The sequence below is a fragment of the Microbacterium sp. 22179 genome (genome assembly GCF_052045715.1).
GTDB lineage: Bacteria > Actinomycetota > Actinomycetes > Actinomycetales > Microbacteriaceae > Microbacterium > Microbacterium galbinum.
In genome coordinates this window covers 104,922-162,592 of sequence record NZ_JBQEPJ010000003.1, presented here as the reverse complement: position 1 = coordinate 162,592, position 57,671 = coordinate 104,922, and the positions used below count along the sequence as shown (strand labels likewise).

48 protein-coding genes and 1 tRNA gene are annotated in these 57,671 nt (G+C 69.6%); 32 read left to right on the top strand and 17 right to left on the bottom strand.

What is annotated here, in order from left to right; genetic code table 11:
* Positions 1–110 precede the first annotated feature (110 nt).
* The 3 genes from ACTJKK_RS08465 to ACTJKK_RS08455 form a co-directional block, all read right to left on the bottom strand.
* Complete coding sequence (locus ACTJKK_RS08465; RefSeq protein WP_247624536.1) at positions 111–1,151, bottom strand: LLM class flavin-dependent oxidoreductase; 1,041 nt, start codon at positions 1,149–1,151, stop codon at positions 111–113.
* A gap of 66 nt (positions 1,152–1,217) precedes the next feature.
* Positions 1,218–1,448 carry a DUF2795 domain-containing protein gene (locus ACTJKK_RS08460; RefSeq protein WP_440747644.1) on the bottom strand — a complete coding sequence of 77 codons (231 nt, stop codon included), beginning with the start codon at positions 1,446–1,448 and terminating at the stop codon, positions 1,218–1,220.
* A 67-nt stretch (positions 1,449–1,515) separates the two neighbouring features.
* Positions 1,516–1,938: an Hsp20/alpha crystallin family protein gene (locus ACTJKK_RS08455; RefSeq protein WP_247633847.1), complete on the bottom strand. Its 423-nt coding sequence runs from the start codon at positions 1,936–1,938 to the stop codon at positions 1,516–1,518.
* 129 nt (positions 1,939–2,067) lie between these two features.
* On the opposite strand from ACTJKK_RS08455, the gene ACTJKK_RS08450 reads away from it, so the two are divergent.
* Together ACTJKK_RS08450 and ACTJKK_RS08445 are read left to right on the top strand one after the other, a co-directional pair.
* Positions 2,068–2,367 carry a MerR family transcriptional regulator gene (locus ACTJKK_RS08450; RefSeq protein ID WP_440747643.1) on the top strand — a complete coding sequence of 100 codons (300 nt, stop codon included), beginning with the start codon at positions 2,068–2,070 and terminating at the stop codon, positions 2,365–2,367.
* Between the two features lie 28 nt (positions 2,368–2,395).
* The gene (locus ACTJKK_RS08445; RefSeq protein ID WP_440747642.1) at positions 2,396–4,126 is read left to right on the top strand and encodes a cation:proton antiporter; all 1,731 of its coding nucleotides are present in this window, start codon (positions 2,396–2,398) and stop codon (positions 4,124–4,126) included.
* Between the two features lie 81 nt (positions 4,127–4,207).
* On the opposite strand, the gene ACTJKK_RS08440 is transcribed toward ACTJKK_RS08445, so the two are convergent.
* Entirely contained in the window at positions 4,208–5,635 is a 1,428-nt protein-coding gene (locus ACTJKK_RS08440) for a dicarboxylate/amino acid:cation symporter (RefSeq protein ID WP_440747641.1), read from the bottom strand.
* 165 nt (positions 5,636–5,800) lie between these two features.
* Positions 5,801–6,148, bottom strand: coding sequence for a hypothetical protein (locus tag ACTJKK_RS08435; protein ID WP_440747640.1), 348 nt, complete (start codon positions 6,146–6,148; stop codon positions 5,801–5,803).
* Between the two features lie 84 nt (positions 6,149–6,232).
* Here ACTJKK_RS08435 and ACTJKK_RS08430 point away from each other — a divergent pair, with 84 nt between their 5' ends.
* A complete protein-coding gene (locus ACTJKK_RS08430; protein ID WP_440747639.1) occupies positions 6,233–6,622 on the top strand; it encodes a YbjQ family protein in 390 nt (129 codons plus the stop codon).
* On the opposite strand, the gene ACTJKK_RS08425 is transcribed toward ACTJKK_RS08430, so the two are convergent.
* From ACTJKK_RS08425 to ACTJKK_RS08415, 3 genes are read right to left on the bottom strand one after another with little or no spacing between them, the layout of a single operon-like run.
* Positions 6,619–6,858, bottom strand: coding sequence for a helix-turn-helix domain-containing protein (locus ACTJKK_RS08425; protein ID WP_440747638.1), 240 nt, complete (start codon positions 6,856–6,858; stop codon positions 6,619–6,621). The two genes, ACTJKK_RS08430 and ACTJKK_RS08425, sit on opposite strands and share 4 nt — an antisense overlap.
* Positions 6,855–7,601, bottom strand: coding sequence for a hypothetical protein (locus ACTJKK_RS08420; RefSeq protein WP_440747637.1), 747 nt, complete (start codon positions 7,599–7,601; stop codon positions 6,855–6,857). Before ACTJKK_RS08420 ends, ACTJKK_RS08425 begins: the two co-directional genes overlap by 4 nt.
* On the bottom strand, positions 7,601–8,239 hold the full coding sequence (locus ACTJKK_RS08415) for a hypothetical protein (protein WP_440747636.1): 639 nt from the start codon (positions 8,237–8,239) through the stop codon (positions 7,601–7,603). Before ACTJKK_RS08415 ends, ACTJKK_RS08420 begins: the two co-directional genes overlap by 1 nt.
* A 211-nt stretch (positions 8,240–8,450) precedes the next feature.
* Between ACTJKK_RS08415 and ACTJKK_RS08410 the strand changes: the two genes are divergently transcribed.
* The 4 genes from ACTJKK_RS08410 to ACTJKK_RS08395 all read left to right on the top strand — a co-directional run bounded on the left by ACTJKK_RS08410 (position 8,451) and on the right by ACTJKK_RS08395 (position 13,151).
* Complete coding sequence (locus ACTJKK_RS08410; RefSeq protein WP_247633854.1) at positions 8,451–10,979, top strand: ATP-dependent Clp protease ATP-binding subunit; 2,529 nt, start codon at positions 8,451–8,453, stop codon at positions 10,977–10,979.
* Positions 10,980–11,151: 172 nt separating this feature from the next.
* Complete coding sequence (locus tag ACTJKK_RS08405; protein WP_247956894.1) at positions 11,152–11,655, top strand: amino-acid N-acetyltransferase; 504 nt, start codon at positions 11,152–11,154, stop codon at positions 11,653–11,655.
* Between the two features lie 10 nt (positions 11,656–11,665).
* Positions 11,666–12,361, top strand: a complete 696-nt coding sequence (locus ACTJKK_RS08400) for a hypothetical protein (protein WP_440747635.1) — start codon at positions 11,666–11,668, stop codon at positions 12,359–12,361.
* A gap of 379 nt (positions 12,362–12,740) precedes the next feature.
* Positions 12,741–13,151, top strand: coding sequence for a dehydrogenase (locus ACTJKK_RS08395; protein WP_247624550.1), 411 nt, complete (start codon positions 12,741–12,743; stop codon positions 13,149–13,151).
* A 66-nt stretch (positions 13,152–13,217) separates the two neighbouring features.
* Here ACTJKK_RS08395 and radA read toward each other — a convergent pair whose 3' ends face one another.
* Positions 13,218–14,591, bottom strand: a complete 1,374-nt coding sequence (radA, locus tag ACTJKK_RS08390) for a DNA repair protein RadA (protein ID WP_404597353.1) — start codon at positions 14,589–14,591, stop codon at positions 13,218–13,220.
* 149 nt (positions 14,592–14,740) lie between these two features.
* Here radA and ACTJKK_RS08385 point away from each other — a divergent pair, with 149 nt between their 5' ends.
* The 5 genes from ACTJKK_RS08385 (at position 14,741) to cydC (ending at position 21,299) form a co-directional block, all read left to right on the top strand.
* Positions 14,741–15,367 (top strand): helix-turn-helix transcriptional regulator, encoded by a 627-nt coding sequence (locus ACTJKK_RS08385; RefSeq protein ID WP_440747634.1) that lies wholly within the window; start codon positions 14,741–14,743, stop codon positions 15,365–15,367.
* Between the two features lie 91 nt (positions 15,368–15,458).
* Positions 15,459–16,874, top strand: a complete 1,416-nt coding sequence (locus tag ACTJKK_RS08380; protein WP_247624553.1) for a cytochrome ubiquinol oxidase subunit I — start codon at positions 15,459–15,461, stop codon at positions 16,872–16,874.
* A 14-nt stretch (positions 16,875–16,888) separates the two neighbouring features.
* On the top strand, positions 16,889–17,917 hold the full coding sequence (gene cydB / locus ACTJKK_RS08375) for a cytochrome d ubiquinol oxidase subunit II (RefSeq protein ID WP_440747633.1): 1,029 nt from the start codon (positions 16,889–16,891) through the stop codon (positions 17,915–17,917).
* Positions 17,914–19,590: a thiol reductant ABC exporter subunit CydD gene (gene cydD / locus ACTJKK_RS08370; RefSeq protein WP_440747632.1), complete on the top strand. Its 1,677-nt coding sequence runs from the start codon at positions 17,914–17,916 to the stop codon at positions 19,588–19,590. Before cydB ends, cydD begins: the two co-directional genes overlap by 4 nt.
* On the top strand, positions 19,587–21,299 hold the full coding sequence (cydC, locus tag ACTJKK_RS08365; RefSeq protein ID WP_440747631.1) for a thiol reductant ABC exporter subunit CydC: 1,713 nt from the start codon (positions 19,587–19,589) through the stop codon (positions 21,297–21,299). Before cydD ends, cydC begins: the two co-directional genes overlap by 4 nt.
* Positions 21,300–21,449: 150 nt before the next feature.
* Here cydC and ACTJKK_RS08360 read toward each other — a convergent pair whose 3' ends face one another.
* Complete coding sequence (locus tag ACTJKK_RS08360) at positions 21,450–22,226, bottom strand: hypothetical protein (RefSeq protein ID WP_440747630.1); 777 nt, start codon at positions 22,224–22,226, stop codon at positions 21,450–21,452.
* Positions 22,227–22,347: 121 nt separating this feature from the next.
* Between ACTJKK_RS08360 and ACTJKK_RS08355 the strand changes: the two genes are divergently transcribed.
* The 3 genes from ACTJKK_RS08355 to ACTJKK_RS08345 all read left to right on the top strand — a co-directional run bounded on the left by ACTJKK_RS08355 (position 22,348) and on the right by ACTJKK_RS08345 (position 24,395).
* Positions 22,348–23,394 carry a hypothetical protein gene (locus ACTJKK_RS08355; protein WP_440747629.1) on the top strand — a complete coding sequence of 349 codons (1,047 nt, stop codon included), beginning with the start codon at positions 22,348–22,350 and terminating at the stop codon, positions 23,392–23,394.
* A gap of 59 nt (positions 23,395–23,453) precedes the next feature.
* Positions 23,454–23,544 (top strand) — tRNA-Ser (locus ACTJKK_RS08350).
* Positions 23,545–23,666: 122 nt separating this feature from the next.
* Entirely contained in the window at positions 23,667–24,395 is a 729-nt protein-coding gene (locus ACTJKK_RS08345; protein ID WP_440747628.1) for a VIT1/CCC1 transporter family protein, read from the top strand.
* An 86-nt stretch (positions 24,396–24,481) separates the two neighbouring features.
* On the opposite strand, the gene ACTJKK_RS08340 is transcribed toward ACTJKK_RS08345, so the two are convergent.
* On the bottom strand, positions 24,482–25,621 hold the full coding sequence (locus ACTJKK_RS08340) for a zinc-binding alcohol dehydrogenase family protein (RefSeq protein ID WP_440747627.1): 1,140 nt from the start codon (positions 25,619–25,621) through the stop codon (positions 24,482–24,484).
* 78 nt (positions 25,622–25,699) lie between these two features.
* Between ACTJKK_RS08340 and ACTJKK_RS08335 the strand changes: the two genes are divergently transcribed.
* Both ACTJKK_RS08335 and ACTJKK_RS08330 read left to right on the top strand, forming a co-directional pair.
* A complete protein-coding gene (locus ACTJKK_RS08335; protein ID WP_440747626.1) occupies positions 25,700–26,263 on the top strand; it encodes a TetR/AcrR family transcriptional regulator in 564 nt (187 codons plus the stop codon).
* Between the two features lie 86 nt (positions 26,264–26,349).
* Positions 26,350–27,396: an NAD(P)-dependent alcohol dehydrogenase gene (locus ACTJKK_RS08330; protein ID WP_247624563.1), complete on the top strand. Its 1,047-nt coding sequence runs from the start codon at positions 26,350–26,352 to the stop codon at positions 27,394–27,396.
* Between the two features lie 73 nt (positions 27,397–27,469).
* Here the strand turns inward: ACTJKK_RS08330 and ACTJKK_RS08325 are convergent, their stop codons facing one another.
* The 5 genes from ACTJKK_RS08325 to ACTJKK_RS08305 form a co-directional block, all read right to left on the bottom strand.
* Entirely contained in the window at positions 27,470–28,015 is a 546-nt protein-coding gene (locus ACTJKK_RS08325; protein WP_440747625.1) for a pyridoxamine 5'-phosphate oxidase family protein, read from the bottom strand.
* A gap of 91 nt (positions 28,016–28,106) precedes the next feature.
* Positions 28,107–28,934 (bottom strand): galactosyltransferase-related protein, encoded by an 828-nt coding sequence (locus ACTJKK_RS08320; protein ID WP_247956880.1) that lies wholly within the window; start codon positions 28,932–28,934, stop codon positions 28,107–28,109.
* The gene (locus ACTJKK_RS08315) at positions 28,931–29,947 is read right to left on the bottom strand and encodes a glycosyltransferase (RefSeq protein WP_440747624.1); all 1,017 of its coding nucleotides are present in this window, start codon (positions 29,945–29,947) and stop codon (positions 28,931–28,933) included. Before ACTJKK_RS08315 ends, ACTJKK_RS08320 begins: the two co-directional genes overlap by 4 nt.
* A complete protein-coding gene (locus ACTJKK_RS08310) occupies positions 29,944–31,128 on the bottom strand; it encodes a glycosyltransferase (protein ID WP_247956878.1) in 1,185 nt (394 codons plus the stop codon). The genes ACTJKK_RS08315 and ACTJKK_RS08310 overlap by 4 nt, the downstream gene beginning before the upstream one ends.
* Positions 31,125–32,093, bottom strand: coding sequence for a hypothetical protein (locus ACTJKK_RS08305; RefSeq protein WP_440747623.1), 969 nt, complete (start codon positions 32,091–32,093; stop codon positions 31,125–31,127). The genes ACTJKK_RS08310 and ACTJKK_RS08305 overlap by 4 nt, the downstream gene beginning before the upstream one ends.
* Before the next feature lie 217 nt (positions 32,094–32,310).
* Between ACTJKK_RS08305 and ACTJKK_RS08300 the strand changes: the two genes are divergently transcribed.
* From ACTJKK_RS08300 to ACTJKK_RS08270, 7 genes are all read left to right on the top strand, one after another.
* On the top strand, positions 32,311–33,240 hold the full coding sequence (locus ACTJKK_RS08300; protein ID WP_440747622.1) for a WcbI family polysaccharide biosynthesis putative acetyltransferase: 930 nt from the start codon (positions 32,311–32,313) through the stop codon (positions 33,238–33,240).
* A complete protein-coding gene (locus tag ACTJKK_RS08295; protein ID WP_440747621.1) occupies positions 33,237–34,217 on the top strand; it encodes a hypothetical protein in 981 nt (326 codons plus the stop codon). The genes ACTJKK_RS08300 and ACTJKK_RS08295 overlap by 4 nt, the downstream gene beginning before the upstream one ends.
* A complete protein-coding gene (locus ACTJKK_RS08290; protein WP_440747620.1) occupies positions 34,214–35,512 on the top strand; it encodes a glycosyltransferase family 2 protein in 1,299 nt (432 codons plus the stop codon). Before ACTJKK_RS08295 ends, ACTJKK_RS08290 begins: the two co-directional genes overlap by 4 nt.
* Positions 35,513–35,588: 76 nt before the next feature.
* Positions 35,589–36,488, top strand: a complete 900-nt coding sequence (locus tag ACTJKK_RS08285; protein WP_440747619.1) for an SDR family oxidoreductase — start codon at positions 35,589–35,591, stop codon at positions 36,486–36,488.
* The gene (locus ACTJKK_RS08280) at positions 36,485–37,870 is read left to right on the top strand and encodes an alpha/beta fold hydrolase (RefSeq protein WP_440747618.1); all 1,386 of its coding nucleotides are present in this window, start codon (positions 36,485–36,487) and stop codon (positions 37,868–37,870) included. The genes ACTJKK_RS08285 and ACTJKK_RS08280 overlap by 4 nt, the downstream gene beginning before the upstream one ends.
* Positions 37,867–39,414: a GMC family oxidoreductase gene (locus tag ACTJKK_RS08275; RefSeq protein WP_440747617.1), complete on the top strand. Its 1,548-nt coding sequence runs from the start codon at positions 37,867–37,869 to the stop codon at positions 39,412–39,414. Before ACTJKK_RS08280 ends, ACTJKK_RS08275 begins: the two co-directional genes overlap by 4 nt.
* A 33-nt stretch (positions 39,415–39,447) precedes the next feature.
* Positions 39,448–40,458: an alpha/beta fold hydrolase gene (locus ACTJKK_RS08270; RefSeq protein WP_440747616.1), complete on the top strand. Its 1,011-nt coding sequence runs from the start codon at positions 39,448–39,450 to the stop codon at positions 40,456–40,458.
* A gap of 14 nt (positions 40,459–40,472) precedes the next feature.
* Here ACTJKK_RS08270 and ACTJKK_RS08265 read toward each other — a convergent pair whose 3' ends face one another.
* Complete coding sequence (locus ACTJKK_RS08265) at positions 40,473–41,861, bottom strand: helix-turn-helix domain-containing protein (RefSeq protein ID WP_440747615.1); 1,389 nt, start codon at positions 41,859–41,861, stop codon at positions 40,473–40,475.
* A gap of 116 nt (positions 41,862–41,977) precedes the next feature.
* On the opposite strand from ACTJKK_RS08265, the gene ACTJKK_RS08260 reads away from it, so the two are divergent.
* From ACTJKK_RS08260 to ACTJKK_RS08225, 8 genes are all read left to right on the top strand, one after another.
* Positions 41,978–43,075 carry an alcohol dehydrogenase catalytic domain-containing protein gene (locus ACTJKK_RS08260; RefSeq protein WP_440747614.1) on the top strand — a complete coding sequence of 366 codons (1,098 nt, stop codon included), beginning with the start codon at positions 41,978–41,980 and terminating at the stop codon, positions 43,073–43,075.
* Positions 43,076–43,203: 128 nt separating this feature from the next.
* Positions 43,204–44,577, top strand: coding sequence for an APC family permease (locus ACTJKK_RS08255; RefSeq protein WP_440747859.1), 1,374 nt, complete (start codon positions 43,204–43,206; stop codon positions 44,575–44,577).
* Between the two features lie 409 nt (positions 44,578–44,986).
* Positions 44,987–45,643, top strand: coding sequence for a helix-turn-helix domain-containing protein (locus ACTJKK_RS08250; protein WP_440747613.1), 657 nt, complete (start codon positions 44,987–44,989; stop codon positions 45,641–45,643).
* A gap of 269 nt (positions 45,644–45,912) precedes the next feature.
* Positions 45,913–51,489 carry a DUF6923 family protein gene (locus ACTJKK_RS08245; protein WP_440747612.1) on the top strand — a complete coding sequence of 1,859 codons (5,577 nt, stop codon included), beginning with the start codon at positions 45,913–45,915 and terminating at the stop codon, positions 51,487–51,489.
* 102 nt (positions 51,490–51,591) lie between these two features.
* Entirely contained in the window at positions 51,592–53,337 is a 1,746-nt protein-coding gene (locus ACTJKK_RS08240) for a sigma-70 family RNA polymerase sigma factor (protein WP_440747611.1), read from the top strand.
* A 492-nt stretch (positions 53,338–53,829) separates the two neighbouring features.
* On the top strand, positions 53,830–54,570 hold the full coding sequence (locus ACTJKK_RS08235; protein ID WP_440747610.1) for a DUF5819 family protein: 741 nt from the start codon (positions 53,830–53,832) through the stop codon (positions 54,568–54,570).
* Positions 54,567–55,751, top strand: a complete 1,185-nt coding sequence (locus tag ACTJKK_RS08230; RefSeq protein WP_440747609.1) for an HTTM domain-containing protein — start codon at positions 54,567–54,569, stop codon at positions 55,749–55,751. The genes ACTJKK_RS08235 and ACTJKK_RS08230 overlap by 4 nt, the downstream gene beginning before the upstream one ends.
* 86 nt (positions 55,752–55,837) lie before the next feature.
* A partial coding sequence (locus ACTJKK_RS08225; protein ID WP_440747608.1) for a DUF6923 family protein occupies positions 55,838–57,671 on the top strand: 1,834 nt, incomplete at its 3' end.

Below are 57,671 nucleotides of genomic sequence, written 5' to 3'. Positions count from 1 at the left end.
TCGGTCGGAAATGTCGGGAATGGCGCGGCAGAGCCGACGCTTTGCACCGATCAGTGCACGAAGAGGGGGGCGCAGAGGGACGGGAGAGAATGAGAGAGGAACGGGAACCGCTACAGCGCTGCGGCAACCAGCTCCAGGGTCTGGGCGCGGCCCGCGGCCGAGTCGGCGGGTTCGGACTCGTAGGCGCCGGCGACGGGGGAGAGCATGACCTCGTCCACGCCCCAGCGGCTCGCGAATTCGCGCACCTCGGCGGCGACGGACTCGCCCGTTCCGACGAACCAGCGCGAGCGGGCGGCCTGCACGACCTGGTCGGTCGCGGCATCCGATTCGGCCGCCAGGGCCTCCTCCACCGTCTCGAGAGCGATGAGCGGCTTGTTGAGACGCAGCCGCGACATCATGCGCAGCTGCGGCAGGGCGCGCGCCTCGGCTTCCTCGACGGTGGGCGACGCGACGGCGTTGACCGTCAGGAAGGTGCGCGGCGTCGGGTGCTCCTCGCTCGGCTGGTAGTTCGTGCGATAGAGATCGAGCGCGCGCTCGAGGCCCTCGCCCGAGAAGTGGTTGGCGAACACGTACGGCAGGCCGTGGGATGCCGCGAGCTGAGCCGAGTAGTCGCTCGAGCCGAGCAGCCACACCTCGGGGGCGTCGGTCGCTGCGGGCGTCGCACGCACGGTGTACTCCCCGCCGGAGGTGAAGCGCACGGTCGCCCCCTCGTTCGAGACGAGCGCGGCGATGTCCTGCACGTGGCGGGGGAACTGCTCGACGTCGCTGGTGACGCCCGAGCCGCGCAGCAACTGCGTGATCACGGGGTCGCTGCCGGGTGCGCGCCCGAGGCCGAGGTCGATACGCCCGGGAGCGATGGCCGCCAGCGCCGCGAACTGCTCGGCGACGATGAGCGGCGCGTGATTCGGCAGCATGACGCCGCCGGAGCCGAGGCGGATGCTCGAGGTGCGGGTCGCGGCGGCGGCGATCAGCACCGGGGGAGTGGTGGATGCCACGGCCGGCATGTTGTGGTGCTCGGCGAACCAGTAACGGCGATAGCCGAGCCGGTCGGCGATCTCGGCGAGCGAGAGGGAGGCGCGGATGGCCTCGGCGCTGGTCTGACCGGTGCGCACGGGCACGAGGTCGAGGACGGAGAGTGCGACGTCATTCATCCCCTGCTGCAACCGGGGGGAGCGGCGGGGCATTCCCGGCGCACCCCCCGATCGTGCAGAGAGTGGTCAGGCGGCCACCGGCGTGTGCGCCGCGGTGAAGGCATCCGCCAGTGAGCGGCGCGCGAGTCGGTAGCGGATGCTCCAGCCGGCGCTGTAGCTCTGCTCGGGGAGGTCGGCGAGGAGTGCGCGGTCGTCCGGGCCGAGGCCGTCGCGCGCGGCTTCGCGCAGCAGGTCGTCCTTCGTGGCCGGGTACTCCATCTCGGCCAGGAAGCGGTCGAGTGCGGGCGAGGTGGGCATGTGACATTCCTTTCCGTGTGAAGGGGAGGAGGACTCGGGGGCGCGCGATCGCGCGCCCCCGAGCGGATCAGGCGTCGATCGCCTGCCGCTGGTCGGCCGATTCGACGGTGATCTTGCGCGGCTTCGCGCGCTCGCTGACGGGGATGATGACCGACAGCACGCCGCTCTCGTAGGAGGCGCTGATGCTATCGAGGTCGACACCCTCGCCGAGCGTGAACTGGCGCAGGAACGTGCCGGCGCCGCGCTCGCGAGCGAGCCAGCGCACGCCCTCCTGGCTGTCGGCGGTGCGCTGGGCGCGGATGGTCAGCTGTGCACCGTCGAGATCGACGTCGATCGAGCCCGGGTCTGCGCCCGGCAGATCGGCGTGCAGGATGTAGCGGTCGCCGTCGCGATAGAGGTCCACCGGCATGGACCGGGGGGCGCGAACGGAGTCGAGCACGCTCGCGGCGAAGCGGTCGAGCTGACTGAACGGATCGAAGGTGAGTGCCATGGTGTCTCCTTTCGTGCGGCCCTCTCGGGCTCGATGACCGATGCAGAAGATCTGCATCATTTGCTGTAGATTTTTTATAGAACAAATCCAGCCAGTTCCGCAAGTCCCGACGTCTCGAAGGAGAACCGGATGCCGCATCGCGATTCGCGCACCCCGCTCTACGGCATCGCCGTCGCCGCTCAGCTCGTCGACCTGCCCGAGGCGACCCTCCGCCTGTTCGAGAGCAAAGGGCTGCTGACACCCGCGCGGAGCGACGGCGGCACCCGGCGCTACAGCGACGACGACATCGATCGCCTGCGGAGGGCGGCGCAGTTGCGTGACGACGGCATCAACATCGCGGGCATCGCCCGGGTGCTCGACCTCCAGGACGAGAACGCCGATCTGCAGGACCGGAACGCCGACCTGCGCGACGCTCTCGACGAGGGGTGACGCCCGGCGCGGGCGCTAATCTGGCCGGATGGATGCCGAGATCTTCTACGTCCTCGTCGGCGCCGTGGTCGTGGCGGCCATCGCGCGCTGGCGCGGGTGGCCCGCCCCGCTGCTCGTCACGGTCGTCGCGCTCGCGGTGTCGTTCCTTCCGTTCGTGCCCGAGCTGCGTGCCGACGGGCACCTGCTGCTGAACCTCGTGCTGCCGCCGCTGCTGTACTCGGCGGCCCTCGACGTCTCGTTCGTCGGGTTCCGGCGCAGCCTGCCGCAGATCCGCCGTCTGGGGATCTGGCTGGTGCTGATCACGGCGATCGCCGTCGGTCTGATCGCGTGGTGGATCTTCCCCGATCTGGGCCTTCCCGGGGCGCTGCTGCTCGGCGCGATCGTCTCTCCGCCCGATGCGGTCTCGGCCGCCGCGATCGGCCGCAAGCTCGGGCTGCCGCGCCGCATCATGACGGTGCTGTCTGGCGAAAGCCTCATCAACGATGCGACCTCGCTGACGCTGTATCGGGTGTTCGCGGCGATCCTCGCGGGCGCCACGGTGAGCGTCTGGGGCGGCATCTGGCAGTTCGTCGTCGCGGTGGCGGTGGGTGTCGGCATCGGCCTGGTGTTCGGCGTCGCGCTGCACCAACTGCGCATGCGCATCTCCGACCCCGTCGTGATCGGTACGTTCGGCCTGCTCGCGCCCTTCGGCGCCTACGCGATCGCCGAGCACCTCAACGGCTCGGGCGTGCTGGCGGTCGTCGCGATGGGCCTCTACGTCGGCTTCAACGCTCCGCGCACCGACTACACGACCCGTCAGCAGGAGAAGCCGATCTGGCTCTCGGCCGACTTCCTGCTCGAGAGCTTCGTGTTCGCGTACATCGGTCTGCAGCTGCCGCGCGTGGTCAGCGACCTCGGTGCCGAATCGATCGGCGAGATCCTGCTGCTCTCGGGCGCCGTGCTCGTGGTCGTGCTGATCGTGCGCCCGCTGTTCATCTTCCCGGCCAACGCCTGGGCGAACTTCCAGGACCGCCGGCGCCTCGCCCGCTGGGATCGCGGGGTCGAATCGGGAGAGTTTCAGAAGCGGCAGAAGCAGTCGCGGCGCTGGGGTCAGTACACCCCCGACGAGCTGCGCACGCAGATCGTGCGCGAGCGGATGGCGGGCCTCCAGCTCACCTGGAAGGACAACGCGGTCATCTCCTGGGCGGGCATGCGCGGCGTGGTCACGCTCGCGACGGCGCTCGCCGCGGCCGACCTCGCCACCCTCGACGAGCGGGCCTCGCACGCGATCGTCGTGGTCGCGTTCATCGTGACCGTCGGCACGCTGCTGCTGCAGGGGCTCACGCTGCCGATGCTGATCCGCCGCCTCGGCATCGCCAGCGACGTCGATCACGCCGAGGACGAGAAGGCCCTCGCCGCGGTGAAGGAGAAGAGTCGTCGGGCCGGCAAGGCGTTCCTCGCCGAGAAGCGCGTGGAGTGGGAGGAGAAGTACGGCGAGGTCGACCTCTCGATCTTCGACGCCTTCGCCAAGCGCATGACCCGCGTCGAGAAGGACACCGACGAGGCGCAGGAGGTCGAGGACTCGGTCGCCAAGCCCTCGTACGACGACCTCGTCGCCCTCTCGAAGGGCTGGCTGCAGGTGCGCCGCGAGATCCTCCTCGAGGAACGCGACAGGGGCAACCTCGACGAGGAGGTCATGCGCGAGCTGATCGCGGCGATGGACGCCGAGGAACTCGCCATGGATACCCGCGGGGCGACCCGTCCGGGCGAGCGCGCGTAGCCGCGGCATCCCGCTGACGAACGAGAGCGCCCCGTCCTGGGAGAGGACGGGGCGCTCGTTCGGTGATGCGGCGGGTGGCGCTCAGCGCGTGGCGGCGGGCTCCGGTGCGGCGGTGGTGCCGGCATCCGCCTCGGGGGCGTCGTCGTCATCGTCCTCGGCGAAGGGGAGGCCCTCGCGCGGCGCGTTGTAGAGACGCTCGTCGAGGATGCCTTCGCGCTTGGCGACGATCGTCGGGATGAGCGCCTGTCCCGCGACGTTGACCGCGGTGCGGCCCATGTCGAGGATCGGGTCGATCGCGAGCAGCAGTCCGACGCCCTCGAGCGGCAGGCCGAGCGTCGACAGGGTGAGCGTGAGCATGACGATCGCACCCGTGGTGCCGGCGGTGGCGGCGGAACCGACGACCGAGACGATCACGATGAGCAGGTACTGCACGAAGTTGAGCTCGATGCCGAAGAACTGCGCGACGAAGATCGCGGCGATGGCGGGGTAGATCGCGGCGCAGCCGTCCATCTTGGTGGTGGCGCCGAACGGCACGGCGAACGAGGCGTACGAGCGGGGCACGCCGAGGTTGCGCTCGGTGACGCGCTCCGTGAGGGGGAGGGTGCCGATCGACGAGCGGCTGACGAAGGCGAGCTGCACGGCGGGCCAGACGCCCGAGAAGTACTGCTTGATCGACAGGCCGTGGGTCTTCACCAGCACGGGGTAGACGACGAAGAGCACGAGCGCGAGACCGATGTAGATCGCGATCGCGAACCAGCCGAGCGAGGCGAGCTTCTCCCAGCCGTACTTGATGACGGCGGCGCCGATGAGGCCGAAGGTGCCGAGCGGGGCGATGCGGATGATCCACCACAGCACGCGCTGGATGACCTTGAGCAGCGACTCGGTGAAGACGAGGAACGGCTCGGCCTTCTTGCCCGCCTTGAGCGCGGCGATGCCGACGACGGCCGCGACGACGATGACCTGCAGGATGTTGAAGCTGACGCTCGACGAGACGGCGCCGGCTTCGGCGTCGAACGAGCTGCTCACGCCGATGCCGAGGAAGTTCTGCGGGATGAGGCCGAGCAGGAAGTTCCACCACGTGCCGACGGTGTAGGGCTCGCCGGGCTCGAGCCCCTCGCCCGCGCGGGCGCCGGGCTGGATGACGAGGCCGAGCACGATGCCGATGACGACGGCGATGAACGCGGTGATCGCGAACCACAGCAGCGTCTGGCCGGCGAGGCGGGCGGCGTTCTGCACGCGGCGCAGGTTCGAGATGCTCGCCACGATGGCGGTGAAGATGAGGGGCACGACGGCGGCGCGCAGCAGCGTCACGTACGAGCTGCCGATGGTGTCGAGGGTGGCCGAGAGGCCGTTCGGGTTCTCGGCGGTGGCGCCGAGCTGGCGGCCGATGAGGCCGGCGGCGATGCCGAGGACGAGGGCGGCGAGGATCTGGAAGCCGAACGACGTCAGCAGCTTCCGGATCGGTCCGCGGGTATCAGGCGCCTTCTGCGCGCGAGCGGTGGTACTCATTGCGGGGGAACTCCAGAACAGATTGCGGCATGCCGATATACACGCCAGAACGTTCAACGCTAGGTCTGTCTGAGAATTCCCTGGGCGGAAATGACGAAGGATGACGGATGCCGCAGCATCCGTCATCCTTCGATGTCGATCCGACCGGAGGTCAGACGGGGAGGATCACTCCCCCGTGCCGAGGCACTCTCCCATGTTGTCCGTCAGGACGGTCTGGAGCAGGTCGTAGTCGTCCTGGTTGGCCTGCTTGTCCTCGCCGTTGGCGAGGTAGTTGAGGGTCTCGTTGCTGAGGTCGGAGTCGACGAGGTATCCGGCGAAGCAGGAGGCGGCGTCGGCGGTGAAGATGTCTCCCTGGCCGGCCTCCTCGAAGTACTTGGTGAGTCCGTTGGCGACCTGGGCCTCAGACGGACGGCTCGCGCCACCGCAGGCGGCGAGCGAGAGGGCGAGGGCCGCGGCGGGAAGGGCCAGCAGCAGTCGGGAGCGGGTACGCAGTTTCCGGTCGAAGTTCATCATGCGGCCAGGTTATCGGCTCTCAGCCCATTGATAGGAATATCAGCATGGGGATATTTACCCATCCGGTTTTCTGATAATGGCGCCGTGCTCTGGCACGATGGCCTCATGTTCATGGTGACGACGAACGATATTCCGGGTTACCGCATCACCCAGGTCCTCGGGGAGGTCATGGGCCTCACGGTGCGCTCGACCGACTTCGGTCAGGGGTTCGCCGCGGGCTTCCGTTCGCTCGGCGGTGGGGAGATCCCCGAGTACACCCAGGTCATGTACGAGGCGCGGCAGGTCGTCATGGGGCGCATGTGGGCCGAGGCCCAGCAGCGCGGCGGCAACGCGATCGTCGCGATGCGCTTCGACGCCGGATCGATCCAGAACTTCACCGAGATCTGCGCGTACGGCACCGCGGTCGTCGTCGAACCCCTCGCTCCGCAGGCGCCGCAGCCCGCGCCGCCGCAGCCGCAGCCGCCCCGGTTCTAGGGGCGCCCGGCCAGCACCAGCAGCTCGCCGACCTCGCAGTCGAGCGCGTCGCAGATCGCCCGCAGCGTCGAGTAGCGGATGGCGCGGGCGCGGTCGTTCTTGAGCACCGACAGGTTCACGATGCTCACCCCCACGCGCGCGCTGAGCTCGGTCAGCGTCATGCCGCGGTCGGCGAGCAGTTCGTCGAGGCGGCAGTGGATGCCGGTGAGCTCGTCGTCGTTCTCCGCGGGGCTCATACGAGACCCTCGGTTTCCTTCTGCAGGGACTCGTTCTCTCGCTGCAAGCGCATGCCCTGCCGGAAGACGGCCGCGAGAGCGAGCAGGCCGAGGGCGGCGACGATCGGTACCGGTGTGACGCCTATCTGGAAGGTCTCCGGGTAGAAGTCGCTGCCGAAGGGGGTGACGGAGCGGAGAGCCACCGTCGAGGCGATCGAGGGCAGCAGATCGTTCGCGGTGCCGAGGATCAACACGGCGATCGACCCGCCCACGAGGGCGCGGGTGATGGTCGCGCTGAACGGGCGACCGCGAAGAGTCTGGAAGCAGACGATCGCGATCAGCACCGCGGGGATCGTGGAATAGAGAAGAGTGCCGGCCTGTGCCGCGGCCGCGAGCACCCGGGTGGCATCGTCCGGGTGCGAGATCGTCAGGGTCGACGACGTCGCACCGATGCACCACAGTTCGGGGCCGGACGTCTCGCCGGTCGTCCGGCAGGGGAGATCGGATGCCCAGGGGGTCGGGATCTGCGCGTTGCCGATCTCGGCGAACTCGCCGCCGATGGCCTTGCCGACGATGAAGAGGAGTCCGACGGCGGAGAGGAGTGCCCACCAGGAGCTGAGGGTGAGCGTCACGTCGAGGGCGAGCGTGGTGCTCTTTCGGCGGCGGCCGATCACGACGACGATGCCTGCGACGACGGTGACACCGATGAGGATGATGGCGATGCGCAGAAGGGCGGCCGGAAGTTCGGTTGCGGAGGCGAACATCAGACGAGTCCCTCCGTCTCCTTCTCGAGCGCGGACTTCTCGCGCTGCAGGCGATCGCCCACGGCGAAGGCGGTGGCGATCACGGCGACGATGAAGGACGCGAGCACCCAGGTGAAGGGCTCGACGGTGAGCACCGCGGTCGCGAGCCGATTGTCGGTCATCAGCGAGACGGTGGCGTTCGCGAGCATGTTGTCGAAGAACCGCACGGCCGCGAAGCCGATCAGACCGGTGATGCCGGCGATCGAGACGAGGGCGGAGTTGCGGCGGCTGAAGACGTGACCGCTCAGGATGCTGCGCGCGAGCAGCAGCAGGCATCCGACCACCGTCACGACCGTGAGGATCAGCACGAGCTGGCCCAGGATGCCGGGAACGATCGCGATCGGCGTGAGCTGCGGGGCGACGAGGATGCCGCGGTCGAGCTCCATCGGCACCGTCGCCGAGCCGTCGGTGAGAGCGACGTCGGCGACCCCGTCGACGAACTCGAGCGTCACCGGCACGTTCGTGCCGCCCGCCAGCACGATGATCCGCATCACGGCGCTGACGCCGATCCACGCGGCGATCGCTCCGCCGGCGAGCGAGAAGGCGGCGATCGACCAGCGGTCTCCGCGCGACGGTCGGTTCTGATGCGAGATGCTCATGTCCACTCCTTATCGATGATCGTTGTTATCGATTCCCGTTAACATATCGACTCTCGATAAACGCGTCAACCCTTCCGTCCCATCGGCGCCGTAGCGGGGCGTCACCGCACTATGCCGACGGCGAACACGGGCATACACGGCATCCGCGGTCGTTACTCTCGGTATACAAGCGCTCGCACCCACAGGGAACGTGCGAACCAAGGAGTTGACAATGTTCGAGAGATTCACGGACCGAGCCCGTCGTGTGGTCGTCCTCGCCCAAGAAGAGGCGAAGATGCTCAACCACAACTACATCGGTACCGAGCACATCCTGCTCGGTCTCATCCACGAAGGCGAGGGCGTCGCCGCCAAGGCGCTGGAGTCCCTTGGCATCTCCCTCGACGCGGTGCGCGAGCAGGTGCAGGACATCATCGGCCAGGGTCAGCAGCAGCCGACCGGCCACATCCCCTTCACCCCCCGCGCCAAGAAGGTGCTCGAGCTCAGCCTCCGCGAGGCCCTGCAGCTCGGCCACAACTACATCGGCACCGAGCACATCCTGCTCGGTCTCATCCGCGAGGGTGAGGGCGTCGCCGCGCAGGTGCTCGTCAAGCTGGGCGCCGACCTCAACAAGGTGCGCCAGCAGGTCATCCAGCTGCTCTCGGGCGCCCCGGGCCGCGAGCCGGCCGCCGTCGGAGCGCAGAGCAACGACACCCCGAGCGCGCAGGGCGGCTCGCAGGTTCTCGACCAGTTCGGTCGCAACCTGACGCAGGCCGCGCGCGACAACAAGCTCGACCCGGTCATCGGGCGCGAGAAGGAGGCGGAGCGGGTCATGCAGATCCTCTCCCGCCGTTCCAAGAACAACCCCGTGCTGATCGGTGAGCCCGGCGTCGGCAAGACCGCCGTCGTCGAGGGCCTCGCGCAGGCCATCGTCAAGGGCGATGTGCCCGAGACGCTGAAGGACAAGCAGCTGTACTCGCTCGACCTCGGCTCGCTCATCGCCGGTTCCCGCTACCGCGGTGACTTCGAGGAGCGCCTGAAGAAGGTCACCAAGGAGATCCGCACGCGCGGCGACATCATCGTCTTCATCGACGAGATCCACACCCTCGTGGGTGCGGGTGCCGCCGAGGGTGCGATCGACGCGGCCAGCATCCTCAAGCCGCTGCTCGCCCGCGGTGAGCTCCAGACCATCGGCGCCACCACGCTCGACGAGTACCGCAAGCACTTCGAGAAGGATGCCGCGCTCGAGCGCCGTTTCCAGCCGGTGCAGGTCAACGAGCCGAGCCTGCCGCACGCGATCAACATCCTCAAGGGTCTGCGCGACCGCTACGAGGCGCACCACAAGGTGCAGATCACGGACGGCGCGATCGTCGCGGCGGCGAACCTCGCCGACCGCTACGTCTCCGACCGCTTCCTGCCCGACAAGGCCATCGACCTGATCGACGAGGCCGGCGCACGCCTGCGTCTGTCGATCCTGTCGAGCCCGCCCGAGCTGCGCGAGTTCGACGAGAAGATCGCCAAGGTGCGCGAGCAGAAGGAAGTCGCCAGCGAAGAGCAGGACTTCGAGAAGGCCGCCGCCCTCCGCGACGAGGAGAAGAGCCTCCTCGCCGAGCGTCTGCGCCTCGAGAAGCAGTGGCGTGCGGGCGACGTCGCCACCTCCGCGGTGGTCGACGAGGGTCTGATCGCCGAGGTGCTCGCACAGGCCACCGGCATCCCCGTCTTCAAGCTGACGGAAGAGGAGTCCTCGCGACTCGTCTTCATGGAGAAGGCCCTGCACCAGCGCGTCATCGGTCAGGAAGAGGCCATCGCCGCCCTGTCGAAGACGATCCGTCGTCAGCGCGCCGGCCTCAAGGACCCGAAGCGTCCCTCGGGCTCGTTCATCTTCGCCGGCCCCACGGGCGTCGGAAAGACCGAGCTGGCCAAGGCACTCGCCGAGTTCCTGTTCGACGACGAAGCCGCCCTCATCTCGCTCGACATGAGCGAGTTCGGCGAGAAGCACACCGTCTCGCGTCTGTTCGGTGCCCCTCCCGGGTTCGTCGGATTCGAAGAGGGTGGCCAGCTCACCGAGAAGGTGCGCCGCAAGCCGTTCAGCGTGGTGCTCTTCGACGAGATCGAGAAGGCCCACCCCGACATCTTCAACTCGCTGCTGCAGATCCTCGAAGAGGGTCGGCTCACCGACGGCCAGGGTCGCGTGGTGGACTTCAAGAACACCGTCATCATCATGACCACGAACCTCGGTGCGCGCGACATCGCCGGTGGTCCCGTCGGCTTCCAGATCGAGGGCAGCAACGCCACGACCTACGAGCGGATGAAGGGCAAGGTGAACGAAGAGCTCAAGCGGCACTTCAAGCCCGAGTTCCTCAACCGTGTCGACGACATCATCGTGTTCCCGCAGCTCAACAAGGAGGAGCTGGTGCAGATCGTCGATCTGTTCACCAAGCGCCTCAGCGAGCGGCTGCTCGATCGCGACATGACGATCGAGCTGTCGCAGGCCGCCAAGGAGCGTCTCATCGAGATCGGGTTCGACCCGTCGCTCGGTGCCCGCCCGCTGCGTCGCGCGATGCAGCACGAGGTCGAAGACCGCCTGTCGGAGAAGATCCTGCACGGCGAGCTCGACTCGGGCGACCACGTGAAGGTCGACGCGAAGGACGGGGAGTTCCTGTTCGAGCACGGCCCACGCGAGGGTGGCCCGGTCTCGGTCGGCGTCAACACCGGCGGCGACATCTCCGGCACCCCCGACCTGGCGATCGCCAGCGGGGACTGACCACACACGAATCCTGAAAGGGGGCGGATGCTTCGGCATCCGCCCCCTTTCCTGTGCCCGGTCGCCGTGAGGGGTCAGGACACGCCGCGCCGCGCCCCGGCCGCGCGGCGTGTTGTGACCCCTCACGGCGAGCGGGCGGGAGACGCCCAGGCGGCGGTTCTAGGCTGGACGGGTGAGCGACTACATCGTCCGGCCGGCGCGGAGCGCCGACATCGTCGGCATCCGCAATCTGCTGCAGCCGATGGTCGAGCAGCGCATCCTCCTGGGCAAGGACCTCGCCGTGCTCTACGGCGCCGTGCAGGAGTTCGTCGTGGCCGAGGCCGACGGCGAGCTGATCGGCTGCGGCGCGCTCCACGTCTTCTGGGAAGACCTGGGCGAGGTGCGCACGCTGCTCGTCAGCGACGCCTGGCTGCACCACGGGGTGGGGCGAGCGATCGTCGACCGCCTCGAACAGAACGCGGTCACGCTCGGACTCTCGCGGCTGTTCTGCCTGACGTTCGAGGTGGAGTTCTTCACGCGCCGCGGCTTCACGCCCATCGGCGAGCAGGTCGTCGATCCCGACGTGTATTCGCAGCTCCTGCGCAGCGGCGACGCGGGTGTCGAAGAATTCCTCGATCTCGCGCACGTCAAGCCCAACACGCTCGGCAACACGCGGATGCTGAAGCACCTGAACTAGCCTGGAAGCCATGCCCCGTCAGTCCGCAGCCGTCTATCGTCGTCGGCGCATCGTGTTGCTCGGCGGGCTGATCCTCGTGCTCGCGGCGATCGGCATCGGCGTGTGGCTGCTGCTCGCCCAGCCGTGGGCCTCGGCCGCGTCCGAGAGCACCCCGAAGCCCACCCCGACGACCTCGTCGACCACGTCGACCCCGACGCCCGGCACGGTCGCGAGTCCGGATGCCGAGGCGTCCAACCCGCAGCTTCCGCCGGACGAGGCTCCGGAGGACGTACCGGACGCATCGCAGACGCCCGCGATCGTGGCGTGTCAGGCGAAGGACATCGAGGTGAAGGCCGTCGCCGACGCCGAATCGTACGCCGACGGTGTGCTGCCGAAGCTGTCGATCTCGCTCACCAACAGAGGCTCGAGCGACTGCACGCTCGACGTCGGCTCGTCCATGCAGTCGATCACGGTCTCGAGCGGCTCCGACGTGTGGTGGCGCTCGACCGACTGCCAGCAGAACCCGAGCAGCATGATCGCGACGCTCACCGCGGGAACGACCGTCACGAGCAAGGAGCCGGTCACCTGGGATCGCACGCGATCGAGCGTCGAGACCTGCGAGCAGGAGAACCGCCAGCGGGCTCCGGGCGGCGGCGCGTCGTATCACGTGGCCGTGTCGATCGGTGGATTCGCCAGCGTATCCACGCAGCAGATCCTGCTCTACTGAGTCGATTCCGACCGTCTTCGGCTCGGAACGCTTCGAAAAGCGTATAAGTCCCGGTTTATTGTTCCGAAAAGCTCTGATGCATCGGTAACTGCTGACAGGGCTGGTTCTTTGGGATACCATTGAAGTCGATTCTCTGATTCATGCGGCACCATGCCATCCCCAGTGGCGTCGACTTACAGCGTCCCCAGCGCTTCGACACCGCCGCTCGAGAATCCGAGGGCCCTCTCGAGTACCCCAGTCCCCAATGTGGGACTCGAGAGGGCCCCAATCGTTTCCGCAGGCTTTCGCCCGCGTCGAGACGTCGCTTTCGCCGCGAGACACCACGCCAGACGTGATGGTTCGCGGCGAATGTGGTTTCTCGCGCGCCTAGGCTGGAGGCATGGCAGCGAAGAAGGCGAAGAGCGCGAAGCAGAAGCCGGCACCCGAGGACTTCCGATCGGATGCCCTGGCCCTGGCGCTCGAGAAGCAGGACGTCGCGGCGGTCGCCCTCGCGCTCCGCAACGGCACGACGGTCGTGCCGTTGGTGAAGCCCGGTGCCCGCGACAACCCGCTCGACACCGGCGAAGTGTGGACCTACCGCGACCCGAACAGCGGCGACCTCGCACTGCTGCTGTTCAGCGACGCGAAGAACAAGCCCGACAACCTTCCTCCCGGCGTCGGCATCTACACGGCCGAGTGGCTGCGGAAGTTCCTCGGCACGCATCCGATCACGACCGTGTTCCTCGACATCGCCGGTCCTCACCCGATGCAGGCCTCGCCGCAGGAGCTGCTCAAGGCGCTCGAGGCCTGAGCCGCGCGACGCCGCGCCCTTGACGGCTTCCCGGTGACTTCCCGACGGCTTCCCGCGGCACTGTCCTCAGAACGGCGGAATATCGCGCTCGTCGCGTCGACCGCCTCCGCCGCTGCGCGCCTTCACATCGGTGAGGGCGGCGCGCAGCGTCTTCGACCGGTCGTCGACGACCTGCTCGTAGCCCAGGCGCGCGGCCTCGGATCGGCGCTGCGCCGACTGGGTCACGGGGCGGATCTCACCGGCCAGGCTGAGCTCGCCGACGGCCGCGACCGTGCGCGGCACTGAGATCTGACGGATCGACCCGGCCACCGCGATCGCGATCGCCAGGTCGGCGGCTGGCTCGGTGAAGCGCACTCCGCCCACGGTCGAGACGTACACGTCGAGGTTGCTGGTCGGTACTCCCGCGCGCCGCTCGAGGATCGCGAGCACCATCGCGACCCGCGCCGCATCGACGCCCTGCACGACGCGCCGCGGGTTCGGGGCCTGCGTGGGCACGGTGAGGGCCTGCACCTCGACGGGGAGAGCGCGGCGCCCCTCGAGCGAGATGGCCACGCACGTGCCGGGCTCGGTCGCCCCCTGCGAGAGGAACAGCCCGGAGGGGTCGGGAACCTCGGCGATGCCGTCGCCGGTCATCTCGAAGCATCCGACCTCGTCGGTGGGGCCGAACCGGTTCTTGAGCGCGCGGATGAAGCGGAGCGACGTCTGCCGGTCGCCCTCGAAGTGGCACACGACATCGACCAGGTGCTCGAGCACACGGGGCCCGGCGACCTGACCGTCTTTCGTGACATGCCCGACGATGATGATCGGCAGTCCACGGTCCTTCGCGACGCGGATGAGCGTCGAGGCCACCTCGCGCACCTGGCTGGGCTGCCCGGCCGCGCCGTCGATCATCGCCGAGGAGACGGTCTGCACCGAGTCGACGATCACCAGCTGCGGCTGCACCTCGTCGATGTGACCCAGGATCGTGGCGAGATCGGTCTCGCTCGCCAGGTACAGCTCGTCGTGCAGCGCCCCGGTGCGCTCGGCGCGCAGACGCACCTGCGCGGGGGACTCCTCGGCGCTCGCGTAGAGCACCCGCCGCCCGGCGTGCGCGGCCTTCGCCGCGACCTCGAGCAGCAGCGTGGACTTGCCCACTCCCGGCTCGCCGCTGAGCAGGATCGCCGCCCCGGGCACGATGCCGCCGCCGAGCACGCGGTCGAACTCGCCGACCCCGCTCGTGCGGCGAGGGGCATCGGTCGTGGTGATCTGCGTGATCGGACGCGCGGCCTTCGCCGCCAGGGGAGCCTGCGCGCTCACACGCTGCACGATGCCGGTCTGCGTCGCCTGCTCCTGCACCGTTCCCCACTGCTGGCACTCGCCGCAGCGGCCCACCCACTTGGCGGTCGTCCACCCGCACTCGGTGCAGACGTATGCGGGCGGGGCGGGACGACGGGTGGCCATTCAGCCAGGCTAGCCGCGGCATCCGACATCGCGGCGCACGCGCCGGTCGCGAGGGCCTCGGGCACCCATGCGACCGGGCTATCGCGGGCATCCGACATCCCTATCGCGAACGGCTTCATCCGCCGATCCCCGCGGGCCATACTGGAGTCATGGCCAGCGCCGGGCCCATTTGCGGGCCGATCTCCACGTACTCGCGAGTGCAGCTCCTGCACCTCGTGCAGACGCGTGCGCAGCGCACGATCGGTGAGCTGTGCGAGGCCACGGGCCTGCACCCCAACACCGTGCGCGAGCACCTGCAGCGCCTCATCGAGGGCGGATACGTGATCGCCGCCACCGAGCACCGCACCACCCGCGGCCGCCCCCGCACCCTCTACAGCGCCGCGACCGGGATGGCGGATGCCTCCAGCCCCATCGCGCGCGACAAGGTCAGCGCCGCGGCCCGCCGCGGAGACCTCCTGCGCCGGATCATGCCGGGCGCGGCATCCGATCTCGGTCGCGACGCGACCTATCAACTCGATGCACTCATCGAACACCTGGAAGAGAGCGGCTTCGAGCCCGTCGTCGACGACGTGCAGCTCACCGTCGATCTCAGCCCGTGCCCGCATGCCGCGGGCCGCGCGGAAGACCGTCCGATGCTCTGCAGCGTGCACCTCGGCCTCATGCAGGGGGTGCTCACCGAAGCGGGTGGGCCGATCTCTGCGGATGCCGTGCGCACCTCCGCCCTCCCGGCGGACTGCACCGTGCAGCTGCGTCTGACGGAGATGTCCGCCGCCTAGGCGAGCATCCGTTTTATTCACGGCCCGCAGCCCGACGAGGACGGCAGGCCCGTCGTTAGCGTGGCAGCAGGCTGAGAAAGAGGAGTGCTCCATGGAATGGCTCGACCCCCTGGTCCTGTCACGATGGCAGTTCGGATTGACGACCGTCTACCACTACCTGTTCGTGCCGCTCACGATCGGCATGGCGCTGGTGGCGGCGATCTTCCAGACCGCATGGGTGCGCACCGGCAAGGTGCAGTACCTGCACCTCACGCGCTTCTTCGGCAAGATCTTCCTCATCAACTTCGCCATGGGCGTCGTCACCGGCATCGTGCAGGAGTTCCAGTTCGGCATGAACTGGTCGGACTACTCCCGCTTCGTCGGCGACGTCTTCGGCGCACCGCTCGCCTTCGAGGGCCTGCTCGCCTTCTTCTTCGAGGCGACGTTCATCGGCCTCTGGATCTTCGGGTGGGACAAGCTCCCGCAGAAGCTGCACCTCGCGACCATCTGGTGCGTCTCGATCGGCAGCATCCTCTCGGCGTACTTCATCATCGCCGCCAACGCCTTCATGCAGAACCCGGTCGGCTACGTCTACAACCCCGAGACGAACCGCGCCGAGCTCACCGACTTCTGGGCGCTGCTGACCAACCCCGTCGCGCTCGCGGCCTTCCCGCACACGATCTTCGGTGCTCTCATGTTCGCCGCCGGTGTCGTCATCTCGGTCTCGGCCTGGCACCTCGCCCGTCGCCAGCACTTCGACACCATGCGCATCTCGCTGAAGTTCGGCCTCTGGGCGATGATCGTCTCGACCGCCGGCGTCGTGCTCACCGGTGACCAGCTCGGCCTCGCGATGTACGCGGCGCAACCCATGAAGATGGCGGCGGCAGAGGCGACGTTCAACACCGTCTGCGGCTACGACGCCTCGTTCAGCATCTTCACGCTCGGCACACCCGACGGCAGCTCGGAGCTGTTCTCCATCCGCGTGCCGTACCTGCTGTCGCTGCTGTCGACGCACTCCTTCGACGCGTGCGTGCACGGCATCAACGACCTGAACGCCGAGTACCTGACGACGTTCGCCGACACCGGGATCACCGACTTCGCCCCGATCCTCTGGGTCACCTACTGGGCGTTCCGCTGGATGATCGGCCTCGGCATCGCCGCCGCCCTCGTCGCGCTCGTCGGCCTCTGGATCACCCGCAAGAACGCCAAGCGCGAGCCCGCGCCGTGGATGTGGAAGATCGCGATCTGGTCGTTCCCGCTCGCCCTCGCCGCCAACATCATGGGCTGGGTCTTCACCGAGATGGGGCGCCAACCCTGGATCGTGTTCGGGCTCATGACCACGCAGGACGGCGTCTCGCCGGGCGTGAGCGGACTCGAGGTGCTCATCTCGCTCATCGCCTTCACCGCGATCTACGCCTCGCTGGCCGTCGTCGAGATCCGCCTCATCATCCGGGCTGCTCAGAAGGGGCCCGACACCACCGAAGAACCCCACGAGGAGACGGCCCAGCTGCCGTCGGTCGTGTACTGAGAGGAAGGAACACCATGGATCTCGCAACGCTCTGGTTCTTCATCGTCGCCTTCTTCTTCGTCGGCTACTTCGTGCTCGACGGCTTCGACTTCGGCGTCGGCATGTCGCTGCCCTTCCTCGGCAAGGACGACGTCTCGCGCCGTCAGGTCATCAACACCATCGGCCCGGTCTGGGATCTCAACGAGACCTGGGTGATCGTCGCCGGCGCCATACTGTTCGCGTCGTTCCCCGAGTGGTACGCGACGCTGTTCAGCGGGTTCTATCTGCCGCTGCTGCTCATCCTGCTCGCGTTGATCCTGCGCGGCGTCTCGTTCGAGTACCGCCACCAGCGCGAGAGCAAGAAGTGGAAGCAGGGCTTCGACCGGATGATCGTGATCGGCTCGGTCGTGCCGGCCCTGCTCTGGGGCGTCGCGTTCGGCAACATCGTGCAGGGCGTCGCGCTCGACGAGAACCATATCTTCGTGGGCGGCTTCTTCTCGCTGCTCAACCCGTATGCGCTGATGGTCGGTGTGACCACGCTGCTGCTGTTCTTCCTGCACGGCGTGCTGTTCGTCGCCCTCAAGACCGACGGCCCCGTGCACGAGGACGCCCACCGACTCGCGAAGCTCGCCGCCGGACCCACGATCCTCGCGGCCGCGGCGACCGTGGTCTGGACCGTGCTGATCGCGATGAACCGCGAGGCTCCGCTGCTGTGGCTCGTGATCGGCGCGGGGGCGCTCGCCGCCGTGAGCCTGATCGCCGCCGTCGGATTCTCGCTCGTGCGCCGCGACGGCTGGGCGTTCATCGGCGGCATGCTGACGGTGCTGTTCGCGGTGGTCATGCTGTTCTCCGCGCTGTTCCCGTTCGTGATGCCCTCGACGATCGACCCGGCCTACAGCCTGACGATCGCGAACGCCTCGAGCACGCAATATACGCTGGAGATCATGAGCTGGACGGCGCTGATCGCCACCCCGCTCGTCATCGCCTACCAGGCCTGGACGTACTGGGTCTTCCGCAAGCGCGTCACGCGCTCGTCCATCGAGGGGGCTCCGGCGCACGCGTGAAACCCGTCGACCCGAGACTGTTGCGTTACGCGGGTGCCGCGAGGGGATTCCTCGCGGCATCCGCGCTGATCGGCGTCGTCCAGACGGCGGTCGTGATCGTCTTCGCCTGGCTGCTGACGGATGCCGTCACCGGGGCCATCGCGGGCCGTGACGTCTCGGCATCCCTCCTCGCCCTGCTCGGCACCGCCCTGCTGCGCGGGCTGCTGATCGCCGCCTCGGATGCCGCGGGCACGCGGGCCGCGGCGAAGACCGGGATGCAGCTGCGCGCCGCCCTCATCCGCGCCGTCGGGAAGCTCGGGCCGTCGTGGCTCGCGCAGCGCAACCAGGCCGGGCTCGCGGTGACCGCGGGGCACGGACTCGAAGCGCTCGACTCGTACTTCGCGCGGTACATCCCGCAGCTGGTGATGACCGCGATCGCGACGCCCGTGCTGCTCGCGATCATGTGGTGGTTCGACTGGGAGAGCGGGCTGATCGCCACCGTCACCCTGCCGCTGATCCCGCTGTTCCTCATCCTCATCGGCATCGCGACGCGCACCGTGCAGCAGAAGCAGTGGCAGACGCTGCAGCAGCTCGCCGTGCGCTTCGCCGACACCGTGCAGGGGCTGTCGACGCTGCGGCTGTTCGGGCGCGAGCGCCGCGCCGCCGACCGCATCGAGTCCACGGCCGACGACTACCGCCGCGAGACCATGAAGGTGCTGCGGTTCTCGTTCCTGTCGGGTTTCGCGATGGAGCTGCTGGCCTCGCTCGCGGTCGCGCTGATCGCCGTGGCGGTCGGGTTCCGGTTGCTGTCGGGCGACCTTTCGCTCGAGATCGGACTGTTCGTGCTGCTGCTGGCGCCCGAGGCGTTCCTGCCGATCCGGCAGGTCGGGGTGCAGTTCCACGCCGCATCCGAGGGGGTTGCGGCGACCGAGGACATCTTCGCGGTGCTGGACGAGGCGGGGGCGCGGGCGGGGGCTCGGGCGGGGGCCGTACCCAACTCAGGAAGAACCGGGATCAGCAGCGCCGATTCCGGGGTTTCGGGGCCCGTTTCCGGCATTCTTCCTGAGTTGGGTACGGATGCCCCGGCCGCCCTGACCGTCGAGAACCTGCGCGTGCGCGAGCTGCCGCCGGTGTCGTTCGCCGCCGAACCCGGCACGATCACTCTGATCGAGGGGCCGAGCGGGTCGGGCAAGACCAGTCTGCTCGCGGCGCTGCGCGGAGCCGTGGCGTTCGAGGGCGCGGCGGCGCTCGGCGGGGTGGATGTGCGCGAGCTGTCGGCGGCGGATTGGACGGCGTGGGCCGGCCAGACACCCGGTCTGATGCAGGGCACGATCGCCGCGAACGTGTCGCTCGGCGATGCCGAGCCCGATGAGGCCCGCGTGCGCGGCGCGCTCGACGCGGCGTGCGCCGACCTCGATCCGGAACTCGAGCTCGGCGTGCAGGGCAACGGTCTCTCGGGCGGACAGGCGCAGCGCGTCGCCGTCGCGCGCGCTCTCTACCGGCAGGCCGGCGACCTTCGCCGGGTGCTCCTGCTCGACGAGCCCTCGAGCGCCCTCGATCCCGAGACCGAGCAGCGCCTGTGGTCGTCGCTGCGCGAGCGGGCGGATGCCGGGGCCACGATCCTCCTCGTCTCGCACCGTCGCACGGCCCGCGAGATCGCCGACCACGTCGTCGCACTGGGGGTGCACGCATGAGCGCCGCCGTTCACCCCGACACGAGTCGTCCGGACGCCGGCCGCCCGGATGCCGGCCGCGCCGCGCGCATCCGCGAGGTGCTGCGTCTCGCGCAGCCGCCGCTCGGCCGCTTCGCCCCCGGTCTGGTCTGGGGCATGCTGTCGGCCGCCGCGGCCGTGAGCCTGCTCGCCGTGAGCGGCTGGCTGATCGTCAGCGCCTCGATCGTCGACTCGCTCGTTCCGCTGTCGATCGCGGTGGTCGGGGTGCGGTTCTTCGCGGTCTCGCGTGCCGTCACCCGCTACCTCGAGCGGCTGAGCGGGCACGACGCCGCGCTCCGCCAGCTCGCCACCACTCGCGCCGACATGGTGCGCCGCCTCATCCCGCTCTCGCCCGCGGGACTCGGCCGCACCGACCGCGGCAAGGTGCTCTCGGCGCTCGTCGACGACGTCGAGAACCTGCAGAACCTGCCGCTGCGCGTCGTGCAGCCGCTGGGCGTTTCCGGGCTCGTGGCCGTCGGCGCGGTCGTGTTCATCGCGTTCGTCTCGCCGATCGCCGCCCTCACCCTGCTCGCCTGCCTGATCGTCGCGGGCGCCGCCGCGATCGGGATGGGGTGGCTGTTCGGCTCGCGCGCCGAGGCCCTCGTCTCGGATCGTCGCGCCGACCTCTCGGCCGCGCTCGTCGACTACTTCGGCAGCCTCGACGTGCTCCTCGCCTACGGGGCCGAGCCGCAGGCGCGCCAACGGGTGACGGCAGCGGATGCCGCGCTCCGCCGCGTCGTGACCCGCGCCTCGCTCGCGCAGGCCACAGCCGCCGGTGTCGTCTCGGCGGTTGCGGGCGCGGCATCCGTCTGGGCCGTCGCCGCCGCCTCGCCGGGCCTGGCGACCGGTGCCATCGACGGCCCCTGGTTGGCGGTCGTCGTGCTCGTGCCGATGGTCGTCTTCGAGGTGTTCGGGGCGGTTCCGATCGCCGCGGCATCGTGGCGGAGCGTGCGCTCGAGCGCGGCGCGCATCGTCGACGTGCTGCCCGAGCGGATGCCGGTCGAGCTGCGCTCCGACGAGGGAGACGACGCGTCGCCGACGGGCGTTCCCGCGCTGCGGCTGCGTGATGTCACGGCATCCTGGCCCGGCGGTGCTCCGGCGCTGCGCGGGGTGTCTCTCGACCTGGAGCCGGGGGAGCGCGTGCTCGTCGCGGGCCCCAGCGGCGCGGGCAAGAGCTCGCTCGCCGCGGTGCTCGTGGGTTTCCTGCGGGCGGAGGGTTCGTACCTCGTCGGCGATGTCGATGCGTCGTCGCTCGCGGGGCCCGCGCTGCGGAGCGTGGTCGGGCTGTGCGAGCAGAGCCCGCAGCTGTTCGACGAGGACATCCGCCAGAACCTGCTCTTCGCCCGTGACACCGCGACCGACGACGAACTGCTCGCCGTGCTCGCACGGGTCGGGTTGGCGGAGTGGGTGCAGGAGCGCGGAGGACTCGACGCCCGCGTCGGCGACCGCGGTGCGCTCGTGTCGGGCGGGCAGGCGCAGCGGCTGGCGTTGGCGCGCGCGCTGCTGCGGGGATTCCCGGTGCTCGTGCTCGACGAGCCGACCGCCGGCGTCGATCCGGATGCCTCCGACGCCCTGTTGCGCGATCTGCTCGGCGCCGCGGGGGAGCAGTCGGTGCTGCTGATCTCGCACATCGCACCGCCCGCCGGGTCGGTCGACCGGGTCGTGCGGCTCGAGGGTGGGCGCACGGTCTGAGGGGTTCGCGCGCGCGGTGCGCGTGAGGTCAGGCGTGAGGGGTCATGACACGCCGCACCGCGCCCGTCGGTCAGGGCGTGTCGTGACCCCTCACGAGGACGGGTGGGGGTGAACGGATGCTGCGGGGCGGGGCATCCGTCGGTGCGGGCGTCAGATGTGCAGGGGCGTCGGGGGTTCCATGACGATGCCCTGCGCCTCGAAGGCGCGGCGGCGCTCCTCGATGCGGCGGTGCAGTTCGACCTGCGCGGCATCCACGAACGCGGGATCGAGGTCGACGGTCGCGGGGTGCGGATCGCCGTGGTTCGCGGCGATGTAGGCGTCGAGTTCGGGACCCGAGGTCCACGAGGTGATGAGGGCGTAGCGCGGGGCGCTGCCGCGGTGCCACACCGCGTGCCAGAAGCGCTGGGTGTCGACGATGATGCGCGAGCCCGCACCGAGGGGCAGCCGGATCTCGGTGGCCGGGTCGAAGCGGTCGCTGCGCAGGATGAGCATCGAGTCGGGGTCGTCGGTGAGGTTGTAGTACCCGCGCACGACCCAGCCGGTGCCCTCGTCGTTCAGGCGGTTGTTGTCGTCCTGGTGCAGGTTGTAGACCGCGTCGGCATATTCGTTGGGCTGCAGCTCGATCACGCGGCAGCGGCCGACCGCGGCGCCCGGCGCGAGCGCCCGCGCCTGCAGGGTCGGGGCGAGCGCGACCTGCGGCTCGACCCACACGCCGTGCTTGTCGGTGCGCGGGGGAGTGTGGTTCCAGAAGCCGTTGCACTCGAGGTCTCCGGCGTAGCTGGCCAGCGGGGCGAAGCGGGTGATGCCGGAGGACCGCCAGGGGACGTATTCGAGGTCGAGCCATTCGGCGGGGTCGGCGGCCTGATCGTGGTCGTCGAGCACGACGTATCCGGTCTCGGCCAGAGCATCGGAGGTGATGAATGCCATGGTGCATCCTTCCTTCGGTTTCCCTGAGGCCATCCTAACTTGGCGGTCCGGCGCGCGCCGGGGGCGTCACCGTGCTTAACCGGACGGGCCCGATGTCGGATGCCGCGGCTACCCTGAGGTCATGACGCAGCCACAGGGCGCCCTTCTCGTGGGCAGTGTGAACTTCGACGACGCCGAGACGACGATGCGCACGGCATCGGAGCTGCTCGGGGATCGCCTCCGGCGCATTCCCGACGGCGAGGTCGGCAAGAGGTTCCACTGGATCATGTTCCAGCCCGACGTGCTCGGCGAGGCCGAGGGTATCGAGCGCGTGGGTGACGAGCCGATCCCGTTCGGTGCGGGGATCGACGCGCGCGGGCTGCGGCTCGCCGAGGGCGTGGACCCGTCGACCATCGCGATCCCACCGCTCGGCTACGCCGCGGCGGCGATCGAGTCGTACGAGGTGTTCCGCCGTCTGCGCGAGGAGGGCGTGATCGCCGAGGGCACGCGCTTCGAGGTCGCGCTGCCGACGCCGCTCGCCGTGATCTCGTCGTTCTTCCAGGGCGCCGATCGCGAGGCGTTCGAGGTGTACTACACCGCCGCGATGCTGCGCGAGCTCGACGAGATCGCCGAGGCCATCCCGCACGACGACCTGGCGATCCAGTGGGACGTCGCGAGCGAGATGGGAATCATCGAGGGTGCATCCGGCTATGGCGCGCTGATGGATGCCTGGTGGGACGGCGACGTCTTCACCGGACTCGTCGCGCGGCTGGCGACGCTCGTCGACGCCGTGCCGGCCGACGTCGAGGTGGGGGTGCACCTCTGTTACGGCGATGCGGGCGAGCACCACTTCTTCGAGCCGACCGACACCGCGCACCTCGTGGCGTACGCGAACGCGGTGGCCGAGGCATCCGATCGCGCGTTCACCTGGCTGCATCTGCCGGTGCCGATCGACCGAGACGACGAGGCGTACTTCGCCCCGCTCGCAGACCTGCTGCCGGTGAACGAGCTGTATCTCGGGCTCGTGCACCGTGAAGACGGCGCCGAGGGCGCCGAGCGCCGCATCGCCGCGGCCAGGAAGTACGTTCCGACGTTCGGCGTCGCGACCGAGTGCGGCATCGGCCGCGCCCCGGCCGGATCGACCGAGGGCATCCTGCGCACGCACGCGGAGGTCGCCGCGGCCTGGTGAGGACCCTGGTGAGCCGTCTCGATTCGCGCGCGGGCGCGCGGTGTCGTAAGCTTGTCCGCGGTGACGTGTCCGAGCGGCCGAAGGTGCAACTCTCGAAAAGTTGTGTAGGGTAACCCCCTACCGTGGGTTCAAATCCCACCGTCACCGCCATGGAAACCCCCTCCTCGTGAGGGGGTTTTTCCGTGTTCGGAGTCGAGCGCGGTGCGCCCGTCGCTGTCGATCGCCGCTCGCCCCTTCTGGCGGAGCACCCCTGACGCTGCTTAGCTACCGATATGAACGACGTCGAGCCGGTCGGTGCCCACCCCGATGAGCCGCATGATGATGGCATCAGCGGGCGTTTGAACTGGTTGCGCGCCGGCGTGCTCGGCGCGAACGACGGCATCGTCTCGGTTGCTGCGCTCGTCGTGGGTGTCGCCGGTGCGACGACGGGTTTCGCTCCTCTGCTGACGGCGGGTATCGCGGGGCTGGTCGGTGGGGCGGTCTCGATGGCGCTGGGCGAGTACGTCTCGGTCAGCAGTCAGAGCGACAGCCAGCGGGCGCTGATCGCGAAAGAACGCCAGGAGCTGGTCGATGATCCCGCTGCGGAGCTCGAAGAGCTCACCGGTATCTACCAGGCGAAGGGGCTCACTCCCGAGACAGCACGCAAGGTCGCGGAAGAGCTGACCGCCCACGACGTCCTCACCGCGCATCTGGAAGCAGAGCTCGGAATGACCGAAGACCACGTGGTGAGCCCGTGGGCTGCGGCTGGAGCGTCGGCTCTTGCGTTCACTATCGGTGGGTTGCTCCCGTTGCTGGCGATCCTCCTGCCGCCCGTCGACCTGCGCGTCCCGATCACGTTCATCGTCGTCCTGCTCGCGCTGGCGCTGACGGGGTTCGTGAGCGCGAGGATCGGCGGGAACCCTGCGGTCCGGCCGACGGTCAGGGTCGTGGTCGGCGGGGCGCTCGCTCTCGCCGCGACGTTCGCTCTCGGCTCGTTGCTCGGAACGTCCGGCATCGCCTGAGAGCCGGCCTGACAGCGGCGGGCGCTGGGTTCTCTCATTCGCTGAGCGCGACGGATGGCTGCCGCACGATCTCCCTGACCTGCCGGTCAGGACCCGGAGGTCGTCGGATCGAGGGAGACGACGAGCTTCTTCGCGGACACTCCGAGGCGGAGCGCATCGATCGCTCCCTGGATCGCGGACAGGTCGTCCCCGGCGATGCGAGCCTCCGGGTAGGGGAGATGAGCGCCCGACGCGAGAGCCGTGGGCAGATAGGCGCCCCACACCGCCGGTCCGACGGGGGAGGCGGCGATGGCGCTTCCCCAGATGAACGTGGCTCTGATCCCGCTCAAGCGGCTCCGCAACTGCAGGAGAGCCGTGCGCGTTCCCAGGCGCGCGAACAGGCGGATCCGCACCAGTGAGAGGCCGCCTCTTCGCGGCTGTTCGTAGAACGAGACCGGCGGGCTCGCCATCGCGATCCTCCGGGCACCGGTCGCGCGCGCGATCCTCAGGCAGGGTTCGGCCGACCCCACGGCGATCGCGAGGACACCCGCCACGACCGACCCGCTCACGGCTTCGATGATCCGATCGACGGCATCCGGGTCTCGATAGTCGAAGACAGCCTCTGCACCCAATCGCTTCATCCGGTCGTGGTTATGGGCGGATGCCGTCGTGATGACGCGGTAGCCGGCCGCTCGGGCGAGTTGGATCGCGTTGCCGCCGACGGCGGTCGCACCGCCCCACACCACGACGATCTCCTCGCGGGGGAGGGCATCGCCGAGGTGCGAGTGGTCCAGCGCGAGCTGGTCGGCCTCGAAGAGGCCCGCCGCCGCCGTGGACAGCGCCAACGGGAGAACGGCCGCCTCCGCGAAGGCCATCGCGTCCGGCAGAGCGGCGGCGAGGCTCGCGTCGACGGCGACGTACTTCTGGAACCCGCTCTCGGATACGGCGTCTCGTCCCTTCTCCAAGCCCATCGCGTACGCCACGACGCGATCGCCGGGAGCGAAGCCGGCGACGTTCGCTCCGGTCTCGACGACGATGCCCGCGACGTCTTCGCCGAGGATAACCGGGTACTGCAGCCAGCCGTACATGACGGTCCCGTTGGACTGGATGATCGCGTCCAGGGGGTTCACCGCCAGCGCGCGCACCTCGATCAGCAGCTGGCCCGGCCCGGGTGCGGGCATCGGGGCCTCTCGAATCGTCAGATCCGCATACGGGGAATCGATCCACGCCGCCGTGTTCTTGCTCATACCCATCCGCTCTCCGCGATTGATGACATCTCGTGTCATCACAGTACACCTGATGGCATGGCGTGACATCATGGCTGCATGCCTCGATGGTCACCGGATGCTGCGCTGCGGCTCGAAGCCGCCGCGATGTCGCTGTTCGAGCGCCAGGGTTTCGCGGGAACCACGGTCCCGCAGATCGCCGCCGCAGCGGGGCTGACCACTCGCACCTTCTTCCGCCACTTCGCCGACAAGCGCGATGTCCTGTTCCTCCGGGATCGCGAGCTTCCCCAGGCCGTGAGCGACTTCATGGAGTCCGTCCCGGCGGAGAGCAGCGGTGCGGCCATGGTGCGGGCGGGGCTGATGGCGGCGTGCCGCGGCATCCACGGCTGGCGGGAGCCGATCGCGCGTCGGCGCAACATCGTCCGCAGCGAACCCGCGCTGCGCGAGCGCGACCTCCTGCGGAGCCACTACCTCGGGCGGGCGATCGAAGAGTCCCTGACCGCGCGCGGCATCGACGCTCAGCAGTCGCACACGTTGGCGGCCGTCGCCGTGACATGCTTCGACCTCGCGATGGACAGATGGCTCGAGGGGCCGGAGGGCATCCCGCTCGAGGATGCTCTGACGTCGGTGTGGAGCGACATGCGCGACTGGATCGACGCGTAACGGGCGGATACTGGAAGGGACGGTTTCGAGAGCCCACGCCTCCGCACCGCGCGGCAGACCTCTCGGACGCCAGGAAGAAGAAGTACATGAAAGCCCTCCGTTACGTCGAGATCGGCAAGCCCCCGGTGGTCGTCGACATCCCGATTCCGAAGCCCGGCCCCGGTCAGGTGCTGCTCAAGATCACCGCGGGTGGCGTCTGCCACTCCGACGACTACGTCATGGGTCTCCCCGAGAAGGACTACCTCGAACAGGGCTACCCGCTGCCGCTGACGCTCGGTCACGAGGGCGCCGGCATCGTGCACGAGATCGGCGAGGGTGTCGACTCGACGCTCAAGGTCGGGGATGCCGTCGCCGTCTACGGGCCCTGGGGCTGCGGTCGCTGCCACAACTGCTCGATGGGCAAGGAGAACTACTGCACGAACGCCGCCGCCGAAGGCATCCGTCCTCCGGGTCTCGGCAGCCAGGGATCGATGGCCGAGTACATGATCGTCGACGACGCCCGCCATCTCGTGCCGCTGGGCGACCTCGACCCCGTGCAGAACGTCTCGCTGACGGATGCCGGGCTCACCCCGTACCACGCGATCAAGAACTCGCTCCCGAAGCTCGGCGCCGGCACCTTCGCGGTCGTCATCGGCACGGGCGGGCTCGGCCACGTCGGCATCCAGATCCTGAAGTCGGTCTCGGGCGCCACCGTCATCGCCCTCGACGTGAACGACGAGAAGCTGCGCCTCGCCACCGAGGTCGGCGCGGATCACGTGCTGATCAGCGACGCCTCCGCCGCCGAGAAGATCCGCGAGATCACCGGTGGCCTCGGCGCCAACGCCGTGTTCGACTTCGTCGGAGCGAACCCGACGATCGCCCTCGCGCAGAGCGTCGCCGCGCTCGAGGCCGACATCACGATCGTCGGTATCGGTGGCGGGAACATGACGCTCGGCTTCGGCTCGATCGCCTACGACGCCGCCGTACGAGTGCCGTACTGGGGCTCGCGCTCCGAGCTGATCGAGGTGCTCGACCTCGCCCGCGCCGGCAAGATCCACGTGCAGACCGAGTCGTACTCGCTCGACGACGGCCCGAAGGCCTACGAGGATCTCGCCTCGAACAGCATCCGGGGTCGCGCGGTCATCGTGCCCTGAGACCCGTCACCGGAAGGCCCTCGAGAGATCGGGGGCCTTCTGCGTCTCCGGACGACCGGGGATCACGCCCCGCTCACGACGCCGGCGGCTCGAAATGCGGGATGGGGGAGGGGCGCTCGCCGCGTTCGGTGCGATGCTGCGCCCGGGCCGCCTCCGTGAGGGGCACGGCGTAGACGGGGAGCGAGACGCGCGGTCGCTTCGGGAAAACGCGGCCGGTCACCGTCGCGGCGACGATCTTCACGACGAACTGCTTCGGCGTCGGCGTCCACGAGGCGAGGTGCTCGACCCCGACGTGGTGCAGCTCCGCCTCGCTGGTCACCTGCTCGGCCTCGCCGCGCACCACGACGCTCCAATACGCGTCGTCGCTCTCGCCGTCGACCTCGAGAGCGACCGCGGAGCGCGCCGTGATCGCCAGGAACTTCGCATCGAAGGCCGAGCGGACGTAGATGCTGCGGCCCGTGGCGAGGTGGTTGACGGGGCGGATGTCGGGACTCCCGTCGGGGGCGACGAACGCCAGCCGGCACAGTTCGGTCGCTTCGAGAAGCCGCCAGCACTCGGCCTCGTCGAGGTCGGCGAGCAGTGCGTCGGGTGCGGGTGGGTGCGGTGCTGCGGTGGCCATGGCGTCCTCTCCTCGGTTCCGGGTATCTCCTTCTTCGATACTGCGCTTCGGATGCGCCGTGCACCAGCCCGGGTGACGCCGTCCTGAAGGATCAGGCCCGCGACGTGCGACGGTATCCGCCCGCGTGCTCCTCGACGGCACCCGCCCGTACGAACTCCTCGATCCACCCGCGCATGGGCCACTCGCCCCAGCGCTCGGCGAACAGCGCCCCGTTGCGAAGGATGTCGTCGAGGTGCCGCCACGGCGGGGTGCCCGCCGGGTGCCACTGGTGGTAGGCATCGGCCCCGCCGACCCAGTGCAGCGCGATGCCGCCCTCGCGGGCGCGCCGACCGAGGTCGGTGTCCTCGGCGCCGTAGCCCTCGTACCGTTCGTCGAAGCCGCCCAGCCGACGCCAGGTCGCCGGCGTCACCGCGAACGACAGCGACCAGAACAGGTCGTATTCCGCGGGGTGGGCGGTGGCGATCTCCCCCGGCGGCGGGGCGGGACGGCCGGGGTGCGGACGCGTGTGCGCGGCCAGCTCGTCGGGCTCGCGCGGGCGCTCGACGCTGCGCAGGTAGGTGACGGGCCCGCACAGGATGCCGTCCGGAAGGGAAGCGGCGGCCTCGGCGTACCGGTGCAGCAGGCCCGGCGAGGGCAGGCAGTCGACGTCGAGGAAGACCAGCAGCTCGGCCCCGCGGGCGAGGGCCTCCTCCGCCGCGGCGTTGCGCGCGGCGCCGACGCGCAGGCCGTGACGCCCCGGGGGCACGTGCACCTGCACGGCGCCGTCGTACCGTCCCGGCGCCTCGGCATCCAACCCGACCTCGATGGGCAGCAACTCGATGCCGGGCGCGACCGCGTCGCGCAGGAACCGTCGCAGTCGGTGCAGATGGGCGAGGCGGTTGACGGATGCCGGGGTGATCACGGCCACGCGGATGCTCACGCGCGTACCTCCTCGATCACGGCGGCCGCCCGTGCCGCCGCTCCGTCCACCTGCCAGGCGCCCCAGTCCGGCGTCGATGCGAGCGCGCGGCGGACGAGCTCGACGAGGTGCTCCGGCGCGGCATCGTGGCCGGCGACCTGGGCGAGCCCCCGGGAGCGCAGGGTACGGCCGGTGTGCTCCTGCTCCGCGAACGGACGCTCCTGCACGACGACCACGGCGCGCGCACCCGCCGCCGCGAGGTCGGCGACCCCGTTCTGTCCGGCGGCGCTCACGACGACGGACGCGCGCGAGAGCAGCGGCCAGACGTCGTCGACCCGGTCGTCCTCGCGTGCTCCGGCGGTTTCGACCCGCCATCCGTCCGCGACGAGGAGATCGATCACCGTGCGCAGGCGCTCGTCGTCGAGCGTGCGGCTGAGGAACAGCACGCGTCGCTCCCCGCTCGGCGCCGTACCCGTGGGCCGCGAGTGACCCGCATGACGGGAGATGCCGCCCACGCGGCGCACCCGTTCCTCGTGAGGGACGAGCCCCGGCGCCGGGATCGTGCCCGCGGCCCACGGCGCCACGATGCGATCGGCGAGGTCGTAGGCGAGCCGGTGCGGAGCATCCGTCCGATCGCCCGGCTGGGCGAAGACCACGGTCGGCACACCGAGCAGCCGCACGAATGCGGTCACCTCGGCGCTGACGTCGACCACGAATGCGGCCACGTCGGTGCGCGCGATCCAGTCGGCGATGATCGCGAGGCGCTGCCGATGCCCCGGATGCCCCACCGGGGCCCAGTGCAGCGCTCCGCCCGCGGTGACGTCGCCGAGCTCGTGCGCCGGACGCTCGACGCCATCGGCGTCGACGACCGGATCGGCGTCGACGGGGAGCTGCACCCAGGTCGTGCGATCGTCGAGCGACGCGGGCCGCGGCATGCTCGAGAACACGGTGACCGGATCGGCGAGGTGCGGACGCACGGCGAGGAGACGGGCCACGTGCCCCCAGCCGTGGTGATGCACGTACCAGCCGATCATGCGCCCACCGCCTCGACGGCATCGCCGACGGTGCCGAGCCCGAGCGCCGCCGGCGCACTCGGCAGGACTGCGGGGACGGGAATGCTGTGCGCGGCGACCGAGATCGCCCGCTCCACCTCGCGATGCCGCCGCGCGAGGGAGTGGCGGTCGGTCGCCGCCTCGCGCACGCGACGACGAACGGTGTCCCGGCGCGAGCTCCGTGCGAGAGCCGAGGCCGCGTCGGCCAGGGCGTCGACGTCACCGGCGGGCACGACCGCCGTGCCGGGCAGGCCGGCGAGCACCTCGCTCGCCCCGCCCGAGTCGAAAGCCGCCACGGGGGTACCGGTCACGAGGGCCTCGGCCATGACGAGGCCGAACGGTTCCGACCACATCGGGGTGACCAGGGCGACCGCCGCCGAACCGACCAGGTCGCACAGCTCCTGCTGCCGCAGCGCACCCACGAAGAGCGCATCCGCGCCGAGCAGCGGCTCGACCTCGCGGGCGAAGTAGCCCTCGTCGCCGATGCGGCCGGCCAGTCGGATGCGCGCACCCGCCCGGCGGGCGGCGAGAATCGCGAGGTGCGGCGCTTTCTCGGGAACGATCCGACCGAACCACACCCAGTCCTCGCCGCCCGGTCCGAGTCGCCACTGGGTCGTGTCGACCCCGTTGGGGAACACGAAGGCGTCGACGCCCTCGCTCGACCAGGAGCGCGCGGTGTACTGGCTCACGGCCAGGAAGCGGTGCGGAGCGGATGCCGGCAGCGCATTCGCCGCGATCACCATCTCGGGCAGCGGGGGAGTGTGCAGCGTGGTCACCACCGGTACGCCCGGGGCGTGGCTCCACAGGATCGGAGCGCCGTGCAGGCTGTGGTTGTCGACGACGTCGACCCGCGTCATCGCGTGCTCGAGTCGCACGCGGATCCTGTCGAACGCCTCGGCCATCCGCCGCCGGTGGCCTTCGGGGTAGTCGGTGTCGGAGACGTCGGACTCGCGTCGCCAGCGCGGGGTCGGCAGCTGTAGCTCCGGGACGCCGTCGAGGAAGTCCGACCCCGCAGCCGCGCAGAGTTCGACCCGGTGTCCGCGGCGCCGCAGCCAGCGCACGCGATTCCAGACCGCCGCCTCGAGGCCGCCGGGATGGGGTTGGCGCAGCGCGTGGCGCTCGGGTGCGACGACCAGGATGCGCAGGGGGCTCACCGGCGTCATGCCGAGACCTCCGCGATGGCGGACGCGTAGAGCGCGGCGTGCGCCGCGCGCACGGCATCGCGCTCTGCCAGTCGCTCGCGGCGGCGTGTACGCAGGAGGGCCTCCCGTTCGTCACCGCGGGTGAGCGGGGTGTTCCGCACGGCATCCGCCAGCGTGAGCGGGTCGTCGAGATCGATGACCGAGAAACCGGCCGGGTGCTGTGCTCCGACGTGTCCGACATCGGTGCCGGCGACGCGCACGCCCAGGTCGTGGCAGAGCTCCACCCACCCCGAGTGCGTGCCGTGCCGATAAGGGAGCACGAACACGTCGAGGCCGCGCAGCCACTGCTCGATCCCGGCATCCGACAGCCGCGGCGTGCGCCGCAGGTCGACGCGGGGAGCGTCGATCGCGGCGGCGATCCGCAAGGCGGTCGCCTCGTCGCGGACCCTCTCGTTGAGCAGCACGTCGACGTGCACGGCGCCGTGGTCACCGAGCAGGCGCACCGCGCGCACCGCGGCGTGGACGGCCCTCTCGGCATCGATGTTGGGGCGCAGATCGCGCAGGTGCATGCCGACGCGGACGGCATCGCCGAGCGAGTCGGAGGCTGCGGCGCTCGCCGAGGGGATGCCGGTGAGCAGGGTCGGGTGCGGGAGTACCGTGCTGGCGCGGCCCCACCGGTGCTCGATCTCGGACGCAGCCGGCACCGTGAGCGTGAGGAGGCGGTCGGCTGCAGGGACGATCACGTCGAGCAGCGCCCGGTGGTGCCCCTGCGCCTCGAGCTGCGGGTTGTCGAGGTCGTGCACGGTGTGCACCACCGCGCGCCCGGCCCGGCGGGCGGCGTCGAGCGCCGTGCTCAGTTCGGCGGGAGAGAAGGACTCGAGGCCGAAGTGCACGTGCAGCACATCGAAGGCATCGGCGTTGTCGTCGATCCAGCCGGGTGTCATCGCGACCGGCGGCCACCACTGACCGGAGGGGGCTCCGGGCACCGGAGGGTCCGGGAGGACCTGAACGCGGAGCGGGTCGCTGATGGCGTGCACGTAGGGGTGGGCGGCGGGGATCGATGCGACGCGGATGCGCTCGGTCGTGGTGGCGATGGAGGTCTTCCTCGGGGGTGCGGATGCTCCGGACCGAGCTGTCTCACACGCACGGAGACCGTGAGAGCCGGGGGGACGAAGCAGGGGGGCGAAGGTATACGTTCGTATGATGATCGACTTCGCCGAGAAGGGCACGCCCGTTGCGCCCGCCGGGTCCGCGGTGCTAGCGCGTCGCCGGCACTACGCGGAGTTCTTCGGCCTCGAGCCGCTGCCCGAGGCGTTCGGGGTCGTCGTGGGCAACTGCCAGGCAGAGTCCCTGCGCTGGGTGATGGACGCGCCGGGTCGTCGATTCGTGCGCATCCCGCCCGTGCACGACCTGAGCGGCGATGAGGCCGAGCGCCTGCACACGCTGGTGGCCGCCGCGCACACGGTGGTCACTCAGCCGATCCGAGACGACTATCGCGGCCTGCCCCTCGGGACGCGTCAGATCGCCGCGGCCACCACTGCTCGCGTAGTCACCCTGCCGCCCGTGCGGTTCGCCGGTCTGCATCCGTTCCAGGCCGCGATCCGGGTGCCCGGGATCGATGAGGATCCGCCGCTCGTGCCGTATCACGACATCCGCACCCTGGCGGGAGCCGCGGGCATCCCGGTCGCCGCCGCGCTGCCGCCGACGAAGGTGCGCGCCGTCGGAGAGACCTCGATCGACGTCCTGCGCACCCGCGAGACGCGCTGCGATGTCGCGATCTCCGATCTGTTCGACGATGTCACCGCCGATCACATGCGCACCGTCAACCATCCCGGGAACGCCGTCTGGCTCCCGCTCGGCGAACGCGTGCTGCGCGTCCTGGGCGTCGCCGGCGGCCCGACCGACCCGGGGCGTCCGCTGCTCGCGGCCGTGCGCGCCCCGCTCGAGCCCGAGGTCGTCGAGGCGTGGTCGCTCCCCGAGGAGCCGCGCGCGAACTGGATCGTCGACGGGGCGGACCTCGATGCCGACGAGGTGGAGGCCGCGCACCGCGAGTGGTACGCCGCCCGTCCGGATTTCGTGCGGGCGGCCGTCGAACGGCTCGCCCCGCTTCTCGCCGTCTGGCGCGCCGCGTGAGCGCGATACCGCTCCTGCTCGCGCATCCGGGAACCCACGGCGTCGCCGTGTACTCGCGGGACCTCGCCGTCGCGGTCACCGCCGCGCACCCCGAGGTCGAGGTCGTCGAACCCGCCGACCTCCTCCGACTCGATCCGGGCACGACGGTGCACGCCCAGTTCACCGATCGCCTGTGGGCGGACTCGCCGGAGGAGGCCTCCCGGCTCTTCACCGAGCTCGCCGCGCGGTTGCGGATCAGCGTGACGCTGCACGACGTGCCGCAGGAGTCGGATGGTCCGCGCAACCGCGTCCGGCGCCGCGACGCGTACGCGCTCGTCGCGCGCTCGGCCCGGGGAGTCGTCGTCAACAGCGCGCACGAGAGCGCGCTGCTGCGGGAGGAGCACGTCTGGGCGGGGCCGGTCGCGCGGGTGCCGCTGCCCGTCGAGGTACTCGCCGCGCCGACTGACGAGCGAACCGAGCTCGACGGCACGGTGGGCGTGCTCGGGTACTTCTACCCCGGTAAGGGGCACGATGAGGCGGCGAGCGCGGCCGCCGCGGCGGGGCTGCAGCGGATGACGGTGCTCGGCCGCGCCTCGGAGGGGCACGCCGAGGATCTCGCCGCGTTCGTCCGCCGTGCCCGTTCGCAGGGCGTCGCCGTCGACGTGACCGGGTGGCTCGACGACGCCGAGATCGCACGGCGCGGGCGGGCGGTCTCGGTGCCGCTGATCGCACATCGGCACGTCTCGGCCTCCGGCTCTCTGGCCTCGTGGATCGGGTGGGGGCGTCGCCCCGTGGCGATGCGCAACCGGTACATCGACGAGATGGCGGCGCTGCGCCCGGGAACCCTCACGGTCGCCGACGAGAGCGATCTCGCCGCTGCGGTGCGCCGAGCGGCTGCGGACCCGGCGTCGACCCGGCACGGTCGCGATCGGGTGCCGGGGTCGTGGGACGACGCGGTCGACGCGTACACGCGCTGGTGGGCGGAGCGGGGCGCATGAGGGCGCCGTACGTGGTCGGCAACCGGTGGCACGAGCGCGACGGCGTGCATCCCGATCCGCTTCCCCGTGTCTCGGTGATCGTCGCGCACTACGACCAGCCGGACGAACTCGCCCGCACCCTGCACGCGCTGGGCGCGCAGGACTACCCGCCGGAGTTGCTCGAGATCATCGTCGCCGACGACGGGTCTCCACGCCCCGTCGATGTGCCGGAGGGCGTGACCGTCGTCCGCCAGGACGACCGGGGCTTCCGCCTCTCCGCCGTGCGCAATCTCGGTGCGCGGGCGAGCAGCGGCGACATCCTCTGCTTCCTCGATGCCGACACGTCGCCGGAACCGGGGTACGTTCGGGCGCTCACCCGCCTCCCGGCGCTGCTGCCCGAGGCGGTCACGGTGGGGCGGCGGCGCCATGCCGACTTCTCCGGCATCCCGGCCACGGTCGCCGTCGCCGAGGCCGCCGTCGGTCGTGAGCTGTCGGAGCCGTCCTGGCTCGCCGAGGAGTACGCCCGCACCGCCGATCTTCGTGACGCCGACGACCGGTCGTACCGCTTCGTGATCGGGGCGGTGATCGCCTGCTCGCGGATGCTGTACGACGAGGTGGGCGGGTTCGACGAGTCGTTCACCGCCTACGGCGGGGAGGACTGGGAATGGGCGCATCGGATGTGGCGGGCCGGTGCTCTCCTCGCGCATGTTCCCGAGGCCGTGGCGTGGCACGACGGGCCGGAATGGGCCGAGCGCGATGGAGCCGGCCTCGAACGAGCGAACGCTCAGACGCTGCGTCTGGTCTCGGCCATTCCCGTGCCGGGCTCCGCGCCACGGGCGCTGTGGGCGGGGGCGGCCGATGTCGTGCTGCGGCTGCGCGGATCGCACGCGCCGGCCGCGCTCTTCATCGCGGTGGATTCGCTGCTCGCGGCGTTGCCGCGCAGCCGGGTGGTGCTCGATCCCGGTGCCGCCGGCACGATCGACGATCCGCGCGTGGGTGTCGACGGAGCGGATGCCGACGCCCGGGTGACCTGGGAGGTCGATGCGCCGCTGGTGGTCCTCGACCCGCGGGGGATCACGGATCTCCTCGCTCGTTGCGGGGTCGGCGACGTGGGGACGGTGGAGCTTGTGGACGTCGACGGCGAACCGCTCGGCGTTCTGCGGTCCCGACGCGCGGAGCGTCGCGCGCAGCGCTGGGGCACGGAGGTCGCCTTCGCCACCGAGCGCAGGGTGGTCGACGGCGTGCACCGGATGCGCTCGGATCCGCGCGTCGAGGCATGGGTCGGCGGCTGGGGTGGACCGTCCGCCTTCATCTGACGCGAGGCCCTGGCCTATCGGAGGGGTCGAGCGCAAGCCCTCCTCACGAGAGAGCCGGTTCGCCTAACGTGGCGGCATGCCTGAATCGGATGAGCACTCCCCGACGAACCCCGTGACCCGCTACGCCCGCGTCGAGCCGCCGCTGCAGCATCAGCCCGAGCCCGGTATCCAGGCGCGCATGACCCCCGTCCCCGATCTCGGCGAGGAGTCCTATCGCGGCACCGCCCGGTTGACCGGCCGGCGGGCGCTCATCACCGGCGGGGATTCGGGAATCGGGGCGGCGACGGCCATCGCCTTCGCCCGCGAGGGTGCCGACGTCGTGATCGCGCACCTGCCCGGTGAGGAGGAGGACGCCGAGCACGTGCTCGCGCTCATCGCCGACGCCGGGCGCCGCGGACGCGCCGTGGTCGCCAACATCTCGGAAGCCGCGGAGTGCCGCCGGCTGGTCGCGGAGGCGGTGGACTTCCTCGGGGGCCTCGACGTCGTCGTCAACAACGCCGGTCGACAGATCGCGGTCGAGCGGGTCGAAGACCTCAGCGACGAGCAGTTCGAGGCCACCTTCCGCACGAACGTGTTCGCCAACTTCTGGATCACGAAGGCGGCTCTCGCGCACCTCGGACCCGGCGCCAGCATCATCAGCACGGCATCCCTCGAGGCCTACAAGCCCTCGCCCGACCGGCTCGACTACGCCGCGACGAAGGCCGCCGTCAACAACCTCGCGAAGGGCCTCGCGCTGCAGCTCGCCGAGCGCGGCATCCGCGTGAACGTCGTGGCGCCCGGCCCCGTCTGGACGGCTCTGCAGGTGTCGGACGGCGTCTCCGACGATCAGATGCTGCACTTCGACGACGAGAACACGTATCAGCGCGCGGGGCAGCCCGCGGAGCTCGCGCCCGCCTACGTCTTCCTCGCCTCGGAGGAGTCGGGTTACGTGTCGGGCGCCACGCTGAACGTCAACGGCGGCATGGTCACCCCGTGACCGCCGAGAGGTGCACGGTGTTCGTGCTGCCCGGCCTGGGGCTCGACGCCCGTTCCGCCCAGCCGCTGCAGGCCGAGCTGGACGACCGTTTCCGCGTGATCGCGGTGGAGCTCCCGGGTCAGGGATCCGCTCCGGATGCGCCCGAGGGATCGGTCGCCGCCCAGGTCGACGCCGCCCTCGCCGTGATCCGGGAAGCCGCCGACGGAGGACCCTGGATGCTGTGCGGGCACAGCATGGGAGGCAAGGTCGCCGCGGCCGTCGCCGCCCGGATCCGCGACGGCGAGCCCGAGATCTTCGGCCTGCTCGGCACGGTTCTGCTGGCGCCGTCGCCACCGTCCCCCGAGCCGATGCCCGCCGAGAAGAGGCGGCAGATGCTCTCCTGGGTCGCCGAGGGCGGCATCTCCGAGAGCGACGCGCAGACCTTCGTCGACGACAACGTCGGCGGCGGGCTTCCGCCCGAGCGGCAGCGCGAGACCGTCGACGCGGTGGCCCGGATGTCGCCCCTCGCGTGGCGGCGGTGGCTCGAGGAGGGGAGCGTCGAGGACATCACGGCCTCCGTCGGGACGCTCGACCTCCCCTGCCGCGTGCTCGCCGGCGGCGAAGACGAGGCACTCGGCGCTGACGCGCAGCCGGACCTGCTCGCCGACGTGTATCCACGCGCCCGGTTCATCGCCCTGGCCGGAGCGGGGCACCTGCTCCTGCAGGAGCGCCCCGGCGAGGTGGCGGCGGCGATCACCGAACTGTGGGAGGAGATGGCGGAGCACAGCGTGCGAGTGCCCGCGGAGTGGGGGACTCTGCTCGCCTCGCCGCGGGTCTCGGCGCGCGTGCGGAGCACGCTCGCGCGTCGTGCACTGCCCGACGATCCCGCGTACCGCCCGCGGGTGCTCTCCTCGGAACAGCTGGACCTTCTGCGCGCCGTCGCCGCCCGCGTGGTGCCACAACCGCCCGGCGGGAGCATCGATCTGGCGGCGCGCGTCGACGCCGATCTCGCCGCCGGCGGCGGAGACGGCTGGCGTCCGGCCGGAGCGTTGCCGGACGACGAGGCGTATCGCGCCGGCCTCGACCAGCTCGCCCGGGTGTGGCCCGAGGGGGTCGAGGCGCGGGACGGGGTGCTGCGAGAGGTGATCGCCGGCACCGCGATTCCGGGCATCACCGCGGATGCCGACGACCTGCGCCGCTGGTTCGAAGACGTGCGCGTCGACCTCGTGCGCGAGTGGCTGTGTCATCCCGCCTCCCTCGCCCGGGTCGGCTACGACGGGTTCGCCACGGGTGCGGAGGAGGTCTCCTTCGCGGGGTATCTCGCCTTGGGAGCCGGCCTGCGCGACGGGTGGGAGCCCTCCGATCTCGGTGCGGTCGTGGACGACCCGGAGGAGGCGGCATGAACCTCGACGGCATGCGCACGTTCGACCGCGACGAGATCGTGGACGTCGTGGTGGTCGGCACCGGCGCGGGGGGCGCGCCGCTGCTGGCGAGACTGGCCGAGCGGGGGCTGCGCGTGGTCGCGCTCGAAGCCGGACCGAATCACGATCCCGCCGACTACACCCCCGACGAGGTCGAGGCGACCGCGATCAACTGGATGTCGAGCCGATTCAGCGGCGGAGACGCTCCGACCGCGTTCGGCCCGAACAACAGCGGGTTCGGTGTCGGCGGAGGAACCGTGCACTGGGGGGCGTTCACTCCCCGTCCGGATGCCCGCGATCTGCGGCTGCGGACCGAGACCGGTGAGGGCGCGGACTGGCCGATCGACCACGACGAGCTCATCCGCTACGTCGCGCAGGTCGAGGCCGACATCGGGGTGTCGGGTCCCACGCCGTACCCGTGGGACCCGTCGCGCACCTACCTGTACCCTCCGCCCCGGCGCAACGCCCCGGCAGACCTCATGCTCGCGGGTGCGGCGGTTCTCGGCATCCGCGCGGCCGACGCCCCGGCGGCGATCCTCACGCGGGACCGTCTGCAGCCCCACCACGGTCTGCGGCACGCCACCACCGACGTCGGGTCGATCCACCAGGGCGAACGCCACGGCGCCAAAGCGACCACCGCGATCACCTACCTTCCGGCCGCGGTCGCCGCAGGCGCCGAGATCCGCCCGGATGCGGTCGTGCACACGATCGAGCGCGATGCGCGCGGGCGGGTGACCGGTGTCGTGTACCGCGAGGACGGCGAGGATCGGCGGCAGCGGTGCGCCGCGCTCGTGCTCGCGGGCGGCGGCGTGGAGACTCCCCGGCTGCTGCTGCACAACGGGATCGCGAACTCGAGCGGACAGGTCGGGCGCAATTTCCTCGCCCACGGCGCCGTGCAGGTGTGGGGGCGTTTCGACGAGCAGATCCGCGGATACCGCGGCTACCCCTCGGCGGTCATCACCGAGGACTTCGTGCGCCCCGCCGGCGCGGACTTCGCCGGCGGCTACCTGCTGCAGAGTCTCGGGGTCATGCCCTTCACGTACGCCACCTCGCTCGTGCGCGGGGGAGGGGCCTGGGGCACCGATCTCGTCGACGAGCTGGAGGCCGCGAGGTACAGCGCCGGCATCGGGATGAATGCGGAATGCCTGCCATCCGACGAGAACCGCATCGAGCTCTCGTCGGAGACGGACGAGTGGGGGCTGCCGCGGGCGACGATCACGTTCTCGCCGGGGGCCAACGAGAAGGCCATCGACGATCACGCGATCGCGACCATGACCGATCTGCTGACGGCGGCGGGCGCGCGCAGCACCCGCGTGCTCGCGCGGTCGGCGCACACCCTCGGCACCTGCCGGATGAGCGACGATCCCGCGGAGGGCGTGGTCGACGGTTCGGGTCGTTCGCACGACATCGACAACCTCTGGGTGTGCGACAACTCGACCTACCCGAGCGCGCTGACGGCGAATCCGGGGCTGACGCAGATGGCCCTGTCGCTGCGCACGGCCGACCGGATGCTGGCGGGCCTGTGATCGATCGGCGCCGGAGGAGACGAGAATGGGTCGATGCCCGCTAGCGACGCCCGGCACGACGCCGACGACCCGATCGACCTCTCGGTCGATCACGTCTCCTGCGACGGCGTCGTCACCCGGGTGACGCGCGTCGAGGCCGCCGATCCCGCGTCGTCGCGCGCATTCGTGCTCGTCGCCGGCCTCGGGGTGGCGGCCAGCTACTTCGAGTTCCTCGCGCCGACCCTCGCGGAGAGGGGCGACGTCTACGCCCTCGATCTTCCCGGCTTCGCCGGGATGTCGGCCGCGCCCGGGCGCACACCCGACGTCGCGTTCTTCGCCGATCAGGTCGAGCCGGTGCTCGACCACTACCGGCTCGACGACCCCGTGCTGATCGGGCACTCGATGGGGGCCCAGATCGTCACCGAGGTGCTGGGACGCAGGTCGGGGCTCTCGCACGCGGTGCTCGTGAGCCCGGTCGTCAACGAGGCCGAGGCGACGGTCTTCCGGCAGGCCGTGCGATTCGCGCAGTCGGCGACGCGGGAGTCGGTGCACCTCGCGATGATCGCGGTGTCGGCGTATCTTCTGTGCGGACCGGTCTATTTCGTGCGTGTGCTCCCGCACGTGCTGCGCTACCGGATCACCGAGCGGATCGCGGATGCCGACGCTGCCCTGCTGCTGATCCGCGGCGAGTTCGACACGACCTCGCCGCGCCGTTTCCACTCCCGTCTCGTCGCGGCGGCGGCGTCGGCGCGACGCTGGGAGATCGAGGGCGCCTCGCACTCCATCATCAACGGCCACGCGGTGGGGGTCGCCCAGCTCACGCTCGCGCACGTCGACGACCGGCTGCGGCGGAGGGGGCGTCTCGACGACGAGGATGCCGTGACCCCGCCGCCCCTGCACGTCGATGCGCGGCTGGTCTGGGGAGCGTTCACGGCGCGCGTGTCGGAATGGGTGAGCGCGCTGCGCCGCGACGAGGCGGGCGTCGAACGCGCCAAGGAACGCCACGCGCGGATCCTGCGTCGGGCATACGGTCGCCTGCGCCGCCGCCGCCGCTCGGACGGCTGAGCGGTCGCGTTCCGTCAGCGGCGTGCGCGCAGCGCCAGCCAGGCCGCGGCACGGTCGTCCGCGCTCGACATCGACAGCCCGGTGACGTGCTCGATCCGTCGCACCCGTGCCGCCAGGGTCTGGCGATGGACACCCAGGCGTGCGGCCGCGGCTCCCCAGGCGCCGTTCTCGGCGAGGAACGTGTGCAGGGTGTCGACGAGGTCGTCGTCGAGCGGATCGACCAGTGCGGCCAGCGTGCGTGCGTCACCGGGCGCGAGGCGGTCGAGCACGAGGTCGACGGTCGGCATCGCGCGGTAGTGCACGACGGAGCGCCCCTCGGTCGCGGCGACGCGGTGTGCGCGACGCGCCTCCTCGACGGACCGCGCGAGGGCGTCGAGTGCCGACGGGGAGCCGAGCCCCAGATGCAGGGGTACGGAGAACGTCGTCGCGCGATCCGCGATCTCGTCGATGTGCTCCGCGCGCACGAAGCCCGTCACCACCCCCTGCGCGGCGGTCAGCAGATGCGGCGCGCCGAGGTCTTCGAGCCAGTGGATGACGGCGCGCTCGGCGTCGACGCTCGACGAGCGGGCCGAGAGGGTGAACGCGGCCAGGGCGCGATCGCGCACGCCCCAGTCCTTCGCCAGCGCGACGGCGTTCGGTCCGCCGTCCTCCAGCACGCGCATCATCGTGGCGCGTCCGAGGCGTTCGGTCCTGCTGCCGTCGTGCGTGCGCAGGAGCAGATCGAGCAGCGCCGCCGCCTGCGAGCTGAGGTCGCGGGCGCGGCTGGTCGAGCCGCTGCGGGCGGTCACCACGAGGAACGCGGACATGTCCTCGTCGGTGCCGACGGGATGCACCTGCAGTGCCCGACTGCGCACGCGGACCGGGCGGTTGAACGCCACGGCGACCGCATCCCCGATGTGCAGCGCGCCGGCACCCGCCGAGGCGATCGGCTGCGCGTCGCGGTCGAGCAGTACGGCCCACCCGTCGAGACGTCGGGCCAGCTCGGCGACCACCCCCGCCACTCCGCTGCGGCGGGCGGCGAGCGCGAGCACCTTCGTCGCCGCGAGAACGGCGCGGTCCTCGGCAGCGGCATCCGTCGCGAGCACCGCCTGCAGCGTGGGTAGAACGACGGACGGGTCGACCGTGGGCGCGATCAGCGCGGTGACCCCGTCCGGCACGGCGGCGAGAGGGCCGGTCGCCACGACCACGGCGAGCCGCAGGAGATCACCGCGCTCCGGGTCGTCGAGTCCGCGCGCGATCTCGTCGGGGCTGCCGACCACGAGCGTCGCGAACTGCGGATGCGGCACGACAGCGAAGTCGCCCACCGGCACGGCGCTCGCCACAGTGGCCTTCGGGCCGAGAGCCCCGCCGGCGACGAGCGTCGCGCCGAGGAGTCGAGCGATCGATGCCAGGTCTCGTGCCATATCCGAAGTATAAGGAATGTCGATTCGGATGCTTGATCCTCATCATTTTTGTGAATGACACCGCGGCGCCGCTGTTCCTACGATGAGGCGCGACCCACACGAACGAAAGGGGCCCCATGCAGGCCATCGTCTTCCGCGACAGCGACAGCCCGATCGAGCACACCGAGGTGCAGCTCGCTCCTCCGTCTGCCGGAGAGGTGCGGGTGAAGATCGCCGCCGCCGGGGTCTGCCACTCCGACCTGCACGTGAAGCGGGGCGAGTGGGCTGCGCCGGCACCGATGGTGATGGGCCACGAGGGCTCGGGCGTCGTCACCGAGCTCGGCGAGGGCGTCACCTCGCTCGCCGTCGGCGACCACGTGGTGCTCAGCTGGGTGCCGCCGTGCGGCGAGTGCCGGTACTGCCGCTCGGGCCACGAGGCGCGGTGCCAGAAGGTCGCCACGGTCGTCGCGCCGCTCGGCGTGCTGTTCGACGGCACCTCCCGTCTCAGCAAGGACGGCGAGACGGTGCACCACTACCTGGGTGTGTCCTCCTTCGCCGAGGAGGTCGTGGTTCCGGCATCCGGCGCGATCAAGGTGCGCGATGACGCACCGCTCGACGTCATCGCCGTCGTCGGATGCGCGGTCGCGACCGGCGTCGGCGCGGTGATGAACACCGCGGGCGTCGAACCCGGAGCGCTCGTCGCCGTGATCGGATGCGGCGGGGTGGGCCTCAACGTCATCCAGGGTGCGCGGCTCGCCGGAGCCGAGCGCATCGTCGCGATCGACGTGCGCGAGGACAAGACCCGCCTCGCGGCGCAGTTCGGCGCCACCGACCAGATCGTCGCACCCGACGGCGATGCCGTCGCCCAGCTGCGGGCGCTGCTGCCCGACGGCGTCGACTACGCCTTCGACGCGATCGGTCGCACCGTCACCACCGAGCAGTCCATCGAGATGCTCGGCCTCGGCGGAGCCGCGGTGATCGTGGGGCTTCCCCCGACCGGTGCGCGCGCCTCGTTCGAGCCGCTGGTGCTGGCCGAGGCCGACCAGCGCATCCTGGGCTCGAACTACGGCTCGGTGCGCCCGGCCATCGACATCCCCGCACTCGTCGACCGGTACATGGACGGTCAGCTGATCCTCGATCCGCTCATCTCCTCGCGCCGACCGCTCGCCGAAGCCGCCGAGGCGTTCGAGGAGCTCGAGTCCGGCCAGGCTCTGCGCACTCTCCTCATCCCCTGACCTCTTCCCTCCCCGCACTACTCCGCCGACCCCGATACGAAGGAGACCCCGTGACCACGACCACCCCCCAGAGCCCGCCCGGCCCCGCCGCCGGCGTCCCGATCGATGCCGGACTGCGCCGCGGCGTGATGAGCGGACCGGAGCTCGCCGCCCAGGCGATCGCCAATATCGCTCCCAGCGCGGTGATCGCCTTCACCGCCGCCGCGATCTTCCTCGGCGCCGGCAACGGCACGATCTACGCCTTCGCCCTCGCCACGATCGTGATCCTCTGCGTCGGCTACTGCGTCGTGGTCTTCGCGCGCAAGCACGCCTCGGCCGGATCGCTCTACACCTACGTGTCGAAGGGCCTCGGTCCGGCCGGCGCGTACCTCGCCGGCGCGACGCTCCTGATCGGATGCTTCGGCATCGCCGCCGCCTCCCTCATGGGTTCGGTGTCGTACATGAGTCAGTTCCTCACCCTCCTCGGCATCCCCGCCTCGGGCCTGGGCTGGAGCATCGCGCTCGCCGTCGTGCTCGGCGGACTCGCGACGCTGTTCACGATCCGCGGCATCCGATTGTCGGCACGCGTCTCGCTGGTGCTGGAGCTTCTGTCGGTCGCGATCATCCTCGTGCTGCTGATCTCCGCGCTCGTGTGGGCCGGGCCCGCGGCCTGGGATCCGGCCCAGCTGATCGCCGAGGGTTCGTCGTTCCAGGGCATCGCGGCCGGCATGGTGCTCGGCATCCTCGGGTTCGTCGGGTTCTCGTCGGCCGACGCGCTCGGACGTGAGGCGAAGAACCCCTACAAGGCGATTCCCCGCGCGATCATGTGGAGCGCGCTGACCGTCGGCATCCTCTACGTCTTCGCGGCGTACACGCAGATCGCCGTCCTCGGCGACGACCTGGCGACTGCGGCGAGCCCGCTCGAGAGCATGTCGGAGCTCATCGGCATGCCGCTGTGGTTCGCGCCGGTGCTGACCTTCGGCGTCGCGGCGTCGTTCTTCGCCGTCGTCGTCGCACCGCTGAACGTGATCGGGCGCATCGTCTACGTCATGGGCAAGGAGGGCGTGGTGCACGAGCGGTTCGGTCGCACGCACGACCGCCACCTGACGCCGCACCGGGTGCTGCTGGCCGCGGGGGCGCTCGCCGTCGTCGTCGACATCGTGTTCCTCGTCGCAGGAGCCGACCCCATGGAGATCCTCGTGTGGGTCAACACCTGGGGCACCTACGGCTACATGGTCGCGTACGCGCTCGTCGCGATCGCCTGCGTCGTCTACACGCAGCGCGCCGGCATGCGCAACGGCCTCGTCTGGGTCTGCGCCACGATCGCCGTCGTCACGATGGCCTACGTGTTCTTCGCGAACGTGTTCCCCGTGCCCGCTTTCCCGTTCAACGTCATCCCCTACGTGTTCGTCGTCTGCGTGCTCGCCGCCCTCAGCCGCTACTGGTTCCTCCGGGCGCGTCGCCCCGAGGTGATCGCCCGCATCGGCAACACCGAGACGTCGGCGATGGACGGCGTCGGCTGATAGACCCCCCCGGGCGACGGTGGCCAGGAACCCGATGAGGGTCCTGGCCATCGTCGTGTCCGGGCGGGCCCGGATTGAAGGCAACTCCGAGCCACCGCTATCGTGAAAAGAGCTGTCATCCCGGGGGAAGCGAAGGGGCAGAATGTTACGAAGACGTGCAGCTGCTGCCCGGCGTGCCGGGCTGGAACTCATGAGATTCCGAGCCGCCGGTCGAGAGGACCTTCTCGGTCTTCGCCCGCTCGACGCCTATATGGCCTCCGCGAACATCCGCTTCTCGAACCTTCGAGACGAGCGCGGGGTGCTCCGAGCGAATGTCGTCCGCATCGGACGTTTCTTGTTCGCCCATGTCCAGCTTCCGGTATCCACCGTCGTCTGGCCGCGTGATGCACTCTCGCGCAACCGTGTCGTGATGATCGCAGCGGAGGGCACCGGACTGACGGTCGCCTCGGAGGCTTCGATCATCGCCCGGCGTTCGTCGTGGTTCGTCGTGCCTCCCGGTACCGAGGAGGTGACGTTCACAGCGTCGAAGCCGATCGAGCTCGTCTTCGTGAGTCTCGACGACACCGAGCTCGTCGGTGAGCACCATATCGACTTCGGCCGGGTCGGAGCTGACTCGGCGCCGGAATCCGTGCTGCGCCCGCTGGTCGCCTTCGTGAAGTCGCTCTGCGCGATCGAGTCCGAGCACGTCGACAGGGGGGCGTCGCCTCTCGGCGAGGCCGCCAGCGAAGTTGCGCGCGCACTCGTCACCGCGGTGGTCGGCGAGCCGGCCGAACGGCTGGACGTCTTCAACGCCGTGATGCGCATCGTGTTGCAGGACTACCCGTCCCCGGATCTCTCCCTCCCGGCGGTCGCGCGCGCGCTCGGCGTCTCCGCGCGTACGGTGCAGTCCGCCCTCAGCGCGCGCGGCACGACGTTCTCCGATGAGCTTCGTACCGTCCGTCTCAAGGCCGCATCGGAACTCCGGAGCCGGAACCCCGGCCTTCCGCTGTCCGACGTGGCGAAGCTCGCAGGTTTCGGCACTCGGCAGTCGCTCCATCGGGCCATGCGAAAGACACACGGCAACTGAGCGACGTGCGACCGGATCCCGGGTCGCGAGGAAACGTTCGTCGCCGGTCGATCCGGTCTCGGGAAATCAATCCACGCAATTTCGTGGAAGTCGCGTCACGTTTCGCGCAAACCGATATGCCATAGGTGAGGGGTCGACTTAGGCTCCGGCATGGCGGTATATCGGGTGCAGCGCGCCTGTTTTCTGAACCGAGGGACGGGGAGACAAGAATGACGACGACGGATTCGGTGCGGGGCAGAGCGCCCCGCGGGTACGGCAGAGTGAGGCGAGTGCTCGCCGCCGTGGCGACGGCGAGCCTTGCCTCGGCCACGCTGGTGGGCCTGAATATCGCGACGGCATCACCGGCGCATGCTGCAGCCGGGGATCCCTTCGATCCGAGCGAGCCCACGGTCTTCGTCGCGCAGTCCGTTCCGACCGCACTCTCCCGTGCGCAGACGACGGGCGACGGAACGTTCGAGTTCACGAATGAGGGCGATCCTCTGACGTCGGGCTCCTACAACGCGATCAGCTTCAACACGGCCGACAACTACATCTACGGTGTGGCGACGGCAGCCATCGGATCCATTCCGAACGGCGCCATCGTGCGGATCGGGCAGGAGGGCGTCGTCACACGCGTCGGCACGTCGACGTTCGCACCGCCCACGCAGTTCGTCGGCGCGTTCAACTCCGACAACGGCTTGTTGTACATCGCGAGCGGTGCGAGCGCGACCCCGACGATCCGGGCGATCAACGTCACGACGGGCGCGCAGGTGTCGTCTATCACGCCGAACCTCACCGACTTCTCTATCGCGGACATGGAGTACCTCGGTGGATACTTCTGGGCCTACGACTACAACGCGGCGCAGCCCACCGGAACCCTGATTCGCATCGATCCGACCAGCGGCGCGACGACACGTTTCGCCAGCGTCATCCCGACAACGCTCACTGGTGCCTGGGGAGCTGCGTGGCGCTTCGGAAACGGCAACCTCGGGTTCTCACACAACGGCACGGGAGCGATCGTCCAGGTGGCCATCACGAACCCCGGTTCTGCGACGCCGACGTTCAGGGCATTCCCGGCGGTCGAGGGGCCCGGTTCTGCGAACAACGACGGCACGGCGATTCCCGGGCTCCCCGCCGACCTCGAGATCACGAAGTCCGCTCCGGCGACCTTCGTCTCCGGAGACCGCATCGCGTACGAGATCACCGTGACCAACAACGGCCTCGGGGTCTCGAGCGGTTGGACGGTGACCGACACGCTTCCCGCCGGCCTGAGCAACCCGACGGTCACCGGAGAAGGAACAGGCTCGATCGACGGAAACACCGTCTCCGTCACCGGGGCGCGTCTCGCCGTGGGGCAGTCGCGTACGTTCACCATCGAAGCCGACACCGATGTCTCGCCGCCCGCCTGCATCGTCAACACCGCCTCCGTCTTCGGAAACGAGGAAGACCCGAACCCCGCGAACAACGAGGACAGCGCCGAGTCGTGTGCCCTCGCGCTCTCCGTCGAGAAGACCTCCGACGCCACCGCAGACTCGCGACCGGGCGATGTCGTGACCTACACCGTCACAGCGACCAACACGGGTGCCGGTGACTACACGATCGACAACCCTGCAGTGGTCTTCGATGACCTGGCGGGTGTGCTCGACGACGCCGAGTACAACACCGATGCCGTCGCCTCGGCACCCGGCACCCTCGGGTACCAGGAGCCGCTGATCTCGTGGTCGGGTGCTCTCGCGGTCGGTGAGTCCGTGAACATCACCTACAGCGTCACCCTCCAGCCCGGTGGTGACGGCGAGGTGAGCAACGTCTCCTGGATTCCCGAGGACCCGGGCGTCACGACTCCGCCCACGTGCGATCCGGTGACCGGCGGCATCGACGATGCAACCGGTCAGCCGTGCGCAGTGGCCGAGTTCGAGCTCCCGCGCCTGACCATCGACAAGTCCGTCGACACGTCCGAGCTGCCCGAGATCGGTGAGCAGGCGACGTTCACCGTCGTCGTGCGCAACGCCGGCCCGGGGGACTACACCGCCGCCGCGCCCGCCACGGCATCCGACGACCTGACTGAGGTGCTCGACGACGCGACGTTCGACGACGCGTCGCTGACGTCCGATATCGGCACCGCGACCCGCACCGGTAACACACTGTCGTGGAGTGGTGCGCTCGCCGCGGGCGAGCAAGCCACCATCACGTACTCGGTGACGTACACGGGTGACGGCGACCAGATCCTGCGCAACCTCGCGTGCATCCCCGAGGGTGAGACGCTGCCCGGCGCGCAGAGCTGTGATCCCGTGCAGGTGCCGGGTGCGCTGCTGACACAGTGGAAGACGGCGCAGCCGTCGTCGGACCCGGTGGTGGCGGGATCGACGATCACGTACACCCTGTTCTTCGACAACGACGGGCAGTCGCCCGCAACGGTCGACGCGATCGACGATCTCACGTACGTGCTCGATGACGCGACGGTCACCGCGGAGCCTGTTGCATCGGCCGGGCTCACGGTCGTGCGCGACGGTGCCGAGATCTCGATCACGGGTTCGGTCCCGGTGGGGCAGACCTCGACGGTCACCTATACGGTCACGGTGCTGCCGGACGGCGAGCGCGGTGACAGCGTCGCCTCGAACTTCCTGCTGGCGCCGGGCGAGACCCCGCCCGAAGGTGGTGGGTGCGTGCCGACCGATGCCGAACAGCCCGACTGTACGACGACACCGATCACGGGTGTGACCTACGCCAAGTCGGTCGAGGCATCGGAGACGCCGGTCCGCACCGGCACCGAGCTCACGTACACGGTCGTCGTGACCAACACGGGCGCGACCACCGTCGACGTGCTGCGCGACGACGACCTCAGCGATGTGCTCGATGACGCGACCCTCACGGGTGCCGTCGAATCCGACACCGCATCGGTCACCGTCGACGGGCCGACCGACGATGTGCTCGCCATCCGCGGAACGCTCGCAGCCGGCGCGACCGCCGAGGTGACCTACACGGTCACGGTGAATGCGGTCGGTGAGCGCGGCAACAATGTGTCGGCGAACTACCTGGTGCCGCCGGGAACGCCACCGGCGGGCCCGTGCGACGTCGCCACCGAGGAGTGCACCGTCACTCCGATCCGGGGATACACGGTCGCGAAGTCGGTGGACGCCGAGACGACCATTCCGGGAGCGGTCGTGACCTACACCGTCACGGTCACGAACGTGGGAGCCGAGGACTACACGGATGCCGAGCCGGCATCGTTCGAGGATGACCTCTCAGACGTGCTCGACGACGCGACCTACAACGGCGATGTTTCTGCCGGAGGCTCCGTCGACGGCAGCACGCTCACCTGGTCGGGGCCGCTCCCCGTGGGCGCCACGGTGACGGTCACATACTCCGTGACGGTCGACGATCCGACGGCCGGTGACTCGGTTCTCGGCAACGTGGTCGTCCCCGGCGATCCGACGGGCGAGTGCCCGGAGGGCGAGTGCGACACGACGACCCCGGTCGCGTCCTACACGGTGGCGAAAACGGTCGACGTCGCGTCGGTCATGGCCGGCGATGTCGTCACCTACACGGTGATCGTCACCAACACCGGTCAGGTCGATTACACGGATGCAGCGCCCGCCGCATTCGACGACGACCTCTCGGGCGTGCTCGACGATGCGGTCTACAACGACGATGTCTCGGCGGGCGGCTCCGTCACCGATGGCACGCTGACCTGGTCCGGACCTTTGGCGGTCGGCGAGTCGACGACTGTGACCTACTCGGTGACCGTGAACGATCCCCTCTCGGGGGACCGCGAGCTGTCCAACATTGTCGTGCCGACGGTACCCGGTGGTAGCTGCGATCCGGATGCCGACTGCAGAACGCTGACCCCCGTCGCCTCGTACACGGTGTCGAAGGCATCCGATTCGGCGACCGTGCGGCCCGGCGGCGTGGTCACCTACACCGTGACCGTCACCAACACGGGCGACGTCGCCTACACGGATGACGAGCCGGCCGTCTTCGAAGACGACCTCTCGGGTGTGCTCGACGACGCGGTGTACAACGACGATGCGACGAACGGCGCGACCGTCTCGGGCAACACCCTCAGTTGGACGGGTGCGCTGGCGGTCGGGCAGACGATCGAGGTCACGTACACGGTGACCGTCGACGACCCGGTGACGGGAGACTTCGTGCTGGTCAACGCCGTCACGCCTCCGGGCCCCGGCGGCAGCTGCGACGGCGTCTGCGAGACGACGACCCCCGTGGGCTCGTACCGCGTGGTGAAGTCGACCACCTCCACCGAAGTCGTGCCGGGTGACACCGTGGAGTACACCATCGAGGTCACCAACATCGGCCAGGTCGCGTACACGGCGGATGCCCCGGCATCCTTCACCGACGACCTCTCCGAGGTTCTCGACGATGCGACCTACAACGGCGATGCCGTGAGCACGTCGGGCGCCGGTATCACCTACACGGCACCGCAGCTCGGCTGGTCGGGGGCGCTCGATGTGGGCGAAACCGTGACCATCACCTATTCCGTCACGGTCAATGACCCGGCGACGGGTGACCGGCGTCTCGACAACACCGTGGTGACGCCGTCGGACTCCGGCGCGAACTGCGTGGAGGGCTCGACCGACCCCGCCTGCATGGCGAACGTGCCCGCATCGTCGTACTCGATCGCCAAATCGGTATCACCCGGAACGGCACTCCCCGGTGACATCGTGACGTACACCGTCTCGGTCACGAACACGGGCGTGCTGCCCTACACCGATGACGCCCCGGCGTCGTTCACCGATGACCTCTCGCGGGTGCTCGATGACGCGACGTACAACGGCGACGTCTCGCTCGGCGGCGAGGTCGTGGATGGCACCCTCACCTGGGCGGGCCCTCTCGAGGTCGGAGAGACCATCCAGGTGACGTACACGGTGACCGTGGACGACCCCATCACGGGTGACTTCGCACTTCGCAACGTCGTCGCACCGTCGTCTCCCGGTGGAGAGTGCGTGGAGGGCGCGTGCATCACAGACACGCCCGTCGCCGCGTACGCGGTCACGAAGTCGGCGGATGTGCAGGATGTCGTCCTCGGCGGCGTCGTCACCTATACGGTCACGGTCGAGAACATCGGCCAGGTCGCGTACACGACGGATGCCCCAGCATCCGTCGTCGACGATCTCTCTGGTGTGCTCGACGACGCGACGTACAACGACGATGCCTCGGCGGGTGCCCGGGTCACGGGATCGACGCTTGCATGGGGCGGGCCTCTCGAAGTCGGCGAGGTCGTCACGATCACGTACTCGGTCACGGTCAACCAGCCGGCGACCGGTGACGGCAATCTGCGCAACGCGGTGACCGGGGATGGCCCCGGTGGCGGCTGCGCGATCGACGGCGACTGCGTCACCGAGACGCCGATCGCCAGCTACCGCGTGACGAAAGATGTCTCGGCGGATCGTGCGTCGATCGGCGACCGGGTGACCTTCACCATCACGGTCACCAACACCGGTCGCGTCGCGTACACCGAAGACCGGCCCGCGTCGTTCACCGACGATCTCACGTCTTCTCTCGCGGTGGGAACGTACAACGGCGACGCCACCAGCGGCGCGTTGTACGAGCGACCGGTGCTGTCGTGGGACGGTGCGGTCAGGGTCGGCGAGAGCGTGACCGTCACCTACTCGGTGACGCTGCGCTCGGTCGGCGAGATCCGAAACGTCGTGGTCACCCCCGACGGGTCCGGAGCGAACTGCTCCGACGGATCCTCCGAGGGCGATTGCGCGACCACCACGACCGTGGTGCCGCCCGGACTGGCCATCACCGGTGGGGCGGCCTGGATCGGCGGCGGCATCGCCGGTGCCGGTCTGCTCGCCCTCGGGCTGTGGCTGATCGCCCGCAGACGCGCGGAGAGCCTGACCGTGTAGCGGCGGATACGCGCTGAGCGGTGGCGACCACGATGCACTTCGTGGTCGCCACCGCTGTTCGCAGCACCCGGAATATCGGAGATTCCCTGGGGAGGATGAGTAATGGAAAACGATGACCATACGAAGACGGCGGATGCGTCGGACGGGGAGCTCCTCGACCGAGTGCGTGCGGGGGAGACGCGTGCTTTCGGCCTTCTCTGGGAGCGCCATGCCGGCGCCGCCCTGTCTGTCGCGCGCGGGTTCACGGGTCTCGACGCGGATGACATCGTCTCGGAGGCGTTCGAACGTCTCCTCGTCTCGTTGCAGGGAGGGAAGGGGCCGCGAGGAGCCTTCCGCCCGTACCTGATCACGACGGTCCGTAACGTCGGGCGCAGCCTCTACAAAAGAGACGTTCCCCGTCGCGACGCGGATTTCGACCTCATGATCGACGCCGACGCGATCGACGGCGAACACGCGGCGATCCGCGATCAGCACCACCGTGCCGCGGAGGAGGCCTTCCGCTCGCTTCCCCCGCGCTGGCAGGAAGCGCTGTGGTATAGCGAGGTCGACGGACTGCCGCCACGGGAGATGAGTGGCCCGCTGGGCCTGTCGTCCAATGCGATCTCGGCGCTCGTCAATCGAGCGCGAAAGGGCTTCCGCGATGGGTGGGTGAGTGCCCAGCTCGCTCGCGCGGCGTCGCCGGAGTGCCAGGCGGTCATCGCCGATATCGGCGCGTACACCCGCGACGGGCTCGCCCCCCGCGCCTCCCGGAAGATCGAGGCGCACGTGGCCACCTGCGGGTCATGCGCGGCGGCGCTGAAGGAGGCGCAGGGGATCGCTCAGACGCTGGCGATCGCGATTCTCCCCGCAGTCGCCGGCACGGCGGGAGCGGCGGGCTACGTCGCTACATTGCGCCCGCCGGCCATGCCCGAGATGCAGTTGCAGGTGACCACTGCTGCCGCTGGAGAAAGCGGCATCGAGCCGCAGGAGGCTCATCCCACTCGGCGGCGGGTGGTCGTCATCGTGGCGCTCCTGCTGCTCCTCCTGATCGCTGCCGCGATCGCCGTGCTGGCGCCCCGCGCGACGGAAGCGGAGCCGGATCGCGGGGGCGCCCCCGCCGTCGTCGAAGAGGGGCAACGCGATCCGGTGGCGCCGCCAACCGCGTTCCCGTCCGCGAGCCCGACGCCGATCGTCAGCCCCTCGCCCGACGACGAAGCCCGTCCTCGGGCGGGCGTCGAACCGCCCCGACGGCAACCGTTTTCGCCGCTCGTGCCGTTTGTGTCGCCGCCCGCTCCGGCGCCGGGGGCCGGGTCACCCGTTCCGCCGGCAGTACCCGTCGTACCCGACGTCCTCCAGCCGACGCTTCTTCAGACCGACCCTCGCATGTACCCGAGGCTGCGGGGTGACTCCGCCGAGCCGGGCGCGCTCATCCGCGTGCTCGATTCCGCAGGGCAACCCATCGGGACGACGACGGCTGATGTGTTCGGCCGTTGGTCCGTTCCGATCACCAGCGGCGGCGAGGGCGCGACCTACGTCTCCGTCACGCAGACGGTCCGTGGCATCACGTCGCAGGCATCGGCGACTCTCCCGTACTCCGTCGAAGCCCCTCCGATGGCGTCGCGCCCCCTGGCGGGGAACGTCGTGAACGCGGATCGTTTCAACTTCCGCCTCGACGTGCCGGCCGGGAGCGTGATCCAGCGCTCGGTCGTGGGCCAAACCCCCATCCAGACCCTGACGGTTCCGGCATCCGGTGTCTGGAACGAGTATCTGGCGGTTCCCCCGGGCACGCATGTACTGCGTCTGCGGTGGGCGGACCCGATGACCCGTGACGTCGGCCCGTGGACAGAGGTGACCTTCACGGCCGAGTGATCCGGGAGGGGAGTGCTGTTGCGCTCCCCTCCCGTTCTTAGGGGAGGAATACCCTGCTGGGCGGGGTCCGTAGCGGCGGCGCATATCGCCGATCCGATCTCAGGCGACCCGTTCGGTATACCTCGGTCGGTCCGGATCGTGACGCCGTTTCGCCGGTTCTCGGTGGTCGACGAAGCACCGCGGAGACTTTTCGATATCCGCGTCACGATTCGTGGCTCGCACGGTGCTAACGACAAGGCGCAATCGCGTCTCGGTAGTGCGATTGCTGCTCATCGCGTGCAGGTCGGATCTCTCATCGAGGGGGCGGCCCGGCACAGCACGTCGATGTTGTGGGCGGCGCGGGGGCGTCGCTCACAACAGCTCTTGCGCGCCAGGAAACCGAAGACCACACACGTACGGGGAGTCAGAATGATCAGATCGACGCAGTTCGCGCGTCCGCGAGCCGGAGCATCGGGCGAGGGGGGAGGTGACACCCGGGCGCGCCGATGGACAGTGCGCATCGTATCGACAGGGCTCGTGCTCCTGACGGCGTGGCATGTCTTCGCGTCGTTCCTGTGGATCTACCCGCCCTCGGCACTTCGACAGCTCCCGCCCGACGGGGCGTTGAGTTCGTACATGCTTCCGCTGTTCGGTCAGTCCTGGAGCGTCTTCGCTCCCGAGCCGATCAACGGCGACTACCACTTCAACGTCCGCGCGCTCGTCGCCGACGATGCGGGCGAGGAGGTCGAGACCGGCTGGGTGAGCGCGACCGACGTCGAACTGTCGATGATCAAGAACAACCTCTTCCCGCCGCGTGCGGGGATCCAGGCCGAAGAACTCGCCGGGAACTACAAGAACGCGTGGGAGGAACTCGCCGAGAAGCAGCGCGCCGTGACTCTCGAGAACCACACGGATGACGAGTGGCTGACCACGCTCTCCGAGGAGCTGGACGAGGCCGACGCAGACGTCGATGCGGAGAGCTACATCGGTATCGACCGCATGGCGACCGCGTATGCGACCCAGGTTGCCCACGCGATCTGGGGCGACGAGGTCGTCGCCGTCCAGTTCCGCGTCAGCCGCCAGAACGTCGTGCCCTACGCCGACCGGAACGACCCGAACGCCCAGCGTCCCGACCCGACCGTCATCCGGCCCGGCTGGCGTGACCTGCTCATCGAGCCGGGGCAGAACGAGGACCGCTTCGCCGAGGTGTTCCGGGCGCAGTACGAGACGTACCTGAAGGGGATGAACCGATGACCATCGACGAGACGACACGGGAGCGCTCCGACGTACCTGGTACCCCGCGCGTGCTCGCCTTCCTGGGCGCGCTGATCGCTCAGGTCGCTCAGGTGGCGTCCCTCGCCGCCGTCCGCTGCTTCTCGGCGGCCGACCGCTGGCTCCACGAGTCGAAGAAGTCGCTCTACGGCATCGCCGTCACCCGCATCCTCTTCGGCCTCACTGGCCTCGGACTGCTGTTGACGAACTTCACGACGCGCTACTACTCGTTCGGCTCGGGCTCGGCGTGGAACCGAGAGATGGTCGCGCCGGTCAGCGACTTCTCGAAGATCTGGATCTTCTCTGCCTTCCACTCGGCGATGGGCAACGACCTGGTCTATTCCGCGTTGTACATCCTGCTGATCGGACTCAGTGTGCTGTTCATCCTGGGATGGCGGTTCCGCATCGTCCTCCCTGTGTTCTTCGTGCTCTGGGTCGGTTTCATCGAGGCGAACGACATGATCGGCGACCAGGGCGACAACATGTTCCGAATCGCGATGATCCTGCTCTTCTTCGCCGACCCGGCCGCGCGCTGGTCGCTCGATGCTCGCCGACGCGCGCGCAAGGGCGAGTGGTTCCGCGAGGGATCGGCACCGCGCCAGATCGGTGTCGTCGCGCACAACCTCGCGCTCGTCGCCCTCGCCGCGCAGGTCATCTTCGTCTACACATCCGGTGCACTCTTCAAGGCCGGCGGCTCGCCGTGGCGCGAGGGGTGGGCGATCTACCACCCGCTCGAGACGGTGCGCTTCGGCACGTGGCCCGCTCTGTCGGACTTCTTCATGGCGTGGGGCCCGGCGGTGGCTTTCCTCACGCTCGGCACGCTGTTCCTGCAGGCGGCGTTCCCGTTCATGCTGCTGACGCGTCCGACACGGCTGATCGCGCTGTTCGGCATGCTCGGATTCCACCTCGGTATCGCGGTGCTGATGGGCCTGCCGTGGTTCTCGCTGACCATGGTCGCGATCGACGCGATCTTCATCCGAGACCGGTCGTGGGCGGGGATCGTCGCGACGATCACCGAGAAGTGGCGGGCGACGGCATCCGCTCGGCCGGATGACGAGCCGGTGCACGACGTGACTCGCGAACCGGAGCAGCCGTCGTCCGTCGACCACCAGAACCACGACCACACAGACTCCGCGCAGCTCGTGGGAACGACTGCGCGGTGACCGTTGCGCCGGCCATGCCGGTGCAGCACCAAGGGGGAAGAGCGCCGGGAAACCGGTTCTTCCGATAACGAAGGAGAATGCTCACAATGACACAAGAGCACGAAACAAGCCCTCCCCGTCGCTGGCGGCGGGGAGCACTGACCGTGGGGGCGGGGGTGACAGTCGCCGGCCTCTGCGTGATGGGAGGCATTACGGCCGCCAGTGCTGCGGCCGGCGATCCGTTCAATCCAGAAGATGGCGCTGTCTACATCATCCAGGCGAGCGGCGAGAATGTGCCAGTCAGCACGACGCTGTACCGAGCTACGATCGACCCGGCCACGGGGAAATACGAGTTCGACGACGAGTGGCGGACAACCATCAAAGACGGTACTGCGCCCGTGCGCAATACTTCGTTCGCAATGAACGCGCTTGCATACAACCCGGCGGACCAGATGATGTATGTCGCAGGTTGGACCGGGGAGGACGACGAGGGCTTCCGTATCTACCGGATGGGGCAGCAAGGACGCATCGAAGTGCTTCCGTCCGATCCGGAGATGCGCGGCTTCGGCCCGCTGAGCTACGCAGCCGCCATCAATCCCGAAGACGGCTACTACTACGCTTCGTCGAGCCCCGGTGGGTTCGGCACCGTCGTCGATGTCTTCGATCTCGAGGATGGCAGTGTCGTCCGGACCTTCCGGGTCGGAACGGGCTTCCCCTACGATGACTTCGACTTCATCGGCGGCTATATGTTCGGCGTGCAAGATGGGAATCTGGTTCGCGTAGACCCGATCACCGGTGCCGTGATGGTAATCGGACCGGTGGGGACGTCGGGTGGGCGCACGGGTGCTGTCTGGAGGTACGGGAATGGAAACCTAGGTGTCTCCGAGAACTCCACCGGCGACGTCTTCCAGCTCAAGATCGACAACCCAGCATCGAGCAACCCGACTTTCCGTGTCGTCGGTAAGAGCAAGGGGCCTAAGAACTCCCGCAACGACGGGACAGCGATCCCCGGTGCGCCGGCTGATCTCCAACTCGAGAAGAGCGGTCCGAACCGCTTCATGGTTGGGAATCAGATCGAGTACACATTCACCGTGACGAATAAGGGCGATTCGTTGTCTACCGGTTGGGTTATCAATGACCTGCTGCCGAATGGTCTGAGCAACCCCGTGCTCGTGAGCGGTGCCGCATCGGTCGACTCCACGGCGGAAGGAGAACGGACGCGCGTCTATATGACGGGTGGTGCGCTCGACGGCGGTGAGTCGGCGACGATTACTATCCGTGTTGACACAGCGGACACTCTCGGGGCGTTCCCAGATGACGACGGCGACCCTTCGAACGGTCTCTGCTTCTCGAACATCGCGGAACTCTTCGGCAACGAGGATGATCAGAACCCGCTCGACAACACCGCAGCCGCGGGGTGCGCGACTCCCTACGATTCGAGCCTGGCGCTCGACAAGTCGGTGAGTCAGATCATCGACGTCAACAACAACGGAATCACGGACGAGGGCGACCAGATCATCTGGTCGTTCGAGGTGACGAACGACGGCCGGTCGAACCTGACCAACGTCACGATCGATGACCCGCTCCTCGCGGAGTACGGAATCGTCGTTTCCGGCGGATCGCCGTCGCTGGCCGCTGGAGAGAGCACGACGTTCGTCTCCGACGTGTACACGATCACGGAGGAAGACGCGGAGGCGGGCGAGGTTCGCAACGTCGCTGTCGCACGAGGTGACTCTCCTAACGGCGTTCCCGACAAGCCAGAGTCTCCCGAGGACGGCACGACCACCGAGGTCGAAGACCCCGACCCCGGCACCGACGCGACCACCGATGCTGACGCATCGGCGGACCCGACCGCGAACGTGAATGCTGCCGCGTCGGCTTCTGCGTCGGCGAAGGCTGACGATGACAGCAACCCGTCGGCTCAGGTTGCCGCTCAGGCTG

Bases quoted from the DNA above. Each gene is read 5' to 3' on its own strand.
- ACTJKK_RS08465 (WP_247624536.1), bottom strand. From the start codon at position 1,151: ATGAATGACGTCGCACTCTCCGTCCTCGACCTCGTGCCCGTGCGCACC.
- ACTJKK_RS08460 (WP_440747644.1), bottom strand. From the start codon at position 1,448: ATGCCCACCTCGCCCGCACTCGACCGCTTCCTGGCCGAGATGGAGTAC.
- ACTJKK_RS08455 (WP_247633847.1), bottom strand. From the start codon at position 1,938: ATGGCACTCACCTTCGATCCGTTCAGTCAGCTCGACCGCTTCGCCGCG.
- ACTJKK_RS08450 (WP_440747643.1), top strand. From the start codon at position 2,068: ATGCCGCATCGCGATTCGCGCACCCCGCTCTACGGCATCGCCGTCGCC.
- ACTJKK_RS08445 (WP_440747642.1), top strand. From the start codon at position 2,396: ATGGATGCCGAGATCTTCTACGTCCTCGTCGGCGCCGTGGTCGTGGCG.
- ACTJKK_RS08440 (WP_440747641.1), bottom strand. From the start codon at position 5,635: ATGAGTACCACCGCTCGCGCGCAGAAGGCGCCTGATACCCGCGGACCG.
- ACTJKK_RS08435 (WP_440747640.1), bottom strand. From the start codon at position 6,148: ATGATGAACTTCGACCGGAAACTGCGTACCCGCTCCCGACTGCTGCTG.
- ACTJKK_RS08425 (WP_440747638.1), bottom strand. From the start codon at position 6,858: ATGAGCCCCGCGGAGAACGACGACGAGCTCACCGGCATCCACTGCCGC.
- ACTJKK_RS08420 (WP_440747637.1), bottom strand. From the start codon at position 7,601: ATGTTCGCCTCCGCAACCGAACTTCCGGCCGCCCTTCTGCGCATCGCC.
- ACTJKK_RS08415 (WP_440747636.1), bottom strand. From the start codon at position 8,239: ATGAGCATCTCGCATCAGAACCGACCGTCGCGCGGAGACCGCTGGTCG.
- ACTJKK_RS08410 (WP_247633854.1), top strand. From the start codon at position 8,451: ATGTTCGAGAGATTCACGGACCGAGCCCGTCGTGTGGTCGTCCTCGCC.
- ACTJKK_RS08400 (WP_440747635.1), top strand. From the start codon at position 11,666: ATGCCCCGTCAGTCCGCAGCCGTCTATCGTCGTCGGCGCATCGTGTTG.
- ACTJKK_RS08395 (WP_247624550.1), top strand. From the start codon at position 12,741: ATGGCAGCGAAGAAGGCGAAGAGCGCGAAGCAGAAGCCGGCACCCGAG.
- radA (WP_404597353.1), bottom strand. From the start codon at position 14,591: ATGGCCACCCGTCGTCCCGCCCCGCCCGCATACGTCTGCACCGAGTGC.
- ACTJKK_RS08385 (WP_440747634.1), top strand. From the start codon at position 14,741: ATGGCCAGCGCCGGGCCCATTTGCGGGCCGATCTCCACGTACTCGCGA.
- ACTJKK_RS08380 (WP_247624553.1), top strand. From the start codon at position 15,459: ATGGAATGGCTCGACCCCCTGGTCCTGTCACGATGGCAGTTCGGATTG.
- cydB (WP_440747633.1), top strand. From the start codon at position 16,889: ATGGATCTCGCAACGCTCTGGTTCTTCATCGTCGCCTTCTTCTTCGTC.
- cydC (WP_440747631.1), top strand. From the start codon at position 19,587: ATGAGCGCCGCCGTTCACCCCGACACGAGTCGTCCGGACGCCGGCCGC.
- ACTJKK_RS08360 (WP_440747630.1), bottom strand. From the start codon at position 22,226: ATGGCATTCATCACCTCCGATGCTCTGGCCGAGACCGGATACGTCGTG.
- ACTJKK_RS08355 (WP_440747629.1), top strand. From the start codon at position 22,348: ATGACGCAGCCACAGGGCGCCCTTCTCGTGGGCAGTGTGAACTTCGAC.
- ACTJKK_RS08345 (WP_440747628.1), top strand. From the start codon at position 23,667: ATGAACGACGTCGAGCCGGTCGGTGCCCACCCCGATGAGCCGCATGAT.
- ACTJKK_RS08340 (WP_440747627.1), bottom strand. From the start codon at position 25,621: ATGAGCAAGAACACGGCGGCGTGGATCGATTCCCCGTATGCGGATCTG.
- ACTJKK_RS08335 (WP_440747626.1), top strand. From the start codon at position 25,700: ATGCCTCGATGGTCACCGGATGCTGCGCTGCGGCTCGAAGCCGCCGCG.
- ACTJKK_RS08330 (WP_247624563.1), top strand. From the start codon at position 26,350: ATGAAAGCCCTCCGTTACGTCGAGATCGGCAAGCCCCCGGTGGTCGTC.
- ACTJKK_RS08325 (WP_440747625.1), bottom strand. From the start codon at position 28,015: ATGGCCACCGCAGCACCGCACCCACCCGCACCCGACGCACTGCTCGCC.
- ACTJKK_RS08315 (WP_440747624.1), bottom strand. From the start codon at position 29,947: ATGATCGGCTGGTACGTGCATCACCACGGCTGGGGGCACGTGGCCCGT.
- ACTJKK_RS08310 (WP_247956878.1), bottom strand. From the start codon at position 31,128: ATGACGCCGGTGAGCCCCCTGCGCATCCTGGTCGTCGCACCCGAGCGC.
- ACTJKK_RS08300 (WP_440747622.1), top strand. From the start codon at position 32,311: ATGATCGACTTCGCCGAGAAGGGCACGCCCGTTGCGCCCGCCGGGTCC.
- ACTJKK_RS08290 (WP_440747620.1), top strand. From the start codon at position 34,214: ATGAGGGCGCCGTACGTGGTCGGCAACCGGTGGCACGAGCGCGACGGC.
- ACTJKK_RS08285 (WP_440747619.1), top strand. From the start codon at position 35,589: ATGCCTGAATCGGATGAGCACTCCCCGACGAACCCCGTGACCCGCTAC.
- ACTJKK_RS08275 (WP_440747617.1), top strand. From the start codon at position 37,867: ATGAACCTCGACGGCATGCGCACGTTCGACCGCGACGAGATCGTGGAC.
- ACTJKK_RS08270 (WP_440747616.1), top strand. From the start codon at position 39,448: ATGCCCGCTAGCGACGCCCGGCACGACGCCGACGACCCGATCGACCTC.
- ACTJKK_RS08265 (WP_440747615.1), bottom strand. From the start codon at position 41,861: ATGGCACGAGACCTGGCATCGATCGCTCGACTCCTCGGCGCGACGCTC.
- ACTJKK_RS08260 (WP_440747614.1), top strand. From the start codon at position 41,978: ATGCAGGCCATCGTCTTCCGCGACAGCGACAGCCCGATCGAGCACACC.
- ACTJKK_RS08255 (WP_440747859.1), top strand. From the start codon at position 43,204: ATGAGCGGACCGGAGCTCGCCGCCCAGGCGATCGCCAATATCGCTCCC.
- ACTJKK_RS08250 (WP_440747613.1), top strand. From the start codon at position 44,987: ATGATCGCAGCGGAGGGCACCGGACTGACGGTCGCCTCGGAGGCTTCG.
- ACTJKK_RS08240 (WP_440747611.1), top strand. From the start codon at position 51,592: ATGGAAAACGATGACCATACGAAGACGGCGGATGCGTCGGACGGGGAG.
- ACTJKK_RS08230 (WP_440747609.1), top strand. From the start codon at position 54,567: ATGACCATCGACGAGACGACACGGGAGCGCTCCGACGTACCTGGTACC.